This is a genomic window from Pseudoalteromonas sp. 2CM32C (genome assembly GCF_023161925.1).
In the GTDB taxonomy this organism is placed as follows: domain Bacteria; phylum Pseudomonadota; class Gammaproteobacteria; order Enterobacterales; family Alteromonadaceae; genus Pseudoalteromonas; species Pseudoalteromonas marina.
In genome coordinates this window covers 115,343-173,013 of the sequence record NZ_JALNTI010000002.1, presented here as the reverse complement: position 1 = coordinate 173,013, position 57,671 = coordinate 115,343, and the positions used below count along the sequence as shown (strand labels likewise).

At 37.7% G+C, this 57,671-nt stretch carries 50 protein-coding genes and 1 pseudogene (2 of these 51 running past the window's edge); 27 read left to right on the top strand and 24 right to left on the bottom strand.

Annotation, left to right across the window (positions count from 1 at the left end):
* The 3 genes from MTF67_RS04655 to MTF67_RS04645 form a co-directional block, all read right to left on the bottom strand.
* On the bottom strand, positions 1 to 166 hold the 5' portion of the coding sequence (locus tag MTF67_RS04655) for a methylated-DNA--[protein]-cysteine S-methyltransferase (RefSeq protein ID WP_248518847.1). 305 nt of this gene lie to the left of the window's left edge; only the first 166 of its 471 coding nucleotides appear in the window; it begins with the start codon at positions 164 to 166; its stop codon lies beyond the left edge, outside the window.
* Positions 163 to 1,518 carry an AlkA N-terminal domain-containing protein gene (locus MTF67_RS04650; protein ID WP_248518846.1) on the bottom strand — a complete coding sequence of 452 codons (1,356 nt, stop codon included), beginning with the start codon at positions 1,516 to 1,518 and terminating at the stop codon, positions 163 to 165. Before MTF67_RS04650 ends, MTF67_RS04655 begins: the two co-directional genes overlap by 4 nt.
* 77 nt (positions 1,519 to 1,595) lie before the next feature.
* Positions 1,596 to 2,078, bottom strand: a complete 483-nt coding sequence (locus MTF67_RS04645) for a GNAT family N-acetyltransferase (RefSeq protein ID WP_006791632.1) — start codon at positions 2,076 to 2,078, stop codon at positions 1,596 to 1,598.
* A gap of 450 nt (positions 2,079 to 2,528) precedes the next feature.
* Here MTF67_RS04645 and bfr (MTF67_RS04640) point away from each other — a divergent pair, with 450 nt between their 5' ends.
* Together bfr (MTF67_RS04640) and bfr (MTF67_RS04635) are read left to right on the top strand one after the other, a co-directional pair.
* Entirely contained in the window at positions 2,529 to 2,999 is a 471-nt protein-coding gene (bfr, locus tag MTF67_RS04640) for a bacterioferritin (protein WP_006791631.1), read from the top strand.
* Positions 3,000 to 3,013: 14 nt separating this feature from the next.
* Positions 3,014 to 3,478 (top strand): bacterioferritin, encoded by a 465-nt coding sequence (gene bfr, locus MTF67_RS04635; protein WP_006791630.1) that lies wholly within the window; start codon positions 3,014 to 3,016, stop codon positions 3,476 to 3,478.
* A 68-nt stretch (positions 3,479 to 3,546) separates the two neighbouring features.
* On the opposite strand, the gene MTF67_RS04630 is transcribed toward bfr (MTF67_RS04635), so the two are convergent.
* The 4 genes from MTF67_RS04630 to MTF67_RS04615 form a co-directional block, all read right to left on the bottom strand.
* On the bottom strand, positions 3,547 to 3,741 hold the full coding sequence (locus tag MTF67_RS04630; RefSeq protein ID WP_006791629.1) for a (2Fe-2S)-binding protein: 195 nt from the start codon (positions 3,739 to 3,741) through the stop codon (positions 3,547 to 3,549).
* 409 nt (positions 3,742 to 4,150) lie between these two features.
* A complete protein-coding gene (locus MTF67_RS04625) occupies positions 4,151 to 4,693 on the bottom strand; it encodes a DUF6436 domain-containing protein (protein WP_052242890.1) in 543 nt (180 codons plus the stop codon).
* Positions 4,659 to 6,125 carry a methyl-accepting chemotaxis protein gene (locus tag MTF67_RS04620; protein WP_248518845.1) on the bottom strand — a complete coding sequence of 489 codons (1,467 nt, stop codon included), beginning with the start codon at positions 6,123 to 6,125 and terminating at the stop codon, positions 4,659 to 4,661. Before MTF67_RS04620 ends, MTF67_RS04625 begins: the two co-directional genes overlap by 35 nt.
* Before the next feature lie 132 nt (positions 6,126 to 6,257).
* Complete coding sequence (locus MTF67_RS04615; RefSeq protein WP_006791626.1) at positions 6,258 to 6,809, bottom strand: isochorismatase family protein; 552 nt, start codon at positions 6,807 to 6,809, stop codon at positions 6,258 to 6,260.
* A gap of 209 nt (positions 6,810 to 7,018) precedes the next feature.
* Between MTF67_RS04615 and MTF67_RS04610 the strand changes: the two genes are divergently transcribed.
* Complete coding sequence (locus tag MTF67_RS04610) at positions 7,019 to 11,476, top strand: EAL domain-containing protein (RefSeq protein ID WP_248518844.1); 4,458 nt, start codon at positions 7,019 to 7,021, stop codon at positions 11,474 to 11,476.
* Positions 11,477 to 11,803: 327 nt separating this feature from the next.
* Here the strand turns inward: MTF67_RS04610 and MTF67_RS04605 are convergent, their stop codons facing one another.
* Complete coding sequence (locus MTF67_RS04605) at positions 11,804 to 12,697, bottom strand: cation diffusion facilitator family transporter (RefSeq protein ID WP_006791624.1); 894 nt, start codon at positions 12,695 to 12,697, stop codon at positions 11,804 to 11,806.
* Between the two features lie 217 nt (positions 12,698 to 12,914).
* Between MTF67_RS04605 and MTF67_RS04600 the strand changes: the two genes are divergently transcribed.
* The 3 genes from MTF67_RS04600 to MTF67_RS04590 all read left to right on the top strand — a co-directional run bounded on the left by MTF67_RS04600 (position 12,915) and on the right by MTF67_RS04590 (position 15,906).
* Entirely contained in the window at positions 12,915 to 14,357 is a 1,443-nt protein-coding gene (locus tag MTF67_RS04600) for a diguanylate cyclase (protein ID WP_248518843.1), read from the top strand.
* Positions 14,358 to 14,476: 119 nt separating this feature from the next.
* Positions 14,477 to 15,430 carry a slipin family protein gene (locus MTF67_RS04595; RefSeq protein ID WP_006791622.1) on the top strand — a complete coding sequence of 318 codons (954 nt, stop codon included), beginning with the start codon at positions 14,477 to 14,479 and terminating at the stop codon, positions 15,428 to 15,430.
* A gap of 17 nt (positions 15,431 to 15,447) precedes the next feature.
* Positions 15,448 to 15,906: a hypothetical protein gene (locus MTF67_RS04590; RefSeq protein WP_006791621.1), complete on the top strand. Its 459-nt coding sequence runs from the start codon at positions 15,448 to 15,450 to the stop codon at positions 15,904 to 15,906.
* Between the two features lie 12 nt (positions 15,907 to 15,918).
* Here the strand turns inward: MTF67_RS04590 and MTF67_RS04585 are convergent, their stop codons facing one another.
* The gene (locus tag MTF67_RS04585) at positions 15,919 to 16,791 is read right to left on the bottom strand and encodes an SMP-30/gluconolactonase/LRE family protein (protein WP_248518842.1); all 873 of its coding nucleotides are present in this window, start codon (positions 16,789 to 16,791) and stop codon (positions 15,919 to 15,921) included.
* 484 nt (positions 16,792 to 17,275) lie between these two features.
* On the opposite strand from MTF67_RS04585, the gene MTF67_RS04580 reads away from it, so the two are divergent.
* The 4 genes from MTF67_RS04580 to MTF67_RS04565 all read left to right on the top strand — a co-directional run bounded on the left by MTF67_RS04580 (position 17,276) and on the right by MTF67_RS04565 (position 20,861).
* Entirely contained in the window at positions 17,276 to 18,115 is an 840-nt protein-coding gene (locus MTF67_RS04580; RefSeq protein ID WP_248518841.1) for a patatin family protein, read from the top strand.
* Positions 18,116 to 18,173: 58 nt separating this feature from the next.
* On the top strand, positions 18,174 to 18,395 hold the full coding sequence (locus MTF67_RS04575; RefSeq protein WP_006791618.1) for a hypothetical protein: 222 nt from the start codon (positions 18,174 to 18,176) through the stop codon (positions 18,393 to 18,395).
* Positions 18,396 to 18,561: 166 nt separating this feature from the next.
* Positions 18,562 to 20,589: a GAF domain-containing hybrid sensor histidine kinase/response regulator gene (locus MTF67_RS04570; protein WP_248518840.1), complete on the top strand. Its 2,028-nt coding sequence runs from the start codon at positions 18,562 to 18,564 to the stop codon at positions 20,587 to 20,589.
* Positions 20,590 to 20,621: 32 nt separating this feature from the next.
* A complete protein-coding gene (locus MTF67_RS04565; RefSeq protein ID WP_248518839.1) occupies positions 20,622 to 20,861 on the top strand; it encodes a hypothetical protein in 240 nt (79 codons plus the stop codon).
* 114 nt (positions 20,862 to 20,975) lie between these two features.
* On the opposite strand, the gene ahpF is transcribed toward MTF67_RS04565, so the two are convergent.
* Entirely contained in the window at positions 20,976 to 22,559 is a 1,584-nt protein-coding gene (ahpF, locus tag MTF67_RS04560) for an alkyl hydroperoxide reductase subunit F (RefSeq protein WP_248518838.1), read from the bottom strand.
* Between the two features lie 153 nt (positions 22,560 to 22,712).
* Positions 22,713 to 23,282: an alkyl hydroperoxide reductase subunit C gene (gene ahpC / locus MTF67_RS04555; RefSeq protein ID WP_004587118.1), complete on the bottom strand. Its 570-nt coding sequence runs from the start codon at positions 23,280 to 23,282 to the stop codon at positions 22,713 to 22,715.
* A gap of 264 nt (positions 23,283 to 23,546) precedes the next feature.
* Between ahpC and MTF67_RS04550 the strand changes: the two genes are divergently transcribed.
* From MTF67_RS04550 to MTF67_RS04540, 3 genes are all read left to right on the top strand, one after another.
* On the top strand, positions 23,547 to 23,966 hold the full coding sequence (locus tag MTF67_RS04550) for a DUF3429 domain-containing protein (RefSeq protein WP_248518837.1): 420 nt from the start codon (positions 23,547 to 23,549) through the stop codon (positions 23,964 to 23,966).
* 67 nt (positions 23,967 to 24,033) lie between these two features.
* Positions 24,034 to 24,417, top strand: coding sequence for a hypothetical protein (locus MTF67_RS04545; RefSeq protein WP_006791613.1), 384 nt, complete (start codon positions 24,034 to 24,036; stop codon positions 24,415 to 24,417).
* A gap of 6 nt (positions 24,418 to 24,423) precedes the next feature.
* A complete protein-coding gene (locus tag MTF67_RS04540) occupies positions 24,424 to 25,236 on the top strand; it encodes a class I SAM-dependent methyltransferase (RefSeq protein ID WP_008129714.1) in 813 nt (270 codons plus the stop codon).
* On the opposite strand, the gene MTF67_RS04535 is transcribed toward MTF67_RS04540, so the two are convergent.
* Entirely contained in the window at positions 25,233 to 26,837 is a 1,605-nt protein-coding gene (locus tag MTF67_RS04535; RefSeq protein ID WP_248518836.1) for a GMC family oxidoreductase N-terminal domain-containing protein, read from the bottom strand. The genes MTF67_RS04540 and MTF67_RS04535 overlap by 4 nt on opposite strands.
* 95 nt (positions 26,838 to 26,932) lie before the next feature.
* On the opposite strand from MTF67_RS04535, the gene MTF67_RS04530 reads away from it, so the two are divergent.
* The 4 genes from MTF67_RS04530 (at position 26,933) to MTF67_RS04515 (ending at position 31,241) form a co-directional block, all read left to right on the top strand.
* Entirely contained in the window at positions 26,933 to 27,964 is a 1,032-nt protein-coding gene (locus tag MTF67_RS04530; RefSeq protein ID WP_008129710.1) for an AraC family transcriptional regulator, read from the top strand.
* 2 nt (positions 27,965 to 27,966) lie between these two features.
* Positions 27,967 to 28,962: a Gfo/Idh/MocA family oxidoreductase gene (locus MTF67_RS04525; RefSeq protein WP_248518835.1), complete on the top strand. Its 996-nt coding sequence runs from the start codon at positions 27,967 to 27,969 to the stop codon at positions 28,960 to 28,962.
* 471 nt (positions 28,963 to 29,433) lie between these two features.
* Positions 29,434 to 30,177, top strand: a complete 744-nt coding sequence (locus tag MTF67_RS04520) for a FadR/GntR family transcriptional regulator (RefSeq protein WP_006791608.1) — start codon at positions 29,434 to 29,436, stop codon at positions 30,175 to 30,177.
* 206 nt (positions 30,178 to 30,383) lie between these two features.
* Positions 30,384 to 31,241, top strand: coding sequence for a DMT family transporter (locus MTF67_RS04515; protein WP_138739589.1), 858 nt, complete (start codon positions 30,384 to 30,386; stop codon positions 31,239 to 31,241).
* A gap of 37 nt (positions 31,242 to 31,278) precedes the next feature.
* On the opposite strand, the gene MTF67_RS04510 is transcribed toward MTF67_RS04515, so the two are convergent.
* Both MTF67_RS04510 and MTF67_RS04505 read right to left on the bottom strand, forming a co-directional pair.
* Positions 31,279 to 32,481: an MFS transporter gene (locus MTF67_RS04510; protein WP_248518834.1), complete on the bottom strand. Its 1,203-nt coding sequence runs from the start codon at positions 32,479 to 32,481 to the stop codon at positions 31,279 to 31,281.
* Between the two features lie 55 nt (positions 32,482 to 32,536).
* Complete coding sequence (locus MTF67_RS04505) at positions 32,537 to 33,631, bottom strand: NADH:flavin oxidoreductase/NADH oxidase (protein ID WP_248518833.1); 1,095 nt, start codon at positions 33,629 to 33,631, stop codon at positions 32,537 to 32,539.
* A 466-nt stretch (positions 33,632 to 34,097) separates the two neighbouring features.
* On the opposite strand from MTF67_RS04505, the gene MTF67_RS04500 reads away from it, so the two are divergent.
* Positions 34,098 to 36,512, top strand: coding sequence for a TonB-dependent receptor (locus MTF67_RS04500; RefSeq protein WP_248518832.1), 2,415 nt, complete (start codon positions 34,098 to 34,100; stop codon positions 36,510 to 36,512).
* Positions 36,513 to 36,604: 92 nt separating this feature from the next.
* Positions 36,605 to 38,188: a sulfotransferase gene (locus tag MTF67_RS04495; RefSeq protein ID WP_248518831.1), complete on the top strand. Its 1,584-nt coding sequence runs from the start codon at positions 36,605 to 36,607 to the stop codon at positions 38,186 to 38,188.
* Positions 38,189 to 38,319: 131 nt separating this feature from the next.
* On the opposite strand, the gene MTF67_RS04490 is transcribed toward MTF67_RS04495, so the two are convergent.
* From MTF67_RS04490 to MTF67_RS04470, 5 genes and pseudogenes are all read right to left on the bottom strand, one after another.
* A complete protein-coding gene (locus MTF67_RS04490; protein ID WP_248518830.1) occupies positions 38,320 to 38,754 on the bottom strand; it encodes a potassium channel family protein in 435 nt (144 codons plus the stop codon).
* A 566-nt stretch (positions 38,755 to 39,320) separates the two neighbouring features.
* Positions 39,321 to 40,730 (bottom strand): serine hydrolase domain-containing protein, encoded by a 1,410-nt coding sequence (locus MTF67_RS04485; RefSeq protein WP_248518829.1) that lies wholly within the window; start codon positions 40,728 to 40,730, stop codon positions 39,321 to 39,323.
* Positions 40,731 to 40,847: 117 nt separating this feature from the next.
* Positions 40,848 to 41,057 (bottom strand): hypothetical protein, encoded by a 210-nt coding sequence (locus MTF67_RS04480; protein ID WP_004586969.1) that lies wholly within the window; start codon positions 41,055 to 41,057, stop codon positions 40,848 to 40,850.
* Between the two features lie 128 nt (positions 41,058 to 41,185).
* Positions 41,186 to 41,485, bottom strand: a complete 300-nt coding sequence (locus MTF67_RS04475; RefSeq protein WP_248518828.1) for a hypothetical protein — start codon at positions 41,483 to 41,485, stop codon at positions 41,186 to 41,188.
* Positions 41,486 to 41,702: 217 nt separating this feature from the next.
* A pseudogene (locus MTF67_RS04470) lies at positions 41,703 to 41,927 on the bottom strand (DUF4288 domain-containing protein); the annotation flags it as partial.
* 96 nt (positions 41,928 to 42,023) lie between these two features.
* On the opposite strand from MTF67_RS04470, the gene MTF67_RS04465 reads away from it, so the two are divergent.
* The 3 genes from MTF67_RS04465 to MTF67_RS04455 all read left to right on the top strand — a co-directional run bounded on the left by MTF67_RS04465 (position 42,024) and on the right by MTF67_RS04455 (position 45,122).
* Positions 42,024 to 43,235 carry a site-specific integrase gene (locus tag MTF67_RS04465; RefSeq protein WP_248518827.1) on the top strand — a complete coding sequence of 404 codons (1,212 nt, stop codon included), beginning with the start codon at positions 42,024 to 42,026 and terminating at the stop codon, positions 43,233 to 43,235.
* Between the two features lie 290 nt (positions 43,236 to 43,525).
* Positions 43,526 to 44,404, top strand: coding sequence for a plasmid recombination protein (locus tag MTF67_RS04460; RefSeq protein WP_248518826.1), 879 nt, complete (start codon positions 43,526 to 43,528; stop codon positions 44,402 to 44,404).
* A 238-nt stretch (positions 44,405 to 44,642) separates the two neighbouring features.
* On the top strand, positions 44,643 to 45,122 hold the full coding sequence (locus tag MTF67_RS04455) for a hypothetical protein (RefSeq protein WP_248518825.1): 480 nt from the start codon (positions 44,643 to 44,645) through the stop codon (positions 45,120 to 45,122).
* 115 nt (positions 45,123 to 45,237) lie between these two features.
* Here MTF67_RS04455 and MTF67_RS04450 read toward each other — a convergent pair whose 3' ends face one another.
* Both MTF67_RS04450 and MTF67_RS04445 read right to left on the bottom strand, forming a co-directional pair.
* Positions 45,238 to 45,927, bottom strand: a complete 690-nt coding sequence (locus MTF67_RS04450; protein WP_248518824.1) for a hypothetical protein — start codon at positions 45,925 to 45,927, stop codon at positions 45,238 to 45,240.
* A 699-nt stretch (positions 45,928 to 46,626) separates the two neighbouring features.
* Complete coding sequence (locus MTF67_RS04445; RefSeq protein ID WP_248518823.1) at positions 46,627 to 47,769, bottom strand: acyltransferase; 1,143 nt, start codon at positions 47,767 to 47,769, stop codon at positions 46,627 to 46,629.
* A gap of 53 nt (positions 47,770 to 47,822) precedes the next feature.
* Between MTF67_RS04445 and MTF67_RS18475 the strand changes: the two genes are divergently transcribed.
* From MTF67_RS18475 to MTF67_RS04430, 4 genes are all read left to right on the top strand, one after another.
* Positions 47,823 to 47,948 carry a hypothetical protein gene (locus tag MTF67_RS18475; RefSeq protein ID WP_282447100.1) on the top strand — a complete coding sequence of 42 codons (126 nt, stop codon included), beginning with the start codon at positions 47,823 to 47,825 and terminating at the stop codon, positions 47,946 to 47,948.
* Positions 47,949 to 48,229: 281 nt separating this feature from the next.
* Positions 48,230 to 50,083 carry a CIA30 family protein gene (locus MTF67_RS04440; protein ID WP_248518822.1) on the top strand — a complete coding sequence of 618 codons (1,854 nt, stop codon included), beginning with the start codon at positions 48,230 to 48,232 and terminating at the stop codon, positions 50,081 to 50,083.
* Between the two features lie 27 nt (positions 50,084 to 50,110).
* Positions 50,111 to 51,151, top strand: a complete 1,041-nt coding sequence (locus tag MTF67_RS04435; protein ID WP_348983483.1) for a histidine kinase — start codon at positions 50,111 to 50,113, stop codon at positions 51,149 to 51,151.
* Positions 51,148 to 51,936 carry a LytTR family transcriptional regulator DNA-binding domain-containing protein gene (locus MTF67_RS04430; RefSeq protein ID WP_203988014.1) on the top strand — a complete coding sequence of 263 codons (789 nt, stop codon included), beginning with the start codon at positions 51,148 to 51,150 and terminating at the stop codon, positions 51,934 to 51,936. Before MTF67_RS04435 ends, MTF67_RS04430 begins: the two co-directional genes overlap by 4 nt.
* A 17-nt stretch (positions 51,937 to 51,953) precedes the next feature.
* Here the strand turns inward: MTF67_RS04430 and MTF67_RS04425 are convergent, their stop codons facing one another.
* Entirely contained in the window at positions 51,954 to 52,358 is a 405-nt protein-coding gene (locus MTF67_RS04425; protein ID WP_248518820.1) for a hypothetical protein, read from the bottom strand.
* 193 nt (positions 52,359 to 52,551) lie between these two features.
* On the opposite strand from MTF67_RS04425, the gene uvrA reads away from it, so the two are divergent.
* The gene (gene uvrA / locus MTF67_RS04420) at positions 52,552 to 55,134 is read left to right on the top strand and encodes an excinuclease ABC subunit UvrA (protein WP_248518819.1); all 2,583 of its coding nucleotides are present in this window, start codon (positions 52,552 to 52,554) and stop codon (positions 55,132 to 55,134) included.
* Positions 55,135 to 55,185: 51 nt separating this feature from the next.
* Here uvrA and MTF67_RS04415 read toward each other — a convergent pair whose 3' ends face one another.
* Together MTF67_RS04415 and MTF67_RS04410 are read right to left on the bottom strand one after the other, a co-directional pair.
* Positions 55,186 to 55,803 carry a LysE family translocator gene (locus MTF67_RS04415; protein ID WP_248518818.1) on the bottom strand — a complete coding sequence of 206 codons (618 nt, stop codon included), beginning with the start codon at positions 55,801 to 55,803 and terminating at the stop codon, positions 55,186 to 55,188.
* 71 nt (positions 55,804 to 55,874) lie between these two features.
* Positions 55,875 to 57,671: the 3' portion of a prolyl oligopeptidase family serine peptidase gene (locus tag MTF67_RS04410; protein WP_248518817.1), read on the bottom strand. The gene runs 666 nt beyond the window's last position; only the last 1,797 of its 2,463 coding nucleotides appear in the window; its start codon lies off the right edge, out of view; it ends in the stop codon at positions 55,875 to 55,877.

Sequence of the window (57,671 nt, the reverse complement as noted above, 5' to 3'; positions counted from 1 at the left end):
CTTTTAATTGCAGCGCACAGCTCAATATAGGCTCATTAGTTACTTTAGCAAGAGGCACATGTGGGTAGGTTTCAAGCGGATAAAAGCCAACGTAACTCACCCCTTTTTCAGTTGCTTGAATTATTATATTGTCTATGGGACTTGTTATGTATGTTTGAATAATCATGATAGTTGCTGCCAAAGTTGAAACGTTAAATAGGAACGAAATGGAGTGCACTTTTCACTGTTAAACGAACTAGCCGCAGCTTGTGCTTTTTTAATTCCTAAATCACCATCAAGTAATATATCGGGTTGGCTTTGCCCTCTTAATTTTGCATAGTTCACAGTCCATGGGCCTATTCCTTTTAAGTCAAGCCATAAATCTAAGTCACTATTGCCAGGGTTATTGGTGCAAAACAAAGCTAAATTATGTAGCGCATTTTTGCGCGCTTGTGGCATTTTAAAAAAATGAAAGCTGCTTTGTGCTACCTGTTCGGCACTCGGAAAATACACATGGTTTACGTCTTTTTCTCCGAGCTCATCAACTAGTTTAGTGACTAAGCTATGCGCTGCGGCTACGCTTACTTGTTGTCCTAGCACAGCCCTAATACCAGCCTCAAACTCTGACCAAATACCTGGCAACCTAAGTCCGTTACACAGTGTGAATGCATTGTTTATGTTTGTATTTAAATGAGTTTCTATTAAATTAATATCAGCATCTAAGTCTAGAACCCGCCGTATGTTATTTATAACTGTTTGCAAATATTGCGTGTCGTCTATCTCTACCTTTACTTTAAAGTGATGTTTACTTTCGATAAATTCGGCAGTGAAACATCCTTTATAAAGCGTATTTGAAAACGTACGCCCGTAGCTATTTTCCGAAATCCATTCAACAGGTTTAATTAAACGTTTTTCTATAAACGAGCGTAAAGCAAGCCAATTATAAGGAGGCCTAAAAGGAAGGGTTAAGGTAAGTGACGTACTTTGAATTTTGGTATTTTGACGCAGTGCTGATGGTGTCATATTTAATTGTTTGAAAAAAGCATCGTTAAATCGCCTTGTACTTTTAAAACCTGCCGCGTATGCAATGTCGGTTAGCGATAAATGCGTTTCTTGTATCAGCTTTTTTGCAAAATGACATTGCTTAAATAAACGATATTGCGTAAGCGACAAACCAAAATGTTGTTTAAACAAACGTCTTAAATATCGGCTACTCACTCCTAACCTTTCAGCTAACTTTTCGCAATCATGTTCATCGTATTGGTCAATGAGCTGCTTTGCCCTCAAAGCGGTTGTTTTGACCCCTTGCCAAGCCGCACTTCCCGGTGCACTGTCAGGCCTACAACGAATGCAAGGCCTAAAACCGTCTTGCGCTGCATTATGAGCAAACTCATAATAAATAACATTTTTTTCAAGCGCAGTAGGCGCTGGACAAATAGGCCTGCAGTAAATACCCGTACTTTTTACCGCAACATAAAAAAGACCATCAAATCGGTGATCGCGACTTTGACGTGCTTTTTGCCAGTAAGATGAAATCATAAATAGCTCTTTTAATGAGTGACCAGCACAAAGTTTAAATAAATTTTTAACCATTGCTAGCCACAATCGGAACTTTACTATTTAGCAAAATCTATTAACTCTTGACCCGTTAAACGATAAATAATCCATTCAGTTTGGGGCTTTGCACCTATACTGTCATAAAAATCTATTGCAGGCTTATTCCAATCCAAAACAACCCACTCAAAACGACCACAATTATTGCTCAACGCCTTATTAGCTAAATGCTTCATTATGGCTTTACCAGCACCTTTACCACGGCTATCTGGACTTACGTATAAATCTTCAAGATACAAACCGTTTTTACCTAGCCAAGTAGAATAATTGTAAAAATAAACTGCAAAGCCTATAGGTTCATCGCCATCTAAACATATAATACTGTGCGCTGTGGCGCCTTCGCTAAATAATGTATCTAAAATAGCATGCTCATTTGTTTTGACCGCATCTGGCTCTTTTTCATATATCGCAAGCTCTGTAATAAAATTTAAGATAATTTTGGCATCGCTTGGCTTCGCATCGCGAATTATAATTGACTTGCTCATAGTAGTGACCCTAAGTGTGCTGCACTATTGTTAAATTAAAATATGTGTTCAGTAAGTATTTATGGTGCTGATAATGTATTACACACCATGAAATTAATGTGTGTTTTAGTATGTCATACATTAATTAGCTTAATTGATTAATAAACAAAAAATATAATTGAATTAAAAACTATTAATGTGGTTTGCTATTTTTTGCACCTGAGTTCAGCGCTATAAAGTTAATTACGACACCCGTATTACCTAAGCTGTTTTAAATATATTTAAGCTACTCTTATTCAAGCAAAAATTGATTATGCGCCCAAAACGCAGAGAGCCTATAAAGCAAGCAACAATGCAAACTTAAATAAGAATCAAAACCAATAGTAACACAATGATTTTTATAGAGAAAACTTGCAATTACTTGGTTTTACACTACACTAGCCATAATTAACAAAGCTATGGTGACATATCATGAAAGGTAATCAAAAAGTAATCGACGCATTTAATGCGCTACTCGCCAACGAGTTAGCTGCAATCGATCAGTATTTTATACACTCTCGCATGTATGATGATTGGGGTTTAAATAAACTTTATGAGCGCCTTAATCATGAAATGGAAGAAGAAAAAGACCATGCTGACTGGTTAATCAAACGTATTTTATTTTTAGAAGGTGTCCCAAACCTTACCAAGCGTCGTGATTTGCTTATTGGAAACGATGTTAAAAGCATGATGCAAAATGATTTAACACTCGAACTAGAAGTTGTTGCCTGCGTAAAAGATGTAATTGCCATCTGTGAAGAACAGCAAGACTACCAATCTCGTGCAATACTCCAAAAACTATTGTTCGATACAGAAGAAGATCATGTTTACTGGTTAGAACAACAACTTGGCCTAATTGAAAAAATTGGCTCAGAAAATTACCATCAATCTCAAATGGGTTAGCAGGAGCTAAAGTTATGAAAGGCGACTTAGAGGTAATTAAAGCGTTAAATAGCGTACTTGCTAATGAACTTGTCGGAATTAATCAATACTTTTTACATGCACGTATGTTTAAAGACTTTGGTTTTAGCCAGCTTGATAAAGCAGACTACAAAGTGTCAATTCAAAAAATGAAAAACGCCGATCGTTTAATTGAGCGTATTTTATTTTTAGAGGGTTTACCAAACCTACAAGACTTAGGCCGTTTACGCATTGGTGAAAACAGCGAAGAAATGATCGCCGCTAACATGAGCTTTGAGCTTGATACTATAGACGAACTTCGCGCTGCGGTTAAATTAGCTGAAAGTAAAAAAGACTACATTAGCCGAGAAGCACTCGACCATATTTTAAACGAGCAAGAAGAGCAAATGGACTGGCTAGAAACACAACAACAGCTTATTGAGAATGTAGGTATAGAAAACTATCTTCAATCTCAACTTTAACAACACGTTATAAGCATAAAAAAAGCAGCCATATGGCTGCTTTTTTTATGTAATATTTTTTAAAATAATTAAGCGACTTGATCTGTTATGTCTGCAATTTGAATCAGCTTGCGATTCAAAATCTTCTTAGTACAACCACAGCATTTTCCGCATTGGCTGCCGACATTAAGCTCTTTTGCCAACTCACGCATAGTTGTTGCACCATCATCAATTGTTTGTTCAATTTTTTTATCTGTCACACCGTGACATAGACAAATGTACATGATTACAAACCACTCTAATTACTTTCGATATAGTTATATTAATCTAAATAGTAATAGTTATCAATAATTTTTAGAGCATTATTTGAATTTTATTTTTAAACCCAATTATAACTTTAGGGTAACCTTTCATACAAAAATTGGTAATTCATTGTTCCCCTAATCTTTTGTCAATTTGATTTAGTATCGCCATTGATCCAAATTAATAGATTGATCATTAAAATCTAATAATTAGTGAATATAGATTAGTTTATTTGAGAGTGACTAATAAAACTTTCACTCAAAAGTGTGCACTAACACAAATATAAATCACTTGCATAAAACTACTGACTACTCAGTTAGGCTCTTTTTGAAAAAATAGAGTGTGATTTAACACTCAACAAATTTACTTTAAGGAAGCGGCCCCCTGAAGCTAAACCCTATTTTTGCAATAACAGCCTTTAGTATCTGCTACGAGTAATTTTGAGTTAAACCCAGCAACTAAGTTAGTCATAGCCGTTTCTACAAAACCACTGCCCTGTGAGCAAGCCAATCCTTCGGATAATGGCCCCGCATAAACAAACTCGCCATTCTTATCAATAATTACAGCGGCTGGCGTAGCTGGAATAACATGATGTAACTCAGCTGAATAAGGATGCTCGATAATATTAAAGCCTTTTTCGTCAGCAAACCGTTTTAGTGCGGTAATATGTGCTTTAGCCTGCTTCGCGCAACCACAGTTTTGCTCTATGACAAGAACTAAAGATGCCTCGTGTATTTGCGTATTCAACCCTAGCTGCTTTTTAAAACTTAAAAACCAACCATCCTGTAATAGTACTCGGTCACTATCAAACGATTTTAGCTGGCCAACCTGAAAATAAACTAAGCCTGATATAACGAATCCTAACCAGGCTAATATTATAAACTTTAAAAGGTGATCGTTACTTAAATTTAGCAATTGATTGCTCAAGTACATCAATACTGACGTCGATTAACTGTACTTTGTCGGTGAGCTGCTTAACAATATTGGAATCTTCGTACTGGTTTTGGCGCATTTGGTCTGTGCTATTAGCAATTTGTTCTGTATTACCAGCTTGCTCTGAAACAACTTGTGCAACCGAACTAGTACTACTCGACACCGCTTTTATCTGTTCACTCATTGCTGAAATATTCTCTTTCATTGCAGTGCTTATTTCAGTTAAATCAACAACAAAGCTCACGCACTGAGTCATTGATTGAGTAGATGTTTTACTATTTGTAACAAGGTCTTTAAGAGTCAGGCCTATCTTGTCTGTAGTTGCTTTACTATGGTTTGCCAATGATCGTACTTCATCCGCTACAACTGCAAAGCCCCTTCCGTGCTCGCCAGCCCTGGCGGCTTCAATGGCTGCGTTAAGCGCAAGTAAATTTGTTTGCTCAGCAATCCCAGATATTTCGTTTAATAAGCTTGAGATGACATCGCCGGCAGCAACGAGTTGATTAATTTGCTCTTCTGTATGATTTAACAAATTCAGTAGCTCTCTGCTTTTACTATCGGTCTGCAATACGTCGTCTAAAGCCCCTTTAGCAGATTGTGTGATGCTATCTACTTGTGTTTTCAACACTTCGCTTTCTTGCTCTACTAATTTGAAACCATGCGCAACTTGAGCACCCGAATTAGCTATATCATCTGTTTGCTGAGTTCGCTGCTGTGCACCATTCGCTAGTTGATCATGAACTTGAATTAATTCACCGGAATTGGTTTTTAGAGAATACGATTGAGTTTTAACTTGTTTAATAACGTCCGATAAGTAATCGAGCAAGGTGTTAAAACCAACAACGGCTTCACTTTGCGTGTAATCGGCTCTAAGAGATAATTTAATGTGCTCAGAGTTTTCCATGATTTGCTCAGTTGCTGAGCTAAGTGATGTTCCAGCCCGGCGCTCTCTCTCTAAAGTAATTGCTATGTAACCTACAACAAGCACTTCAACTATTGCATAAGCTGCATGAATAATCACAGTGCTAAAAGCAAGCCTATCAGGGTCAAAAACATAAAAGCCCGTATTTTGGGTTTGTAAGTAGTAGAAAGAAAGGTGATGGACCGCGACAAACAATATAGCTGTAATAAAAACGCGCCACTGAACAAAAACAATTAAAATAGGCATTAATATAAAAATTTCAAAATGCACTTCAATTAAGCCAAATGCTTGCTGTATATGCAGAAAAGAAAACATCATAATTGCAGCAGCGACTATGTGGGGTGTAATAGGGTTATTTTCTTGAGTTTTAAGTAGCCATATTGGTAATAAACACAACGGCAAACCGACTATAAATGCTTGAGTTAACGTACCAAAATAAAGGCCTAATCCTATAGATTCGACGAATAAGATGACAAAAATTACTGTTAATAAACGGCTAACACTAGACATAAAGACCCTAACTTTTAATTTTACTAATACATTTAGCTTAGTACAAATACAACCAAATAGTACCAATATTATCAATGAATGATTTAAAATTTAATATTAATAAACATTTAATTTACACTATATACAACTAACCTATTTAATTATAGGTAATATTTTCTTAAACGTAGGCGTAGCTGCAGTTTTTGTCCATTGAAATATAATAATTTCTGCACATGAAATTACCGCTCCGCCAAGCTTTAGCTGTTCTATTGCGATACTTTTATGCTCAGCATTACGAGAGCCTATTGCATCTATTACTAAAACCACTTCAAATCCATTTTTTAATAAATCAATACACGTTTGTAAAACACACACGTGCGCCTCAGTGCCCACTACAACAATCGTTTTTTTGTTAAAACTAATTAACTTATCTAAGAAGCCAGCTTCTTCACAAGCACTAAAATGCACCTTACTAAAATACGAAGCACGCGGTAAAACAGATTTAATTTTGTTGTCGGTTTCTCCTAATCCTTGGACGTACTGCTCTGAGATAAGTGTTGGTATATCGTGCACACAAGATGCCTGCGCTAATTTTAGTGTATTTTTTAAAAGACTTTGAAAATCACTAATCATGGGGGAAAGTCGCTCTTGAATATCTATGATCAGTAAAAGACTATCTTTAGCTTGTATGTTTGTTAAAACCATTTTAAGACCTCCCTAAAGCTCTTAAATAATAATAAACATTAGTTCATTGCATTAAATTTACATTGTTTTACCCAGTATTTTATTTGTAAAAAAAAATAAAAGTTGTGCTATATTTAACACTTAGCTTTACAAAGCAATACATGTTTGGAGATCGGTCATCAGTGCCAATAAGTAAATTATCCCTTTTTGTTTTATTGATAATGTTGTGTATGACCAATGCATTTGCATCGCAAAATTATGCCCAACAGTTACAACGCCTTTCTACCGATGAAGGCCTCTCACAAAATTACGTTGTAAAAATACAAGAAGATGAGATTGGCTACATTTGGATTGCTACGCAACAAGGACTAAATAGGTTTGATGGCTATAACGTTGAAACATTCGACGGTGGTTTTGAGTTAGACAAACACTATATTTCTACGGTGTTAAAAACACAAGACGGTAAGTTACTTGTTTCTACTGATATAGCTGGGGCATACCTAATAGACCCACTAACCCTTAAAACAGAAAAAATTTACTCTGGTCAACTCGATAAAGAAAAACAGATTTATTCACCTGTTGAAGCAATGGCTGAAAAAAACGAACTTTATTACTTAGCAATTGATAACCAAATAGTCACTTACAACAAAGTCACTGGAGCTTTTACACAAACAGCCGCTTTAGCTGAAAAAACTTCGTTTATTCGCGCTTTAACACTACACAATAATACACTTTTCATTGGTGCCAATAATGGGCTATATAAGTTCAACCTTGTAAGTAATCAGCTTACAGAAATACCACTTCACCCTGCCGAAAAAACAACAATAGACAACATTAATGTAAAGTTTTTGCAGGTAGATAAAGAGCTTGGCCTTCTAGTTGGCACGGTAGAAGGGCTTTATAAATTCGCATTTTCAGAAGATAACCTTGTACTCAGTTCTAAAATAACGACGCTTATTCCCGATCTTAATATCTGGGATTACATTAATTCTGACCAGGGTGAGTTTGTAGCAACAGAAAAAGGGTTATATAGTTTTAGCCGGGTAAACGGCGAAATAGAGTTCATTTTAAATTATGAAAAAAGTAAATTTAATATAAACGATAACTCAATTGACGATTTAACAATAAGCCAAACAGGAGTACTTTGGTTATCATCAAGAAGCCAAGGGGTATTCACGTGGCCCATTAATACAAGACGATTTAAAAATATTAAGTTGCCCGTCAATAATACGATAAACAAAATTCACGAAGACGAAGATAATACTATATGGTTTGGCACAAACGATGGCCTAGCTCAATACAACCCTAAAACAAAAACTACGCGTACTTTTTTAAACTCAACTGACGCAAAAGCAGTGTTTGGTTCGTCAGCAGTCTATGATATTTTTGCTTCCTCCCTTGGAAACAACCAATATTTATGGCTGTCTACATACAATGGGTTTGAATTGTTTGATAAAAGTAGTAAGCAATTAGTATCAAATTTAAGTACTAATAACGATTTACTTACTCAACCAACTGTTTTTGGTTTTGCCAAAATTGGCACTCATCAATATGCATTTGCAAGTGACAAAAACTTTTACCTATTTAACGAAAAAACGGGTGATATAAGGGTTGTTAAAGGACTTAAAAACTTTCTAGACCCGGTATATGCTTATGTGTTCCTTCCGCCAATAGAAACACACCCAAATGAACTTTTAATTAGTATGACCAACAGCCTATATAGGTATAACGAGTCAACACAAAGCTTAACCCAAATATTTCAGTCATCAAAGAATAGAGACGACATCTATTACACTGTAGATAGTTATTACCTTGACTTAAAAAGAAATGTTTTATGGCTTGCAACTACTTTTGAAGGCTTAATTGGCATAGACCCACAAAGCTATGAACGTAAACATTCTCTGGGGCTTAAAAGTTCTTTAAATTCAAATTCAATTTTGTCTTTAGTGCCTGATGAAAATGATTACCTGTGGGCAAGCTCTGAGAATGGGCTCTACAAGGTAAACCTCAACACACTTAATGTTACAAGTTTTTCTGTGAAAGATGGTTTAAGCACCAATAAATTTACAGACTACACACAAAGAAAATTGAATAATGGGCACATAATATTAGGTAGTAATGCTGGCGCGCTGCTTTTTAATCCTGCTGATTTCAATACAAAAGCAACAACTAAAAAACATAAGTTAGCAATTACAGATGTCAGTCTATTGACAAGAGAATTACCTTTTTCACCTCTTGCATACAGTAATCAACCACTCAAATTGAGTCATGATGATATGGGGTTAACGGTAAGCTTTTCTGACTTTTCTTACCCAGATACAAATAAAACGTTATATGATGTGGTTCTTGATGGCCCAACATCACTTACCTATGACAACTTAAAATCAAATCAGGTGTTTTTTACTAAACTTCAACCAGGAAGCTACTCCCTCACTATCAACGCTCATTTTAAAGATGGTGTAATTAAAGCCCAACCAGTTAAGCTGAGCATGAATGTAGCCTATGCTCCTTGGAAGTCACCCTTTGCGATATTCACCTATATTATAGTTATGTTAAGCCTCTTCGCTTTATTTTTCTGGCAATACCGTAACCGCCAAAATGTTATTCAACAAGCGCATACAGACACTATAAATTCGAAAAAACAAACAGAGCTCGCTCTTAAAAATAATAAAAGTGGAATATGGGATTTTCGATTTAAAGATGGTTCTGTAAATACCTTACGCGGCATAGAACTGGGTTATGAGAACCTTGAAGAACGAGTATCGATAGAGCTGTTTTATTCTATTATACACCCTGACGATAAGCGTCGATTTGAAACCAAATGGCAAGGCTTTATAAGCAAAAAAAGTAAAAATAAAAATTGGCAATTAACATATCGTCTCCGCCATAAAAATGGGCAGTGGTTGTGGTATCAAGACACTGGCCAAATAATTTTTGACACTCAAACAGGCAAACCTTTGTATGTATCTGGTATTTATACCAATATTACAGAGCAGCGTGCCAATGAAGAACAAGCCAAAATACTAGGTGAAGCATTTAGCCAAATAAACGATTGGTTACTGATTTTAGACGATCATTTAATGCCATTTTCAGCAAATAATAGTTTTATAAGAACGTTCTCTGATTCAGAGGAATTTACAAATATTAGCCCGAAACTATTTATAAAGTCTATTGGTAAAGAAAACTGTAAAGAGTTCGCAAAAATACTTAAAAAATTGCAACCAACTGAAAACTGGCATATTGATACGTTAATAAAAACAGCTAAAAGCAGTAAGCACCCAGTGCATATTAATGTGACTGCTGTAGCAAAAAGTACAACAGAAGTAAGCTACTATGTAATTGTTATTTCTGACCTAACAGAGCAAAAAAGAGCTGAAAATGAGCTGCGTTATTTAGCCAATTACGACGCACTAACAAAACTGCCAAATCGTAGTTTAATGTATCAAGAAATTGAGGAAGCCATTAAACAAGCCGAAAGTTCAAATACACATTGCGCACTCTTATTTATAGATTTAGATAAGTTTAAGCCAGTAAATGACTCTTTTGGTCATGCTGTAGGTGACAAGCTTCTTTGTAATATTACTGAACGGGTGAGTAATATTCTTAACGAAAATGCACAGCTTGGCCGCCAAAGTGGAGATGAGTTTTTAGTTCTTATTAAAAATGTAGAATCTCAGGACTCATTAAAAGAAACAGTTATGCTAATTAGTAAAGAATTAGCAAATAAAGTGATGATTGAAGACTTTGCGATTAATATTTCTGCCAGTATAGGCGTTGCTTTGTACCCATTTGATGCAATAACAACCGACATTTTAATTCGTAACGCAGACGTCGCTATGATGCAAGCAAAGCAAAATGGCAGGAATGGTTTTAGCTTCTTTAGCGATGAAATGAACGAACAAATAAAACAAAAGCTAATGCTCGAAAATGATTTAAAAGATGCAGTAAAAGCCGACTTATTTTTTAATCATTATCAGCCAATTGTTGATATTGAAGCAAGAACAATAAATGGTGTAGAGCTACTAATGCGCTGGAAAAACAAAGAGCAATTTGTTTCACCCGCAGTGTTTATTCCAATTTCAGAAGAAACCGGTTTAATCGAGCGCTTAACTGAGTTAGCCCTTAAACGCGCACTTATTGAATTAGCGCCACTACTGAATGACAATCCATTATTTTATATTTCCTTAAACCTATCACCAAAACATATTTTAAAGGAGAACATAACCGAACGTTTACAATGCATACTAGCAGACGCGGGTATTCTGCCAAAGCAACTGAGGCTCGAAATTACAGAGACTATATTGCTTGAAGATAAACTGAAAGCTGCTAAGCAGTTACAAAAATTAAAAGCAGCAGGATTTAAATTATTGCTTGATGACTTTGGTACAGGCTATTCATCGCTGACTTACTTGAGCCAATTCCCAATTAACGTCATAAAGATAGATCAAAGTTTTGTAAATAGTATTGGTGAGGACAAAGGAGACGAGTCAATTATTAAAACTATTATTTCTTTAGCTGAAAATTTAAACTTATATTGTATTGCTGAAGGCGTTGAAAATCGTGACCAAATGGAGTTTTTAGTTAACGCTGGTTGCCATGTGCTTCAAGGTTATTACTTTGCAAAACCAATGAGCGCCGAAGCACTTAATGAAAATAGTTGTTTTAGAAAAATTATTGAGCTTATTTGAAGCAACTAGCAAGGCATTAGAACCCCCATCCACTAACACACAGTTATAATGACCTTTGTGGGTTAGTGTTTGTTAAAACTTACAGCGGTTTAATCGCAGCACCAGGTTGGCTACTACTCCTGCACTACTCTTCGGCCTTTACACTCTGTAACAGAAAACCAAAGCCAAGCAACAAGAAGTAAACTGCCCCGGTAGCCCCCTTCGGGACTCGTTTGTTTGGCTCTAATATGCACTCTTACCTTTTAGGGCGTACACAACTCGCAGGCTCTAGGTTGAATAGATATCATACATACAGTTTAAAATTCAACCTTGAATGATTATTAACCCCTAATGAATATGATGGCATTCATGGCTTTCAATTTGCAGTACGCTACTCGTTACTCTAAACCTTTCAGCAAGCAGATTCTCTACCTTTAAGCGACATGCTTCGTCATGCTTTTCAATAGTACAGTGCTTTTTGAGTACCACATGAGCCCCCACCACTAAGCCATCGTAATTACGTGTTACAGTTACATTATGTACGTTATGTACGTGTTCTATGCTTGTGATTTCGCTTTCAATATCTGCTACCTTAGGAAGTTTTGCTTTATTTAAACGCAAACCTTTAATACAACTTATAATTACTTTAATGCCCGTAAACAATACAAACGACGCTATAAGCATACTCGATAAAATATCGATGACCGCAAGGCCTGTGAAATATATTAGTACACCAGCAACAAAAGTGGACACAGTAGAAATCAAATCAAAAAACGAATGTAAGAACACGGCATAAACATTAATGCTTGCTTTTCGTCCCTTGTATAACACCCAAGCAGCGGCACCGTGGAACAAAAAGCCCAGCCCCGCAATTACCGACATTAAGTAACTATTTATCTCAAGTTCGTTACCTTCATGCTGATGAATAAATCGCTCCCCACCTTCATATAGAATCACCAAACTAATTGCGAGATATAAAATGCCATTAATAAGCCCACCCATTAACTCAGCCCGTTGATAGCCATCATTGAAAGTTTTAGCTAAGTGAATAGCAAAACTTGAAGCAATTAAGGCAATAAATAGCGAACTATTATGCACAAACAAATGTCCTGCATCAGCTAATACAGCAAGCGAATTAGCATAATACGCGCCAATTACTTGTATGATCATAAATGAGCATGTTATTGCAAGCGCAATGAGTAAGCGCCTACGAGAAGCTTGGTGTGTTGTAATTTCGGTCATGAAATACTTGGGTTACCTATACTTAGAATGCAAGTAAGCCGCTAAAGGCTCACTGAAGAAAGGAGTAATGATATACAGTATCAATTATAATGCGTGACTCACATAAACGCACTAAAAAAGTTAGTAATATCAACAAAACTGTACTAAAACTATATTATAAGAATAAAAATCAATCGGATATGTCCTATCTTTTATAGAAAATGAGGTAACTTAAACGTTGAACTCGATTAAAGAGATCTGGAGTACATTAAAGTGTCTCCCTTTTGCTGTTTTGGTCCACGACTCAAAAACACGCAACTACAAAGCGAACGAATCCGCGTTAAACCTGTTTAATTTAAAGCAGCATTCTGACTTGAATGAAAATCACTTTGGTCACATAAAGCTAACAAGCCCTTTAAGTAAAAAAACTTTATTATTACAGAACCTTTTTGATGTTTATCTTATACCTAATGTTCAAAATAAAGTGGTGCTTGAAGTAGATCAAACAGCCTTCTTACTGAACATTAAATTTGCCAATATTACCGAGACCGTTTCAATGATCACCTTTGAAATAGAAAAACAAAAAGTCGATGAACAATATAATTTTGATGTTGTTATATCGAATATATCAGCCGATCTCATTGATATTCAAAACGATGATGTAGATAAACATATTAATTATGCATTAAAAGCAATTGGCACTGTATGCCATGCAGATCGCAGCTATTTATTTAAATTTAACGACGAAAACACACAAATGAGTAATACACATGAATGGGTAAATAAAGGCATAATCCCTTTTAAGGATTCGTTGCAAAATGTACCTAAAAGTGAACTACCCTACTTTTTTAAATTAATGAACGACACTTACCTTTTTAAAGTAAATGATGTTGCGGATTTACCAGCCTCTGCAGGTGGTGAAAAAAAGGAATTTGAACTACAAAAAATCAAATCAGTAATGTGTATTGGCTTAAGCTACGAAAAAGAACTTGTTGGTTTTATTGGTTGCGATTGTGTAGCAGTAAAACGTGAATGGACAAACCTTGATTTAATCAGAATAAAGTTAGTGGGTGAAATACTAACCAACGCGTTCAAAAATATAAACTATAAACAAAAGTTAGAACTTACTCAGCAGCAACTTATCACAGCAAATCAACAATTAAGTGAGCTGGTAAATACAGACGGCTTGACTAACATAGCTAATCGTCGATGCTTTGATCAAACTATAGATGACGAAATACAACGATGCGTTCGTTACCAACAACCCATTAGCTTACTTATTTGCGACATCGACTTTTTTAAAAAATACAACGATAGTTATGGTCATCAAAAAGGGGATGAGGCATTAAAACAAGTTGCTGAAACACTGCAAAATTTATGTAAGCGCCCCGGCGATCTAGCAGCTCGATATGGTGGTGAAGAATTTGCACTTATTTTACCCTGTACCAATACTGATAATGCATATTGCTTTTCCACTCTAATTCAAAAAGAAATAGCCAAGTTGGGCATAGAGCATAAATATTCAGAAGTAAGTGATATGCTTACGTTAAGTATTGGTTTTTATAGCCTAATTCCTAACACAAAAACAATAGCAGAAGACATTATTGCAAAAGCAGACGCTGCTCTTTATAACGCTAAAGAAACTGGTCGAAATAAAATTTCCGAGAGCCCCCCTCGATAATATGTACTTCTTAAGTGCCCACTTTTTGTAGGTAATTACATTGAAAAGTGGTAGTCTTTATTAGTTTAAAATTAAAACAACACACCATTTTATGATTAATTATTATAAGGAATATTTAAATGGATCCAGTGTCACAAATCCTCGATGTCGTATTTACTGTTGAGGCATTTTTACTCATATTTGTTATTGTGCTTCTAAAAAGCAGTGTTAAATTTGTCCCTCAAAATAGAGCTTGGCTAATTGAACGTTTTGGTAAATACCAATCAACCAAAGAAGCCGGCCTTAATTTTATTATTCCGTTTATCGATAGAATATCTGCCGACCGCAGCTTAAAAGAACAGGCGCAAGATGTACCATCTCAATCAGCTATAACAAAAGACAACATCTCGTTAATTGTAGATGGCGTATTATACTTTCGAGTATTAGACCCGTACAAAGCTACCTATGGTGTTGACGATTATACATTTGCGGTTGTTCAGCTTTCGCAAACAACAATGCGTTCAGAGCTTGGTAAAATGGAGCTAGATAAAACTTTTGAAGAGCGTGACCTACTAAACACAAATATCGTAGCTGCAATAAACCAGGCATCTGAGCCATGGGGTATTCAAGTACTGCGTTACGAAATTAAAGATATTGTGCCACCGAACTCGATTATGGAAGCTATGGAAGCACAAATGAAGGCTGAGCGTGTAAAACGTGCTCAAATTTTAGAGTCTGAAGGTGACCGTCAAGCAAATATAAATGTCGCTGAAGGTAAAAAGCAAGCACAAGTGCTTGCTGCAGAAGCAGATAAAGCTGAGCAAATTTTACGTGCAGAAGGTGAAGCTACCGCAATTACAACCGTCGCTGAAGCACAAGCCAATGCACTATTAAAAGTCGGTGAAGCCGCTGATACAGAGCAAGGGCAAAAAGCGATTCAACTTGATTTAGCAACTAAAGCCATTTCGGCTAAAGAAGCCATTGCACGTGAATCATCTGTTGTTCTTCTCCCTGACAACGCAACAGATGCAAGCTCAATGGTTGCGCAAGGCATGGCAATCATTAATAGTTTAAACAAGCAAAATAAAGGTTAACACCTAAAGAGGTTTGTATGGATTTTATTATGCAAAATTTACCACAAGCACTTATGGTGCTTGGTATAATTGCCTTAATAATAGAAGTAGCCGTGCTGGGTCTCTCTACTATTATTCTATTATTTTTTGGCTTATCACTACTGATAACTGGTTTTTCAATGAGCATAGGAATATTACCTGACTCATTAACAACTGCACTATGGAGTAACACAGTGGTAACGGCTATTTTAGCCATTGGCCTGTGGAAACCTCTAAAAAAAATGCAAAACCGTGTGGATACAAAGCCCGTAACAAACGATTTTGCAGAGCTTACGTTTACCCTAGATGACGACGTTACCGATCAAGGGTTAACTACGTATAATTATTCAGGTATTAGCTGGAAATTAAAAAGTGAGCAAACAATTACTGCAGGCACTCGCGTATACGTTATGAAAAAAGATGTTGGCGTAATGTGGGTCAAACCGGTTTCACAGTAATTTATAAGCTAATTATAAAATAACGGGTGGCTCGAGTTGCCCGTTTTTTATTCCGCTAATTTGAATTGTCGTCCCTTGTATATTTTGTAAGTCCTTATTAGACTCGCATAATGCTGAAGTGACAAATAGCAGCTCACCTTGTTTGCCGCCAAATGCTGTACATGTAGGATTGAGGTTTTTTACTTTTATTGTATGAATTACTTCTGCATCAGGCGATAAACACATAACACAACCCATTCCCCATACCGCTAACCACAAGTTACCAATACTGTCGATAACGCAACCATCGGGATCTACATCGGTGTTATTAAATTGATAGAATACCTTTGCCGAGCCAGCAACTTCACCTGTATTAACATCAAGGTCAAGAACATAAATACAGCTTGTAAAAGAGTCACAATAGTAACCACGAGAGCGAGCTTTATCAAAACACAAACCATTAGGAATGGTTAAATCAGTCACAATGCAATCTAGCTTTTTATTGTAATAGCGGTATATCTTGCCCTGCCCTTTTTCGGCAGTCATATCCATTGTACTTAACCAAAAACCACCCCAGGGATCGGCACGACCATCGTTTGAGCGCCTATTCGTGTCGCCACTTTCAAGTTCCGTAATTAACTGAGGTATTTTACGCTTTATATTGTAACGATAAATCCCAGATTCAGTTCCTAAAATTAAATGCTCTTTATCTTGCCAAGCTATAGCTGTCACTATAAAAGGCATTTCAACCGAGTAAGCATTTGCTGGTTTACCGAGTGAGCGACAAAATAGCAGTTTTTTATTGATATCAACCCAGAAGAGTGTTGCCAACATTGGGTGCCATAGCGGACTTTCGCCAAGCCAATTTTGCGTATTATTAAATAAGGTGATTTTAAAATCGCTCATTATAGAGTTTATTTACCTTTTAGGAGCAAACTATGACCTTAGTACAATTATTCGCAGTACAAGGTTCTTAAATAACGGGCTCGAAAGCAACAACGGCTAAATTATGCTGACTTACGTTCGCGATATAATAACTATAACAATGTCAATTTATGCAAAAATATTGACGCATATTATCCATCTTAATATTGCAGTATCAGTAACCCTTTTAAGGTTTATTATTAACATAAGCTTAAAGCCTAACATTAACAAAAAATATAACTCAGTGCGATGTAATTACAGCCATAAAATTTCTAAAAATAGTATGCCGATTAATTAATATATTAACTACCAACATATTTATTAAATTAAATGTCTGATTTTTTTGCTTTTTTATTATTGAATTAACTTTTAATAGGAATGCAACTTATTGATAATATGTGTTTTATAAGTCGCCCTCACTCGCCATAGTTGGTAACATAAAGTCAGATTAAAAGGAGTTACAATTATGGCTAAAAATATAAAACATGCACTTGTAGTCGAAGGTGGCGCAATGCGCGGTATATTTGCTGCAGGCGTCCTTGATGAATTTTTATCACAAAATCATCAGCCCTTTGATTGTTACTTTGGCGTTTCTGCAGGAGCAACAAATGTAGCTGCATTCTTATGTAAGCAACCCATGCGAAACTACAAAGTAATAACAGATTATTCATGTAGGCCGGAGTTTATTAATCTGGCTCGGTTTTTAAAAGGTGGTCACTTATTTGACCTTGATTGGTTATGGGAAGAAACTATTCGTGAAATTCGTCTACAAACCGAAATATTTGAGCAAAACCCACAACCGTTTTATATTGTTACTACCGCTATAGATTCAGGTAAAGCCTATTATTTAGAAGCAACAAACGACAATATGGTTGAGCAATTAAAAGCATCCTGCGCAATTCCTATTGCATATCGTGATTACCCGATTATAAATAACACACCTATGACGGATGGTGGAGTTGCAGACTCTATTCCTGTTATCAAGGCGTATGAAATGGGGGCGCGCGAAATAACGGTTATCTTGTCACGTTCACGAGGGTACAAAAAAAAAGCGACAAAAACGTCTTGGCTCACTAAACAAATTTATAAGGGTTATCCTGCACTCATAAATGCAGCATTAAATAGAGCTGACGTTTATAATAAAAGTATCGATTTTATAGAAAACCCACCCAGCGATTGTATAGTTAATATTATTGCACCACCAAAGCACTTTAAAGTGGGCAGAACCACCAAATCGTTTAATATTTTAAATAACGGATACCAAATGGGCATAACTGAAGCGCGTGCATACTTGCAAGCAGTCTAAAATAAACAATTAAAGAAAATACTTTAACCGCCGATATTAATTTAGTCAGGAGAAAAATATGAGTGAAAAAATAAATGACGATGCACTTCATGCTCTTAAAATAGCGTTTACATATATGCCAAAAGCTATTGAAGTGACTAAATATGAATATGGTGAGCGTTATCAAACGGTCCTTGATCATATAGAAGCCGTAAGAGAAACACTGCTGATAAACGATGTTGATCCAGAAGAAGTTGATGGAGATATCAACCCAGAGTACACACCTAACTCAACATACTAAATTAAAAATTAGATAACGTGCACACAGATACGCTAAATCTATATTTTAATCAAATCGTTTTTTTGTATTTAGTTGCCGAGATAGTAATAGCTTTTTATCACTTTTTAACGTTATTCTAAGCTTGCTAAATAAAGTTTTAAAAAATTAATACCATAGGGTTTTTCTATTGAATTTTCTTAGGCAATTTCACGACATAGTCTCTGATCAAAGTTTATCATTTGACAACAAAACGCAAAAGCTATTAACGTTTGGGCTTAACGTTTTTAATCTTGATTTAGCTATCATCAGTAAAGTTGAAGACCAGTGTTACACTGTTTTATATGCGGTTACCCCCAACAATGATCTTGCTATAGGTACACAATTTGACCTACAAGGTACTTACTGCACACACACCCTCAAAGCAGGCTCAGCCCTCGCTTTTCACAATGTATCTCAGAGCGAAATTGCAGACCACCCTTGCTTTGCTAATTTCCAACTGGAATCCTACATTGGTGCTCCTATTAAAGTAGGTAATAAAGTGTTTGGAACCGTTAACTTTTCTTCTGCTGCTTCATCGCCTGTTTTTACAGACCAAGCCTATGACTATATAGAATTATTTGCACAATGGTTAGGTGCGGAATTTGCCAGAAGCCAAACAAAAGATCGACTAATAAAAAATAGTAATAGCCTTATTAAACTTGAAAGTGTTGCGAATATAGGAACATGGGAAGTCGATATTGCTAATAATAAAATTTATTGGAGCAAGCAAACCAAACTAATTCATGAAGTTGATGAAAACTATCAACCTATTATGGAAACAGCAATTAACTTCTATAAAGAGGGATCTAGCCGAGAAAACATTGCCAAAGCTGTAGAGTTAGCCGTTAGCAAAGGTGAAAAATGGAATCTAGACCTTGAAATTGTTACTGCAAAAAATAATAACATTTGGGTATCGACCTTTGGAGAAGCTGAATTTGAAGGCGACACCTGCGTAAGGTTATTTGGCACGTTTCAAGATGTAACAGAGTCGATGACACTTCGTGAAGAACTTAAAAGCAAAAAAGCAGAGGCTGAACGCTTACTTTTTGATAGAAGCATGCTTTTTGCAAAAATTAGCCATGAACTTAGAACGCCACTCAATGGTATTACAGGCATGCTCACCACCTTGATAGATGAGCATGATGAAGAAAAAAGAACAGAAAAAATTAAAGTTGCGCTACGCAGCTCAGACATATTATTGAATATTATTAATGAGGTTCTTGATTTCTCTAAAATTAATCATGGCGAGCTTAAGCTTGAACCAAATAATATTTTATTAAAAACTGTCTTCACCGACCTTTTCTCTCTCTATACCCCTTTATTTAATGATAAAAACATAGTGTTCGAAGTTAATAATGAGATAGCAGATGACTGCTGGGCCTATTGCGATAACACCCGATTAAGCCAAATCACCTCTAATTTATTAAGCAATGCGTTAAAATTTACAGAGCAAGGTTTTGTAAACTTAGACACGTTTTTAACAAAAAAAAATAATGCGCTTGCCCTTAATATAAATGTAACCGATTCTGGCAGAGGGATGACAGCGGCCTTTCTAGAATCACTATTCTCTCCTTTTACGCAAGAAGTCGATGCTAAAAATACAAAAGGCGGCACAGGTCTAGGCCTAGCAATTGTAAAAGAACTTGTGGAGTACATGGGCGGAAAAATTGAAGTTACTAGCGAAGTTAATAAAGGCACTACATTTTCAGTTTATATTCCAATACCCCGAGGTGAAGAGCAAGCACTTGAAAATAAACCGCTCGCTAACATTGATTTAAACACAAGCGAGTTATCTGTGCTTGTTGTTGATGACAACGACATCAATAGATTAGTGCTTAACGCATCCCTAAATAAGCTTAATATACACCCCGACTTTGCGGTTGACGGTCAAGACGCTGTTTTAAAGTGTAAGCATAAGCCGTATGACCTTATTTTTATGGATTGTATTATGCCTATTTTGGACGGTTTTGAAGCAACTAAGCAGTTAAGAGAACAAAAAATTTGCCCTACTAATAAAACGTATATTGTTGCATTAACTGCTAATACATCGTCTCAAGACAAACTTGCCTGTAAACAAGCCGGCATGGATATGTTTATATCAAAACCTTTTAAAATGTACTCACTTGAGCTCGCTGTCGCATCAGCAATAAAAACCGTTAAACCAGAATTACATTAAATGTACCTGACAATAAGTTAAAGGAAATAACAATGAAATTAATAGCTCGAACCATTTTGATTACTATTTTAGCCTTATCACTTTATACCGGTTATTCGTCACAGGATTGGGAGTCAATCATGGTAATTTTAATTGTTAGTAGCTTTTTGCTACTACTTACCTTTGTCACTGCAAACTCAAAACAAGGTGCAACCACATATAATACTGGCACAAATTACTCTGATAATAATTGCAGCGGTTCAGATTCTGGCTGTGGTGGCGGTGGCGATTAACCTATTTATATATGATTAATTACGCCATAAAAAAGCCGCCTTTGGAGAGGGCGGCTTGGGTTAACAAACAGCGATGGGTGTACCTTGCTGTTATATCAAGAGAGGTTTTGCACGTTAAGCAGCTGTTTTGTCTTGCTCGCTTTCTTCGCTGTTGCGAATTAAGTAATCAAAAGCACCTAAACTTGCTGTTGCACCGCTGCCCATGGCAATAATAATTTGCTTAAATGGGGTATTTGTTGCATCACCTGCGCCATAAACACCTGGTAATGACGTAGCACCTTTTGCATCAATTAATATTTCACCAAATTTACTTAGCGCTAAGTCACTAATTTTTAACCACTCAGTGTTAGGAATTAAGCCTATTTGTACAAAAATACCCGCTAGAGTAAGTGCCTTGCTATCACCTGATACTCGGTCTGTGTAAGTGAGTCCTGTTACCTTTTTACCATCGCCAAGTACTTCTGTAGTTTGGGCGTTTTTAATAATAGTAATATTATTTAAGCTTTTCGCTTTGCGAATAAGTACTTCATCGGCGCGAAGTGTATCTGCAAATTCAAGCACTGTTACGTGCTCAACAATGTTCGCTAAATCGATTGCCGCTTCAATACCTGAGTTACCACCACCAATCACTGCGACAGGTTTACCTTTAAATAAAGGACCATCACAATGTGGGCAGTATGCTACACCATGTCCACGGTACTCTTGCTCACCGGGTACGTTCATTTCGCGCCAGCGTGCGCCGGTTGCTAAAACAAGCGATTTAGCTTTTAAAGTAGCCCCGTTTTCAAGCGTAATTTCGTATTTGTTATTAACGCGCTCAAGCCCTGCTGCACGTTGGTTATGCATTACATCAACATCGTACTCTTTCACATGCTCTTCAAGCTGTGCAACAAGTTTTGGCCCTTCAGTGGCTTTAACAGATATAAAGTTTTCAATAGCTAATGTGTCAGCAACTTGCCCACCAAAACGTTCAGCTACAACACCTGTATTTAAGCCTTTACGTGCAGAATAAATTGCAGCTGAGGCACCCGCAGGCCCACCACCAACTACTAGTACGTCAAATTCATCTTTTTCACTCAGTGCCGCTGCTTGGCGTGCTGCACCTTTACTATCTACCTTGTTTAAAATGTCAGTTAGGCTTAATGCACCTTGGCTAAATGGTTCGCCATTTAAATAAACAGCCGGTACAGCTAAAATGTTGCGCTCTTCTACTTCCTCTTGAAAGATTGCGCCATCAATCATGGTTGCTTTAATTTTGCTATTCGTCGCGGCCATTGTATTTAGCGCCTGCACTACTTGCGGGCACGTTTGACAGCTCAAGCTAATGTAGATTTCAAAATTAAGTTCTTGATCGAGTGATTGTATCTGTTCAATGTCTTCGCTTTTTGCTTTACTTGCATGCCCGCCAGTGTGTAAAAGCGCCAACACTAAACTTGTAAATTCGTGTCCCATCGGTACGCCTGCAAACGTAATGTGGGTATTTTTAACTGGTGAATATACAACCATAGATGGGCGTCGTGCGCTGGTATCTGGGTTGTTAACTACCGTAAACTTATCGCTTAATGATGCTAAATCATTTGCTAAGCCTTCTACTTCTGTTGATTTTTTGCTGTCATCCAAGGCAATAAGCAGCTCAACAGGTTGAGTAAGCGATTCGAAATGGCTTTTTAATTGATTTTTAATGTTGTTATCTAACATGGCTTAACCCTTTTTAGGAAAATTTAAACAGCAAGCCTCCCATGCCAATTAATGCATGTGCTTAATCATCAAATTGAGATAGGAGGCACCAATAAACGAATATTTATTGGTTTAAGGGCAGTTACCTGCCCTTACAGTTGAGGTAATCTATACTTAGATTTTACCAACTAGGTCTAGTGAAGGAGCAAGTGTGTCTTCACCTGGCTGCCAAGATGCTGGACAAACTTCACCGTCATGAGTTGCAATGTATTGTGCGGCTTGTACTTTACGCACTAGCTCTTTAGCGCTACGGCCAATACCTAAATCGTGAGTTTCAATTACTTTAATTTCACCTTCAGGGTTCATTACAAACGTACCACGAAGTGCTAGGCCATCATCTTCAATCATAACGCCAAAGCTGCGAGTAATACGGCCTGTTGGGTCGCCAATCATCGGGAATTTAATTTTACCGATTGTGTCTGACGTATCGTGCCATGCTTTATGAGTAAAATGAGTATCAGTTGATACTGAGTAAACTTCTACACCCATTTCTTGTAGTTGCTCGTAGTAATCAGCAACATCGCCAAGTTCAGTAGGACATACAAATGTGAAATCTGCTGGGTAAAAGAAGAAGATTGACCACTTACCAAGTACATCTTTTTCAGATACTTCTACAAAATCACCATTGTGGTATGCAGTTGCGTTAAAAGGTTGAATTTTTGTGTTGATTAATGAAGTGCTCATAGTATTCCTCATTTATATTTAATGTTTTAATTTAAGTTACCAAGCAAAGCGAAATTTATTGGCTAACCTTGCTGGCTTGATTAATACAATAAGCCCATCGATAAATTAAATAAAATTGATTGTTTAGATTAAAACAATCGATTTTTAGGATGAAACTAAATAATAACTAGATTCGTAGTTAATTTATTGCAACTTATCGGTTTGCGCGCGTAAGGCTGATACAATTGCCTCGCTTACTATTAAAAATACTCAGGGCACACTGTTATGAACAAGTTTATCAATCACATCCAATTAGGCTATCTTGGCCTAATACCATTTCTAGCCTGTTTAGCGTGGCCGCTGATGCTCGGTAGTAACAATGTTAACTTAGAGTTTTTTACGTTTTATAGCATTGCTATTCTTGCTTTTATGGCAGGTAATATTTGGCATGCCGGCCAGCAAAGCTATGCTGATGCAATAAAAGCGGTACTACCTGTTATTCCGGTACCATTTTTAGCATTTTTACCTGTTGAATGGGTTTTAGGGTGGTTATCGCTGAGTTTTTGGCTTGTTCTACTTTTTGAAAAATCAACATCACAGTGGCAAACCTACGACAAAGACTATCAAAAAATGCGCTTTGTGCTGACGTCGGTCGTGTTTGTATGCCACATATTTATTATTGGTATGAGTATTTACCCAAAATAGTAGCTATTACCTTAAATATTGCGCGGTAATAATGTACCATCCGCGCACAGCTATTTGAGGACTCACCATGATTGACCAATTACGCCAGCAGCTTGACGAGCTTGGCGAAAACTATGTAGAAAAAAACGCCGCTTTCAAAATCAAGGTCATTCCATTTTTTTGCGCTATTAGCATTAAAAAAGATCACAAAAATGAAAACCGCCTCAACTTTTATTCAAATCAACTTATTGAGATATTTTTAGTTGTTTTGCTCATATTATTTGGCGTAACGTTATATAAAGCGGACGGTGGGTTTACAGATGGCCCACTGCATTTTGCATTTGCAATTGTAATCACTTTTAACTTAATTATTAAGCAAATAGCCATCGAAGGCCTAAAAACAAGGCTTGCTTTTGAGCGTTTAAATACGGCGAATAAGCAACTTCAAAACGTTAATAAGCAAAACACATAGCAAAGTATGTACTTAAATCCTAATTGGCGAATACTTACTGTTGGCGATGGCGACTTATCGTTTTCTCATGCGATTTTTGAGCACGTAAAACCAAATAAGTTAGTCGCCTCAACTTACGATAGCGCACAAACCATAGAACAAAAATACCCTGATAACGCTTTAAAAAAATTGCGTGAATGCAGTGTTGACGTTCTTAATAATTTTGATGTGACGAGCAAAGCGTGTTGGCAAACATTAAAAAGTAACAACCAATACTTTGATGTAGTCATTTTTCAGTTCCCACTTATTCCTGCATTTGTAGGTAAAGAGGCGTTTGAAGCTAGCACTCGTCAATCAAGTATGAACGTTTTAAACAGAGCCCTATTACATCAATTTATTAAATATGCCACTGAGTTTGCGTTAAACCCAAATGGCCCAATGCTTTGCTTTATAACCTCTAAAGATGTAAAACCTTATCGTGAATGGAACATAGAAGGCAGTTTAAACGAACGTTTAAGCAGCAAATATTGTGGCCAAATGCCATTTGATATAACACGTTTTTCGGGCTATAAAATTCGTAATGTTGACCGTGACAAACACGTCAAAGACACAAGCGGGATCACGTATGTATTTAGCCCAAAAAGTAGCACCTTAGAACCCCAACTAGCCAAACAATTAACCAAACCCAGCTACTTAACATCAAACCATTGCGCGCTTTGCCGAGTTGGACCCTTCATAGCAGAAGAAGACCAAGCAAAACATCTTAAAGCTAAAAAGCACTTGCAAATGTTACGCCTAGAATCTGATTGGCAACACTGGTTAAACACCTTTTACAGCTAACTATTGGCTGCTTTAATTAAGTCAGCCGCCTTTTCTGCAATCGCTATAACGGGGGCATTAGTGTTACCTGTGACAATTGTGGGCATTATTGACGCGTCAACAACACGTAAATTATTAACGCCATGCACTTTTAACTTGCTGTCAACAACCGACATCTCGTCCTTACCCATTTTACATGTCCCAACGGGATGATATTCAGTGTCAGCTGTTTCACGAATAAACTCTATTAACTGCTGATCATTATTTATATCGAGTGGATAAACCATATCTGCACGTATTTCATCAAAGGCTGGGCTATTCATTATTGCGAGTGTTTTTTTCAAACCCAACAACATTATGTTTAAGTCATCTTGATGGCTTAAATAATTAGGATCAATCAGTGGTGCTGCATAGGGGTCATTGTTTGCAAGCTTGATAGTCCCTCTACTTTTAGGTCGCATAATACTGCTATGAATACTGTACCCATGCCCATAATGCAACTTGCGACTATGATCGTCTACTAGCCCAATTACTAATTCGAGTTGAACATCAGGTGCCGGCGAATCTTTAAATAATTTAATAAACGCATGAGACTCCGCAAAGTTACTTGTTAAACATCCGTTTCGTTTACTAAACCAATCTGCAACCCCTTTGGTAACTTGAAGCGCACCTTTTGGGCTTATACCAAACGTACCGGCACTATTATTGGCTTTAAAAAGTGGAACCACTGTTAGATGGTCTTGTAAATTTTCACCAACGCCTTCTAACACAACCTTCACATCAATATTATGTAATTTTAAATGCTCTTTTGGTCCAATCCCCGACAACATTAAAATTTGCGGCGAATTAATAGCCCCCGCACTCAAAATCACCTCTTTATTAGCCGTTAACTCTATTTGCTGTTTGTTACGTGTTATTTGCACTCCTTGCGCAGTTATATTTTTTATATTTATTTTTTTAACGTGGCAATGTGTGAATACGGTTAGGTTATCCCTATTTAAATTAGGTGTTAAATACGCTTTCGCTGCACTACAACGCTCTCCTTTATGCTGTGTAACCTGCGACAAACGTGCACCACTTTGTTCTTTACCGTTAATATCATCATTTAGCGGTACCCCTTGTTCAGCGCAAGCATTTAAAAAATACTGATTAACAGAACTTGGCGTATTTAGCTCTTGTACATAAAGCGGTCCACCAACTCCATGCAATGGGTTATTTATAAATTCACTGTTGTTTTCAGCTTTTATAAAATAGGGCAACATGCTTTTATAATCCCAGCCAATGTTCCCCTGCTTTTCCCACTCATCATAATCGTGTTTATTACCTCGAATATAAACCATTGCATTGATTGAGCTTGAACCACCGAGCACTTTACCCCTTGGCATAAAACCGCACCGATTGTTAAGTGCTTTTTGGGGTACTGTATTATAGTGCCAACTATTAATACCATAAGGCACGCTGGCAGCAACTGCAGCTGGCATTTGAACAAGAGCGCTTTTATCTCCCCCGCCGGCTTCAATTAAACATACACTCACATTTTTATCTTCAGATAAACGCGAAGCAATAACACACCCAGCACTACCTGCCCCTATAACAATGTAATCAAATGTTGTGCTCTGCATGTGAGCCCTTATGAAAAATTAATACCTTATTAATACTGCATAGAAAAACACATCAAAACTTGATATTTTTAGACACCAAGTTGCTGGAGTAATGCATGAAAAATTTTATTAAGGCCACATCACTACAAGGGATAGACTCGCTTGTTAAGAGCTTAGGCGCTGACATATCACAAATAATGACACAGCTTGGCCTTAACATTTGCTTTAATAACTTAGAGCAACAATACTTGCCCTATAGTACTTACGCCGAACTCCTTGAGCATTGTGCACATACGCTCAACTGCCCAAGCTTTGGGCTGCAACTAGCCAATAAGCAGAGCTTTGATATACTTGGCCCTATTGCTATAGCAGCAAAAAGTAGCACTAATTTAGGTGACGCCCTCAACTGGGTTATTAAATATTTGCACCTACACACTCCCGCTTTAAGTTTAACTATTCATCCGTTAGAGGCTGATAAAACTCTCTTTTTATCATTTCAAATAAACTTAAACCCATTACCTAAAACAACCCAGGTTTTAGAACTAACTATCGGCCTCGCCATGGGAGTAATAAAAAAAATAAGTAATAACACCTGTAAACCACAAGCGGTATTTTTACCTCAAAAGCAACTTACTAATACCCGCGCATACAACACTTACTTTGGCTGCAAAGTCACGCACAATAGAAATAGTGCCGGTATTGTTATTTTAAAAACAGATTTAGCATTATCAATTGCACAACCCCAGTACGATAAAGTACCTGCCGCGCTGCAGTTTTTAGCTCAAAGCGAACAGCAAAATCAATCCCTGCCAACTCAAGTAAGCGCGTTAATTAGGCCCATGTTGCCAATATATCAATGCACAAACGAAACCATAGCAGCAGCGCTGGGTATGCACCCAAGAACATTGCACAGAGAGTTAAATAAACACAACACAAGCTTTGTAAAACTAAAAGACTCAACCCGGCGCTCATTAGCTGCGCACTATTTGGCGCAAAACCATTACAGTATTTCAACCATATCAGAGCTATTAGGTTATCAAGAACAAGCGACACTTAGCGCCAGTGTAAAACGTTGGTTTGGTTATTCTCCGCGAGCATACAGAGCTAAAAAAATGATAAACTTAAATAAACATAATTCTAAGGAATGAGTATGAACTTTGTAATTGTAGGTACTAATTTTATCAGCGACACATTACTTGACGCTGCTAATACTCTCGCTGATTTTAATTTATACGGGGTTTGCTCTCGCGCGCTTTCAAGCGGCGAAGCATTTTTAGCAAAGCACCCGCAAAATACACATGCAAAAACGTTTACCAGTATTGAACAAGTTTGCCAAGACGAATGCGTTGACGCAGTTTATATAGCCGCGCCCAACAGCTTGCACAAACAGTATGCGGTTAGGTGTTTAAACGCAGGTAAACATGTACTCGGTGAAAAGCCGTCTGCAGCCAATAGCCAAGAACTAAAAGAAATCATAGCCACCGCTAAGCAAAACCAGTGCTTATACATGGAAGCAATGATGACCACCCATTTACCTAACTTCACATTGTTAAAGCAAGCACTTAGCAGAATAGGCACTCCTCGAAAGTACATAGGTCAATACAGTCAATATTCATCTCGTTACGATAAGTACAAAAATGGGGAGCGCCCTAACACCTTTTTACCTGAATTTGCCAACGGTGCTTTGGTCGATTTAGGTATATACCCTCTTTACTTGTTAATTGCACTTTGGGGCGCGCCGCAAAGTGTAAATGCAAGTGGCGTATTACTAGATACCGGTGTTGATGGCGCAGGCGATGTACTGCTTAATTATTCAAATAAGCAAGCTGTGATTAGCTACTCAAAAATATCGCAAGGCGACAACATAACAGAAATACAAGGTGAACTAGGCAGAATGCGTATTGAAGCCGTATCGCAACTCAAAAAAGTAGAGTTTATTGCTAACAATGGCGAATCAGAAATTATATCTGAACAATTTGATGAGCATTTTATGAAGTTTGAAGTTGCTCACTTTATGCAACTCATAGAAAAAAAACAATGGGAGTCTGATGTAAACACCTTCGCGTTGTCATTAGATGTTATGAATGTACTTGACGAAGCTCGTAAACAATTAGGTGTGATTTATCCAAACGATAAAACACATTAATTTAGCCCTTGACTGGGGTAAGTTGTATATGGGCGTTAACCAACGACAGTTAACGCCCATGGGGAAATGCAAATCACTATACCAATTACACACTTGTTATCTACGCACATTTAAGTAACGATCCCCATCCGTGGGCAATCAATTTGATATAATGACCTAAAGTATTTACCAAATACTGACTGACAATAGAGCTATTACTCAATCTTAATTAGAAAACAGCCATTGCTCATTTTAACGGCGTAAATCAAAACTAACACACAAAAACATAACCAATCAAGCTAGCCAATTGTTTAATTTTAAACTAAATTGGTATTACACAAATCAAACCAACAAACAATATTGTTTTATAACCAAATCATAGCGCTAGAATTTTGACATATTAGTGAGGTTTGGGGTAACCTTGTCGGTTAATAAATGATATAAATTTTTAGACCTAAATGGTCAATATTCCTTAGGGTATGAAGGTACAATATGGGTAATCGTCGCTTATTTTGGCGCATTGTTGATAAAATAGAGTCTTTAATAAATCAAGGCGAATTTACTGCTGGGAGTCGTTTACCTCCTGAGCGTGAACTTGCAGAAATGTTTGACGTAAGTCGCCCAACAATTCGAGAAGCAATTATTGCATTAGAAGTACGTGGACGGGTTGAAGTTAAAACCGGTTCGGGTGTTTATGTTGTTGAACAAAAAAATGCCTCTATAAAATCAAAAGAGATCAGCGCATTTGAATTAACTCAGGCCCGCGCACTCATCGAAGGCGAGATTGCAGCACTTGCCGCTCAAAGTATTACAGAAGAAGAACTTGAGCAGCTAAATCAAACGCTAATAGTAATGGAAAAAGGGCTTTATGTAGAGCAAGCAGACCGAGAATTCCATGAAATAATTGCCAGAGCAACACGCAATAAAGCGCTTGAATTTGCTGTTTCTAACTTGTGGGATTTACGATTAAAAAACCCACAAATTGTTGCCGATTACAGTAGTGTTTGTACTAATAACAACGAATGTGTGATGGATGAGCACACCGCTATTTACACGGCATTAAAAGCACATGACGCAAGTGCAGCCCGTGCGGCCATGCATAAACACTTCAACCGATTAATAAATGCATTGTTTGACGCTGTAGAAGCGCGTGCTCTTGAAGAAATAAAACGTAAAAATGACGAAAAACGCGGTCTTTACTCTTTAGACGGTCTCGTTAATAAAAGCGCTCACTAAGTTTAAACATACTAACAAACACCTGTTTGCTAGTATGTTGCCCTTCATTAGATCTTACTCTAAACAGCCACACCTATTTTTTAATCGCAAACACTTACCAATCGTACTAAAAGCAGATATTATCCCGCCACAAAATATAGCCATTGCATCTTAAATAGTGGAAATTTATTAACCCCTATTAACAGTGCTTTAAATTAGGGACAACAATGCAATCAAGTACCAAAGACTTCATATTAGCAACTGTTTGCTTATTAATTGCCATGATGACCATTCAATCGGGTGCGTCGTTTGCAAAGCAACTATTCCCAATTGTTGGCCCCGAAGGGACGACCGCGCTTAGGCTTGGTTTTTCTGCACTTATATTATGTTTAGTATTTAAACCATGGAAACATATACCTGCCAGAGGAAACCGCTTAGCTATTGTGGTTTATGGTTTAAGCTTAGGTGGAATGAACATTCTGTTTTACTACGCTATTGAGCGCATACCCTTGGGTATTGGTGTAGCACTGGAGTTTACTGGCCCCCTTGCCGTTGCTTTATTTAGCTCTCGCCGTAAACGCGATTTATTTTGGGTTGCCTGCGCCATTGCCGGTATATTACTTTTATTGCCCGATATGAGCGGTGAAGAGAGCTTAGATCCTGTTGGTGTTATTTTAGCTTTAGCAGCAGGTGCATGTTGGGCTGGCTATATATTGTTTGGTAAAAAAACCGGAATGCAAAGCTCAGGTGGTGCAACGGTTGCCCTAGGTATGACCGTTGCGGCCATTGTGCTTGTGCCCTACGGAGGCATTATGCAAGCGAGCGCATTCACATGGGAAGTTATTCCTCTGGGGATTGGTATTGCAGTTTTATCAAGTGCGTTACCTTATACGCTTGAAATGGTGGCACTGCGTAATATGCCTTCTCAAGGCTTTAGCATAATGATGAGCCTTGAACCTGCCATTGCATCACTTGCTGCCTTTGTTATTTTAGGCGAGCTACTCACACTCTGGCAGTGGTTAGCCATTTTATTAGTAATAATAGCCTCGGCAGGAAGCTCTTTTTCTGGTGAATCAAAAAAGTAGCCTAAACCAAAAGCCATCAACCACGATGGCTTTTTTGTTAAGCTGTATGTGCTTTTTGTTTTTCTTTTTTAGCAGAATAAACAAATCCTATTAACGCAATAAGCGGCATTGCAGCCGCAACTAAAGCTATACTTTCCCACCCGCCAAACTCATATAATGAGCTAGCAATTAATGACCCAACAGCACCGCCCAAAAATATACTGGTCATGTAAATGGCGTTAAGCCGAGCACGACTTTGTGGCTCTAGCGAATAGATTACCCGTTGGCCAAGTACCATATTGGCTTGCACTGCAAAATCAATTAAAACACCGGTTAGCGCCAATATGATAATGCCGTTTGGTAAATCAAATAAGCTGGGTAAAAAACACAATAATGCAATCACTTTGGCTAATAACGACATTTCGTAGGTATAGCCTTTGTCAGCTAAACGCCCAACAATAGGCGCTGCAACAGCACCGGCTGCGCCTACTAAAGCAAACAATGCTATTTGAGTTTGCGAAAAACCATATTCTCTGGCAAGCACAACAGGCACTGTCGTCCAAAACAAGCTAAATGACGCAAACATTAGCCCCTGGTAAAAAGCACGTTGACGAAGCACAGGTTGACTTATTACCAGCGACTTTAACGATCGTAATAAAGCAAAGTAACGTGTTTTATGCGTTGGCAACCTTGTGGGTATAGCAAAGTAAATAACTAAAGCAATAAATACCATGCATCCCGCGGCAAAAAAGAACACGGCACGCCAGCCAAAATGATCAGCAATTATGCTGGCTACTGGTCTTGCTAGCAAAATACCCAACAACAGCCCCGCCATAATATTACCTAAAACTTGCCCCCGCTTTTCGTCTGACGATAAATGCGCCGCCAACGGAATAAGTACCTGCACCGATACCGAGCTTGCCCCCACTAGCAAACATAAAAACAGCATTGTATTTGGAGTTTGAACAACCCCCAGTCCAATTAAGCTAATAAATGTAATACACAGAGTAATTAACATTAACCGTTTATTTTCAACTAAGTCGGCTAACGGCACTAAAAAAAATAACCCAATGGCATAGCCAATTTGAGTTAAAGACACAATAAAGCTGGCACTGTGTGCACTTAAACCCACATCCGGGGCTAACAATTCTATAATAGGTTGTGCATAGTAAATGTTGGCAACAATTAAGCCGCAACATAGTGCAATAACGCTTACAAGAGTACGGCTGATCTGCACAGGCTCTGCGCTTAAATTAGACATGGCATTCTCAAAATTAATTAAATAAAACCTCAAGAGACTGAGGTTTTTTATTAGGTCACTTTATGGGCGAAGGCTTTCCGTGCGGGCTTGAACGTAAATATTGCTTAGGTGCGTTAACTGTTGCACCCAATTCAGCTGCTGCATGCCATGGCCAATGTGGGTTATATAAAATACCTCTAGCTAAAGCCACTGCATCCGCTTTGTGCTCGCTTAAAATATTTTCTGCTTGTTGCGCTTCGGTAATTAAACCCACCGCAATAACCGGCATATTAACGGCCTGTTTTATTGCAGTAGCCAAAGGCACCTGAAAGCAAGGCTCAACAGGTATTTGCTGTAAAGGGCTTAAACCCGCAGTACTTACATGAATAAAATCACAGCCAAGCTCATCAAGCGCTTTAGCAAGCGCTATTGATTGCTCTAAATCCCAACCACCTTCAACCCAGTCAGTCGCTGAGATTCGAATACCAACTGGTTTATTAACACTAAACTCAGCGCGCACTGCTTTAAATACCTCCAATACAATACGCATTCTGTTAGTAAGGTTTCCGCCATATTCATCGTCACGCTTATTTGAAATGGGCGACAAAAACTGGTGAAGCAAATACCCATGAGCACCATGTAATTCGATCAGATCAAGGCCTAGCTCGTCGGCGCGTTTAGCTGCGCTTGCAAAGTCCGCAATTAATTGCGCTATATCTGCTTTACTCATTGCAACAGGTTCAAACGAATGCTCATCGTAAGCCTGTGATGATGGCGCGATAGTTTGCCAACCATTTTTATCGCTAGGTGAAATAGCACCTACGTCGTCCCACGGTTTACCGGTTGACGCTTTACGCCCTGCATGCGCAAGCTGAATACCTATAGGCATGTCACTATATTGCCTAACCGCGTTTAAAGTTTTACCTAATGCTTTTTGGGTTTCATTATTCCACAGACCTAAATCACCATAGCTTATTCGCCCCTCAGGGCTTACAGCCGTCGCTTCCATAATAAGTAAACCGGCTCCACTTAAACTCAGTTGACCTAAATGAATAGTATGCCAATCAGTTGCCTCACCATTAATAGCTGAATATTGGCACATAGGTGCAATAATAATGCGGTTAGGTAAACTGAGCTTACCCAAAGATAACGGCGAAAAAAGCTGGCTCATAACAGATCCTTGATGCATACGAATTAAAAATTAAATTGAATGTACGAACTAATAAACACATTCGCCCATTTAGTCATATAAAAACCTTTATTTAAAAGTAGGTTATGGGGAGGTAAAACTTTTTTTAAACCGCTACAACTTACTAAAAAATAAATGGCTCCCTGTCCAGCCAAATAAACTTACAAAAAATTAACACCACCAAAATCCAAGCATGCAAAAAAGGATGAATAGTCATTCAAATATTCACAAAAATTAAAACCGTACATAAATTGTACCTTACACGGGTAAAGCTAATAATAAATGGGTGATAAATTTAACAAACCCAACAAACCACACTCATCCAACCCTTTTTTATTCTAAAAAAGTGAATTTTAATTCAATTTACACATTCCCTGATTCGATTGTGACTGATATCATATTCACTGTACTTTACTTATGTTAAATCTTTGAACTAGGGATCATTTTTATGTTTAAACCAAGCTTGTTAACCTTGGCTATGTCGGGCGCCCTATCTAGCGCTTTTTTACTTCCAAATACTGCGTTTGCCCAAGAGCAAGAAGCCGCAAAAGACAAATCACTTGAAGTTATTGAAGTAACAGCAACACGACGTAGCGGCTCAGTGCAAAACGCACCGCTTAACATTACAGCGCTTGATGCCGACATAATGAAAGACCAAAACATCAGCGAGCTCGCCGATGTAGCACGTTGGGTACCTGGTTTAACAATTACCGATCAAGGTGGTCGTTCTGGTTCACCTATTATTGTACGTGGTTTAAACACAAACTCTTCAGGTCCATCATCAGACGGTGGCACCGTTGCAACTTACATTAACGAGATCCCAGTCGCCATTGATATGCGCCTAGTCGACGTAGAGCGCGTAGAGGTTCTTATTGGGCCACAAGGTACGCTGTACGGTGCAGGTACATTAGGTGGTGCTATTCGTTACATGCTTAAAGAGCCTGAGCTTGATTTCACATCACTTGAAGTATTCGGCAATGTATCGCAAACACAAGAAAGCGACTCTATTGGCGGTGAAGGTGGATTCATATTTAACTTACCATTAATTGAAGACACACTTGCCGTTCGTGCTAGTTTAAACATTTACGAAGACCCAGGTTTTATTGACTATGGTTACGTAGTGCGTGAGCCGGGCGTATCGTTACCTGATCCAGATTGGACCGACAGCGCAGCAGTTAACAACAACCTTAAAAATGTAGAAGACGCCAACGGTGAATCAACCACTACAGGGCGTATTTCTGTTCGCTTTAAACCAAGCGAAACATTTGAAGGTACACTTAACTACTTTTACCAAAACCAAGACAGCGAAGGTCGTTCAATTGTTCATTACAATACATTAAGCGCCGATAACGGTCTTAGCGATTTAATTGGTGAATACGAGTCAGGTTATCGCTACGAAGAACCACGTGAAAAAGAAAACCAACTACTAAGCTTAGAGTTAAAAGCAGACCTAGGTTTTGCTGAATTAGTATCGGCAACAGGTATTTCAAATTTTGATGCAGACGGCCAACGTGACCAAACCGATTTACTTATTCGCCTTGATTACGGCTACGAAGAATTTCCTGCGTTTTCATCGTTCACACGTGAAATTGAAGAGCAAGACACGGTCACACAAGAAATTCGTTTAGTATCACAAAACGACAGTGACATTAACTGGATTGTAGGTGGCTTTTACAACAAAATTGAAAGCGATGCGTCTAGCCAAGAATACACGCCAGGCTTTGGCGACTTTGCAGTAGAAAATTTTGGCGCAGATCAATCTCGTCCAGATCAACTTGAGTACTACTCAGTTGACCGCGTTGAAATAACAGAGTCAGCTTTATTTGGTGAAATTGGTTACCAAGTTACCGACAAACTCGATATTACCGTTGGTGCTCGTTTTTACAAATACGATGTAGAATCTGAGTCAGCGGTCGATTTTCCATTATTTAATACCTTATTCGGCGGCGCAGGCCCAGACGACGTAACACTTAACTTTGAACAAAATGAAGCAAGCGACAACGGCAGCCTATTTAAATTTAACGCCAAGTATCAATTTACTAATTCAGTAATGGGTTACGCAACAATAAGTGAAGGCTTCAGAATTGGTGGTTCAAATGGTTTAGCACCTTGTCCTGATCCATTACCAGCTAACCAAGCGGGTTGTGGTAACCCAAGTGAAATGCTTTACGATGCAGATACAACAACTAACTACGAGCTTGGTTTTAAAAGCACATGGTTAAGAAGCCGTTTACACTTTAACGCCGCATTATTTAATATAGATTGGGACGACGCACAAGTTGCCGGTGCAACTGAGGTAGGCCAACTACCGTACTTGTCTAATGCCGGTTCAGCCAATGCGAAAGGTATTGAAATATCGTCGCGTGCAATTTTATCTGACTCATTCTCTGTGTATTCTACATATGCATACACAAAAGCAGAGCTAACATCAGACGCACCATTCTTATTTAATTCAGACGGCACAGATGGTGCAGAAGATGGCGACCGTTTACCAGGCTCGTCTGAGCACCAGTTTTCAATGGGTGTAAACTATCAAACCGATGTGTTTAACGACAAAACGCTTGATATTAACTACGGTATTACCGCACAAAGCGATGTAATATCTCGTGTTGGTTTACGCGATAACGGTGAAACATTGCCAGGTTATAGCTTAAGCAACATTTCAGCTAAACTAACTGCCGATGAGTGGTCAGCGACCGTTTACGTAGACAACGTATTTAATAAATACGCCGTTACGTCTGTTCGCCGTTCAGATGCCGATATTACCTCCGCAAATAGAACTGATATACAACGTAACTATGGTTACTTTATCAACCGTCCATTAACGGTAGGTATTAAATTTAATTATAAGTTTGAAATATAATTAACCGCTAAGTTTAAGTACAATCAAAAGGCTCAAATTTATTTGAGCCTTTTTTCTTTATTAACGCGTAACCAAACAATACAAATTAAAAAATGCAGCCAAATTTAAAGCAACTCCATCAAAGCGCCATTAAATATTTAAACGAAGGCAAAGTACAACTTGCCCACAAAAACTTAGTAGAACTGGTTTCGCATAAACCTGACTTTGCCGACGGCTATTTTTTACTGGCAATGGTTAACTTGCAAGTAGGACAAATTTTTAAAGCCATCAAGCTAATCGAAAAAGCCTTAACACTTGGCTCTAGCATTGAATATAATGCTCAACTGGCAAAATGTTATGCGCTTACCGGTGACTTAAAAAAAGCAAAGAATGTAGCGCTGTCGGTACCTATTACACAAATAAAAAAAGCACTCGACGCCGATACTCTAGGCGTTGCACTTACGCAAGCAGGCCTACACGAACACGCTTTACATTATTTCGAATGTGCACTCACATTAGCCAATGCCAAACAACAACCTCAACCCCAGTTTTATTACAACTTTGCAGTAAGCGCCAAGTTTTTGGGCCTATTTGACAAAGCACACACCGCGTTTGAACATGCCATTGCACTTAACCCGCTTCATCATCAAAGCCACTTTGCACTCAGTGATTTAACTAAAGTAACAAAGCATAAAAATAATATTACACGGTTAAAGCAAGTGTTTGAGCAGGTTTCACACCCTGATGCTAAATTACACATAGGCCATGCACTGGCAAAAGAATACCAAGATATTGGCGCATTTTCTGACGCCTTTACCGCGTTAAAACAAGGTAAAGCAGCAAAGCATGCGCTTACCCCGTTTGATAACGCGTCGTCAAATGCATTGTTTGAACACATTAAACAACTCAGTGCTAAGCACAAAGCTCCACAAACGGGGGGTAATCCCACTGCTGAGCCTATTTTTGTACTAGGTATGCCCCGCTCTGGCACCACATTAGTTGAGAGAATATTATCGAGCCATAGCGACGTGCAATCGGCTGGTGAACTACAAGACTTCGGCCTAAGTGTAAAAAGATTAAGCAACACACCCACACCTAACGTGCTCGACATACAAACACTCACTAAAGCGTATGAGCTTGATTTTAATCAGCTTGGCTCAACATATTTAAACGCCACCCGCGTTACTACCGGTAGCCATAAACATTTTATAGATAAACTCCCGTTTAACTTTTTTTATATAGACTTAATCACTAAAGCACTGCCAAACGCTAAAATTATTTGTATGCTGCGCGACCCAATGGACACCTGTATTGGTAACTACCGCCAGCTATTTACCATTAACAACCCTTACTACGCGTATTCGCTAGACCTACTCGACACTGCTAAATTTTATAGCCGCTTTTACTCACTCATGCAGCACTTCAGCACCGTGCACAGCAATATAAAAATTGTGAAATACGAAGAATTAGTCGCACAGCCCGAGCAGCAAATAAAAGAGTTAGTCAGTTTTTGTGATTTAGAATGGCAAGAACAATGTATAGACTTTCACTTAAACACTGCACCGGTATCTACTGCCAGTAAAGTGCAGGTACGCCAACCGCTAAACAACAAAGCCATTGGGCGCTGGAAAGCATTTAAACCCCATACTGATGAGGCTCAAAAATACCTGTTAGAGCAAGGAATTACGTTGCAATAGCCATTAATTATGCATTGCTTTAGTAAAAGTGAATTTATAAGCCAAAGTTAAAGCTTAGGTTTATAAATTCATAACACAATAAACTTCCCAGCTTTAACTAGAGAGTTTTTATATATTGCAATAGAGAGCATTTAACTTGGCTTTTTAGATTGAACTTTTCTTATTTGAGAAATAGCTTCCATTAAAAAAGCCGTATTAAGCCCTACAATTATTAACCCATTAACAGCCGTTAAACTGCCAAGCAGCCTCCATTGAGTGCCCAACACAACGTCGCCATAACCAAGTGTTGTAAAGGTAACAACCGAAAAGTAAAGTGCGGACTCTAATTCGTTAAAAACATCAAAAATTAAAAATATAGCAGCCCATAACCACGCACTCGCCGTTAAGCCTCCTACCAACCAAATTACCATTGCCGTGACGACTAAAATCATCTTTAGAGTTTTTGAGCCATTTAGTAACCAATCGTTAATATTAGCCAGCACTTTAGACAAAACACCAATAAACATTGCTTGTATTAGCACCGTGCCACAAATAACAAATGTTCCAATAATAAGCTGTATTAGCATTTTGATCCCACTGCTTAAATCCTTATATTTTAAGTAACATTATACATAAAATTCACAACAGGGTAGGAACCTACATTCACTATAATAAAGTATTTTTACTACCGTTATTTAACAGTTTATTACTGCTATTACTACCGTGCTAAAACTCAGCCAAAACCTAAGTAAGACAATATTTAGGTAAATAAAAACAGAAATAAACACTTAAAACCAAAAGGAAATGCAGTAACCGTAAACATCACTAAACCGCTAAGTAATCACCGGGAAAGCAATAACAAAAATGTTTGGCGTAAATCATCAATTTAATAAAACTACAGATAGTTATGCCTGTACTTGCTTTAACTCACCTGACTCATATTCCGTTAAATTTTCATTTAACTCGATAGATTAGGTTTAATCTGCAAAGTGCCATGAGCAGACATCGAAGGCTTTAATGTCTGAAGTCAAAATTTGACCCCGCTTACTTCCTAAAATGACTAGAAGCATAAGTAAGACTCTAAACAGGAGACTAAACTTTCTGTTACTCATGGCACATAACGCAAAACTAAGCGGCTGGCGATAGCCTGTCATCACTTGAGCATATTGTTATGACCGTAATTATCACTCACGTAATCACTTTTAAAACTACCATCAATAGTTAAAGATTTGCTAAAAGTACTTTTCGCAGCCTCGCTATCTCCTTTCGATAAATAGGCGAATGCCAAACTGTCGTAGGCCTGCGGTGCACTGGGAAACAATGAAACTAAATATTCGAACATATCAAATGCTTCGGTCCATGATTTTGTACTAAGTAGTTCCATTCCTACTTCATTAATTGTTCTGCCGATGAATCGACTGTAACCATTGTCTTTATAAACCTGTTTGAAGTGTTTATAGAATTGTTGTTTTCCTTTTGATTGATAGTACTTAAAGGCAAAGTTTTTTTCCAATTGTCTAATTGATTGATACTCACCATTTTTGATGTAAGAGTGTATTCGACCAGAAATGCGTTCGGCAACTAAGTGATCAGTGTTTGCCAGAACAACTATTTCATAGCTAGTGTCCAAATCTACTTCCGCGGCTGCACTGACGCCCTGACCACCTCCATATGCGCCCCAATGGGAGCCGTCCATTGCAAATAGGTGGCGATTAATCGCGTCTGAGTTTTTTAATAACTTATTGCTATAGAATAACGCTCGATAAAATCGCTGCACATCCACAACAGTCGATTCAATGCCGCCATCGGGACTAGGGTGTTCATTAATACCGACCTTCCTCAAATTACCATTGTACTGGAATGTATATCGGACTGACTGATATTCATGAGAATTAACCGGCCTGAAGGTCGTTGAAGACATCTGAACCCGATTGAAGATATTGTTTTTGAGTAGTTCTTCGAAAGGCTTTCCAGTTACTTTCTCAAGAATCACTCCTAATACCACATACCCATAATTTGAATATTTTCGATCAGTTCCAGGTGTATATAAAAGGGGGTTATTTATCAATATCTTTATTTTCTTGTTTAGAGTATCAAATGCAAGTTGATTCTGACGATATTCGGCCACAAAGATATCAGCAAAGCCTGCACTATGATTTAGTAGGTGCTCAATCGTGATTTTATAAGCATCAGGTTGTTTGAACCCCAACTCGAAGGTAACTAGTTTATCACTTAACTTTAATTTGCCAGCCTCAACCTGTTGCAAGATCAAGACCTTGGTAAAGTCTTTCATGATTGAGCCAAGATTAAAGCGACTTTGAATGCTGTTCTTTATTTTTTCTTCGACATTCTGAAAGCCATAAGATGACGCAAACTCCACCTCATTATCTTTAGTTATCAGTAATGCGCCGGAAAACCAGCCCATCTGCTGGTATTGCATGGCGATGCTGTCTGCAATCGTTGCGAGACTAACAGATTTATCTTGCTTTATATCCCCACTGTCCAAAGCCAGTGAATAGCTGGCAAAGAATAAAAGAAAGATTAAAACTAAATTTTGAACCATTTGGCGGAATCCTTTCTGTCATAACGCCGCAAATAAACGGCAAAAATTAGTTGGCTATAGCTTGTGAGGCACGAACAAAGCCAACTGGTTTTTGTCCGCCCTTTTTAATTTGCCTTGTTATGTGTACTTTAGCTCTATAATTTCCAGAGCTTCAACTTTAAGGCTAACAGCTTTATTTTTTGCATCTGTTACTTGAGCACAAGATTCAGGATCATCAGAGTCAAACCATTCGAGGTGAGTCATAACCTCCATTGCGTTAGCTAACACAACATTTTCTGTTTCGTCCTCATAAACGATGCAAATAGGATATTCTGGAGTGTTTTCCAATGCTCAATTGTCCTTGTACACATAACTTCCAAATATGGGACGCAAACACGTGTGCAAAAATGGCGAAGCCGCACACGTGTTTGCGTCCCAACGAGCGCCAGCGAGTGCCATAATTTGTTTGTTATATTTCATTGGTAAAAGACTTCCTTGGTGACATCAAAGCCACAATCATCACCGAATGTAACGACTATCAAGTGTTTTCGAACTAAGCCTGCGTCGATGTCAAACCAAGTTTTAAATTCACTTCCTTCTTCAAAACTTTCTAGGGCTGCCGCAAACGTTGGTTCGTTAAAACTGTCAGCGACTAAGTGGAAACCTTGAAACGGCTCAGAGTTAAGTGCTTTTGGGGCTGAAATCAACACTGTGTAGTTATGCTCAGATAGTTTTACATCCATTGATATTTGCTCTGCGTACTTGGCGTTATACATTTCTCTCATTTAATCTGAAATACTACACCCTGCTTGGGCGCCAAATGATAGTGAAATTAGAAGTCCAAAAAAGTATTTGAGCATCAATTGCTCCTTGAAATATAACGCCTTGCTCAGTTGCGCAGCGGTTGTAGTTGATTTTTGTGCGAAAATGAGCACCGCGAATGCACAAAAAGGAGCGTAGACCGATACGTCAACTGGAGCAATTTGTTAAGTGTTACCACTCCAAACATTGACTTTTACTAAGAATATTTGATTTTAGATTCTTGAGTTTACGGGTAGATTCCGACCATAAAATTTCGCCCCCATCTCCAATTTCTTCGTAAATCGCTAGAACCTGTGTAACACCAATGAACTCCCATTTCACATCAACATCTTCGGGGCCACCTTTGTACGGATAGTCATGCTTTCGACCAATTTTCTCGACCTTCTCATATGCTTCCGATTTTGAATTAACTGTATGTACATAAAGACTTTAATTTTCAATAACTTACCATACAATACTTATACAACATTCTATACAACAATAGGTCTTATTATGTATGAAAATCTAGATAAAGGACTGGCTATTTATCGCCAGAAACATACTAAAAGCTATTATGTCAGATTAAGAATAGATAAAAAAGAAATTAGAAGAAGCTTATCAGTATCCGATATTAGCGAAGCTAAAAGTCTCGCTTGGCGCTTTAAGTTTGATATGGAGGGTAAAAAACTAGCAGGATTACCAATACTTGCAACGAAAGAATTAACTATCAATCAGGCTTTTCAGGAAGTCATAAAAGAGCTAGATAATATTAAAGTTCAAAAAACGATATATGATGATTATCGTCTAGTGATCCATAATTTTATAACTCCTTATTTCAAAAATAAAACGATTAAAGATCTAACATCAAAAAATATTAGATTATATTTTGAAAGTTTAAATCTATCGTTGACCAGAAAAAGAATTAATACCACTTGTTTTAAAAAACTATTTCAATTTTTAGAAGAGGAAGAGCATATGAAAAAATCAGAACTCCCAACGTTGCCAAAAGTTGAAAGTAATAAAGTTGAGAACCGTGAAGCTTTTACAGTTTCGGATCATAAAAAAATAATCAATGAACTACAAGAGTTTCACAACCTTGGTAAACCAAACTTTAAAACGAAAGAGTATCGTCAAACTTTATATCATTACTTTATTTTCCTTTGTGAGACAGGTATTCGTGCAGGTGAAGAAATTAAAAACCTAATGTTTAGTGATATTGAAAAAGATGGTTTAAATCACCTTTTAACAATTACTAAAGGAAAAACAAAGGGCTATTCCAGAGACAGGACAATTGCTTTAAGTAGAAAAGCATTTGATGCTTTATGTGCTATTGCTCAAATCCAAAACCCAGAAAAAGATATAAACATTAAAAACTTTATGAGTATTAATAGACTAATACTTGAAGCTTCGTTTATTGAAAATGAAGTTTCAAGTAATGATGACGATGAAGCGTCAGATATTAAGATCCCTTGCTATATTCGAGTGTTTGGACTTTTTATTAAACACCTAAAAGCTAATAATATTATTAAAAGTCATTACACATTATATTCTTGTAGGCATTTCTATATAACTACAAAGCTTCAAGGTGGAGTTGATGCTTATGTCCTTGCTAAATATGTTGGGAGTTCGGTTGAAATGATACATAAGCATTATGACCATCACAAAATAGGCACGCAAGAGAACATCGACAAACTAACAAGTAAACAACACGAAGTTATATTTTAGTCTGACATTTTGATATTAACCTCTCGCCCCTAATTTTTAATTTTTCTTGTGAGCTTGCGAGAGTGCAACGGGTGATGCGTAGCAAACGGGTCTGGGGTTTCCCCTGTCCTCGAAGAGCACACACAGGCGGAGCCTGTTTTAGTGTGCTAAAACAGTGTTTTGCACAGCTCTTTTTATCAGCCTTATAATTTTATTTTTATGCAGTTCTAGCCATTATTCCACAGCCTTCTTCATCAGCCCTTGATTAGCTTTTTTTATATGGTTCATTGTATATAAAAGGAGCTTAAGAAATGGGCAAAAAATATTGTGCTGTAAATACAAAATATTATAAAAATAGCAACATAGGAGAGATTGATCACGTATTACGAAATATGACTATAAACGTTAATGCCATTGAATGTTTAACTAAAAATAACTTTGGTTTTTCATTTGGGAATTGTAATTTAAAAAGTCACTATCAAAACAAACTTGAACAAGCCAAAAAAGCTAATAATTTAGCTCTTCAAAAAAATAGTAATACGTTCATTGATAGTGTTTTAATTTTTGACTCTGTGCAGTTTGAAAAGTGCCTAAATGATGGTAAAAAAAACGAGATAGAACAAGCCACAAAAAACTTTATGAATGAGTATAAAAATCTTTATGGTTTTGAACCTATCGGCTTTGAGTTTCATTTGGACGAAGGAACAACAATTGATTTTGATAAATATGAAAGATTAGATACTGAAGAACAAAAAAAATATGTTGCTCTTGATAATCCAGATGAAGATTTTACAACTGAATATATTAAAAAAAATGTTCACGCTCACGCTGTATTTTTAAATTATGATTTTGAACAAAATAAATCTTGTTTACGCAATATGAGAAAAAAGGATTGGGAGAACTCACAAGACTTATTACATAAGCATTTTAAAAAGTTTGGTTTTGATCGAGGAGAGAAGAAACAAACGAGCAAAAAAGATCATAAAAACAAGGCTGATTTTGTTCGAGAGTTAGAATTAAGAACAAATGAGTTGGTTGAAAATCATTCTAAAAATTTGCAAGAGAAAAATAACCTTCTTGATCAAATAATAGAGCATCAAAACGATTTAAACCGATTTGATAACTTAGCTTTTTATGCTGAAAAAATAAAAAGTTTTGTTTTATATTTTCATGAAAAAACCCGGGTTTAACTTTAAAAATAATGAAATTGTCAGGAGCTGAAAAATTAAAAGATATGGCTGTATCAATTTATGATTCATTAACTAAAAAATCAGATATCCCCCCGTTTTTATTAAAGAAATTAAACCTTTAAAAAAGAAAGAAATTACAAAAACTGAAGTAGATATTGAAGCAAAAAAGAAACATATTAAAAAATAAAAAATCGTAGAAAATACAGCAATAAACCCAGACCAAATAAGGATATTTGAAATGAAAAAAACAGCACTACAAGAAATGAAAATTGATAAAAAACTATTGTTGACAGAATTAACTTTAGAAGTAAATCAGCCCGAAAATAAACAAGATGAAAATGCACTTTTAGCAACATCAAAAGCTGAAATACAAAAAGCAGAACAACTTATTTTAAACAATGAAAATAACAAAAATCTAAGTTCAAAACATAATAAAAAATTAAAAATTGATTTAGTTTTAAAAGCTGATTTAGAAAAAGATAATAGACCAGTATCAACAAAATTATTAGACAGAATTGAAAACAATACAGAGTTTTTAAATGATTTAGATACTCAAATGGATTTATCAATTGTTGAGATTAACATTTCAAATACAGATGTAAAAAATGCAATTTCGGCATTAAGAAAAGTTGACCCAAAAAAAGCGGCCGAACTTGAAAATACTATAAATTTAAAAAGTAAAAAAACGAAGAAAATGACAATAATATTTAATAAATAAGAACAGCTCGATTAGTTTATTTCAAACGTTTTTTGTTTGAAAAAAAATAATGAGTAAACAAGAAAACCTTTGGTTTTTGCGTTAGTGAATTAATTATCGTTTTATTACCTTATAATTAAAAAGGTATATCATAAAGTTCATTATCATTCTTTTTGACTGAAACAGGTTCATTAAGCTCTTCTAATAACTCATCTAAATCAAAATCTTCTTCGTTAAAAGTTTTATCAATATTTTCCATTATGTCATTTTTAACTTCTTTTAACGTGCTTTCTTCTTCCTTGATTGTGTCGTTATTTTTTATTGTTGCTTTATAGTGAAACTTGTAATCGTCTGGTGAAATTTTAACATTTTTATTTACTGGATAGATGTATTCCCAGTCTAATAAGCCAAGTTCTTCAAGGCTTTTAAATGCTTGCTTAATTTCCATTATCCTTCCTGTTCTTGATAGTTTTTGATTGACGTTCAATACTTTTAATAAGTAATTTAAAGGTAAATAACCCTTTGGGTTAATTTCTGTCAGAATCGCTAATTTAGTAATTTTTAAAAATCTAAGAGATTTTAAAATCATCAAGTTAACTTTTGAAAATCCGTTTTTTATTGTCGCTTTTTTATAAACAACTGAAAGCTCAAAAGACACTGTTTTAAGATTTATAGTTAATGTATCAAAAGATTGATTTTCCATATTTTGAATGATTGAAGTTAATTTTTTTAGATTGATTGATTTAGGTAAAAAGCTATTATCGCCCAAGAGACCGACTGTTGAAAAAGTTTGTATATCTTTATTTTTATTTACTTTGAAAATCATTGTCGCTTTAGTTAAAACAGCAATGAAAACTTTTAGTTCGATATTTTCATCAAAGTTTAATAATTCGTAGTGTAAAGGGTCTTGGTGCTCATGATTTCGTTCGGAACCGCCATAAAATATTTTTTATTATTCATATTTTTCTCTCTTATTAATTGTTAAATTAAACGCTTAAACTTCAATAAGAAATAAGAAATACAATAATATTTTTACACCAACTTACTTTACAATATTTAAATAGGTGTTAAATATATACTTATCTCACAATAGATGAAGTTCAATTTAATCAAGTCACTCGTCAAAGTGGCTTTTTTTACGTCTATGGCATTATTAATATCATCTTTTTATTTATTGTCAAACCCCACAAGTCAACACCACCAAACCCCATAAGGCAACACCACTAAACCCCACGAGACAGCACCACTAAAACCCCATAATTCGACACCCTATTAATACATATTAAAAACTAATATATATTCTTTAATGAAAATCCTTTAATAAAGAGCGGGATTGAGATTTGTTTTTATTAAAAAAGTATTTTGAAGAGCATTGCGAGCAATAGAATATGAGATTAAAGCTAATGTATCTTAAGTTGCTTTTTTAGAGGGGTTTTAAGGAAAGCCTACCCGTTAGATAGGCTTGTAAGAAAAGTTGATTAAATGAGAAGTTTGACCTAATAGAATACATCAAAAAGCAATAAGCTTAAGATCTAGTAGCGCTGATTCTAGTTTGCTCTGTACTACTATCTGCCCCTACTTTTTTGTTTAATTTTTGTCCCTTAATCTCTATATATTTATAAGTTAGACTTGAAATATAAATAACTATAGCAAGTATGACAATGACAACTAAATTATTTATAATAGCACCACCAAAGTTTAAAAACCTTATTGTTTCAATCATAGGTGCCATTTCAATACCTGTAATTTTTTGAAGTACCATAGCAGTAGATAACAAACAAAAAAGTATTGCATAGTGAGTCATATAAATTGAATACGATAGCTTTCCTGCATATTGCAATGGTTTTATTTTTAATAATTGTGAAAAAATACCACACTCAAAAGCAAAAAATAATACAGTAAAAAAGAATAACACTGGTGCAATAATTGAGCGATATTCAAAAGTAGATTGAACAATTAAGACAACCAATATAAGTAGTAACGTCTCAACGATGCTTCCCAAAATATAAGATGGTTTGAAATGTGATAGTTTTTTATACATTACATAAGTAAAGGCACCACCAAAAAAACAAGAAAGCCCTCTCAACACAGATGATACTAATATTTCAGATCCTAAATACATAAGAAGAAAGGCAGTGAATGAGATAGCAAACCAAGATATTATTCGATTAGATTTAAATAAGACAATAGATATATATAACAAAGCATACATATAAAACTCAATACTAATACTCCACGAAGGTCCATTAAAGCTAATATTTTCTGTGAACGGTGTCCATGAATGAATTAATAATAAATTAGGTATCATTTCACTAACTGCAGCGGAATTAGTAAAAGGTTCATTATTAAAAACAAAACCACCAAACTTATACGCAAACAACTTACCAAATTCTAGAATAACAAACACCAAAAACATAAAGAAGTGCAATGGATACAACCTGAAAAACCTCGCTTTCATAAACGTATTGAAATTAAGGTTTTCTTTAGACCCATAACCGTGAGCCAAGACGAATCCACTTAAAACAAAAAAGAACTCGACGAAAATACTACTATTATTAAAGAAATCCAGTTCAGTGACAGAACCAAGTACGTTCATATGATATAACACCACTGATAAAGCACATATTCCTCGAAAAGCATCCAATGCCTCAAATCTTTTATTCATCATCCTACTCGCTACCAAAAAATTAATAATCTCGAAAGTATTATACAGGCAAGGCAATGCAAGGCAATGCAAGGCAAGGCAAGGCAATGCAAGGCAAGGCAAGGCAAGGCAAGGCAATAATTATTTTTAAAGGTCAAGTCGAGGGTCAAATCTTGACTTCAGACATTAAGATTTTTGACTAACTATTTCTCGCTCATCACTGCCCTTAATAACCATTCAAACATGATCAAATTTTATAGCTTTGTCTTAAAATAGGCCCCCCGTCAATAGAACCTGTCGCTCATTCAAAGCACTTAATTTAGTGAACCTGAACCGCCCCACCACAACGCTTATTTACTATTGTGTCGGTTCAACTGCCAATAATGTCGATTCAGATAAACATTAATGAAGCAGGTTATAAAAGTCGCTAACTTTCTTATCAACAAAATGCCAAACACCTATTTTTTTGATAAGGAATACAGTCATGAACATTATTACAAAAACAGTTATAGCACTGAGTTTAGGAAGCCACTTTAGTGCTCACGCCATTGACCTGCGAGTCGACAACATTCGTTTGTACCAAAGTAGTTCGCAAAGCTTTTCTGCGCCAAGTTCGCTGTATATTGATGAGGGTAAAATTGTAAGCATTACTAAAGCGACTGACCCACTACAAAACGCAGATAAAACAATTAACGCCAACAACCAGTATGCAATACCCGGTTTAATTGATTTACATGTACATTTAGGCTCATCGGGCAGTAACTTTACTGAATTTCAGTATTTGCCGGTTAAATCGCACTTTAATTCTAATTTGTATTTAGGCGTAACTAACATTGTTGATTTGTTTTCGTTTGAACAAACCCTAAACGAAGCCGCTCAATTAAAAGCAACCCAACTAACCCCTAACCTTTTTTATGCAGGTACTTTGTTTACCAACCCTGGCGGACATGGCACGCAGTTTGGCGGCCAAGCATACGAAATTGCAAAAGATGAAGACATAGCAGCGCTGTGGCAAAAACATATAAGCACTAATCCACATGTAACTAAAGCAGTTATTGAAACCTTTGGCGGTGTAGGTAAATCGTTAACTGATAGCCAACTGGCGGAGCTAGGTAAGCGCTCTAAAGCCGCTAATTTACCGTATTTTGTGCATGTTTCTACACTAAATGATGGTAAACGCGCAATTAAGGCCGGTGCAACGGCTTTAGCGCACGGCATTAATAGCGAAGCGATTGACGATGAGTTTATTACGCTAATGAAAGATCATAACGTAACTTACATTCCTACCCTTGCCGTGTACCACAATCATAGCGATGAAAAGCATAACCATACTATTAGCTCACAAAGCGAGTTACTAAAAACCATTCCTGAAAAGCTTCAAGGGTGTTTGTTTGAAAAGGTGCCTGCACCTTCAAAGTGGAAAGAGCACGCGTGGGATGAGCGTAAAACAGCTTATGCAAATATACAAAAGCTACATAAAGCTAATATTACTATTGGCACAGGCTCTGATGCCGGAAACCCCTACACGCTGCACGGTATTGGGTTACACAACGAGTTAGATGCGCTTAAAAAAGCAGGCCTAACTAATGGTGAAATAATTAACGCAGCAACGATTAACGGCGCAAAAGCGATTAATAAAGCCGGGAGCATTGGCAAACTTACTAAAGGTTTTGAGGCAAGTTTTGTACTGCTTAAACAAAACCCACTTAATGATATAAATCATATTCACACTATCTCACAGGTGTATAAAACAGGTTTAAAAGTAGACCGCTCAGCGCTTATTGCTCAAAACAAGGCCATTACACCACAAGGCCCTACCTGCAATGAAGAAGTTAAAAGCAGCCAAGCACAGCATAGTATTGATGATTTTACCGGTGATACACCATGGCAAGCTATGAGCGATTCGGTAATGGGTGGGCAGTCTGTTGCAACGCTTACCACGCATAAAAATAGCTTAACTATTGATACAACCATTACAAAGCCTACCAGCTTTGGTGCATGGGCAGGCGCTGAAATTAAGTTTTCGTCACCGGCTGATGCCTCAGCATTTAAAGGTATTCGCTTAACCTATAAAGGCTCAACTACACCTTTTGCTATGTCTGTTTATCATAGTGATGTAAAAGATTGGGATCACTTTAGTGTACTTTTAAAACCACGCGATGAGTGGACCACGCTTGATATACCTTTTACTACATTTAAACAGTTTGGGTTTGGTAGCCCCGTTACGTGGTCGGCAACAGAATTAACAGGGGTTAACTTAATGTGGCGTAAAATGCCAGGCGCAAGCAACGAGCCGTTAAAAAATACATTACAAATCAAAGAGCTAACTTACTTCTAAATAAGTGACAGTCAAAACACAAACTCTTTGGGTTTTGACTGTTTTTTGTTATGGTTTAATCACTTACAAAAAGAAGCACCTATTATGCTCAAACATCCTTTTTACAAATACAGCTTTTTTATTCTACTTATTGTTGATATTGCTTATGCCCTTGGGCTGATAATTGCTAACTCTGCGCCCTTAACAGGCGGCAGTGCACTCGCCGCAACCGTGTGGTTTATTACTTTTTATTGGGTTCCGGTATGGAGTGCGGCAGCGGTTATTTTTTATCTGCGCAATAAGCACATTAATAAAACAGCACTTGAATGGTTAATTGCCGTTGTATTTATGGCCCTCGGTAATGTGCTTACCGATGTATTACTGACACTGCTTTTTGATGGGCATAAATCAATGGGGATATTTGTTGTATTTAACGGCTTACTTTGGGGCTCGTGTATTTACCTTACCAGTATTTTTATTGAAAGCAAAAAACGCGTAACAGCCGAAAAACATGCGCTTAAACAAGCCCAACTTGCTACATTGCGATACCAGCTAAACCCTCACTTTATGTTTAATAGCTTAAATACAATTTCCGCTTACATACACACAAAACCCGATTTAGCCGATGAAGTACTGCATGAACTGGCTGATATTTTAAGGTACTCGCTTGATACCGCAGAGCAACAGCAAATACCTTTACTGCAAGAGCTTACCATAATAGAAAAGTACCTAAATATTGAAAAAGCACGCTTTGGCGATAAGCTTAAGGTTAATTACCACATTCCTAATACCCTTAAAAACAAAACGCTACCACCTCTACTTATTCAACCTATTATTGAAAATGCAATTAAGCACAATGCTAAACAAACCTCACTTACACTTAATATTACCCTGAGTGAAATGTCTAACGGGGTAAAAATTGTGATAAGCGACAACGGAAAAGGCTTTACTGACGATGTATTAAAATGTGGCTACGGAAAAGGTATAGGGATGAAAAACATTATGCTACGCGTTAATCAACTTGGACAAAGTAAAGTATTGCTCAGTAATGATAATGGTGCTGTTGTTACGCTGGAGCTAGCGTTATGAACAATATAAACCTGCCAAATAAAACGACTAAAATGCGCATACTGTTTGCCGATGACGAGCTTCCTGCTCGCGAAAAATTAAACCATCAATTAAGCTTAATGGAGCATGTTGACGTCGTAGGTATAGCCACAAATGGCAAAGAGGCCATTGCATTAATTAATGAGCTGACTCCTGATGTGGTATTGCTTGATATTCAAATGCCTGAAATTAATGGCCTTGAACTTATTGATTTACTTAACTACCAACCCATTATTATTTACACAACCGCGTATGACCAATTTGCGATTGAAGCATTTGAGCACGCCTCAACTGACTATTTACTCAAACCTTTTCCAATTGCACGATTAAAAAAAGCGTTAGCCAAAGCACAGCAGCAATTAGATCAACAACGAGCGCACACTCATGTAACTAGCTGCGCAGGTGAACCCGCTTTTACACTTACAGAAAGTTCATTAAACAAACTGGTTAGTAAAAGTGGCGAGCGCATATTTTTACTTTCCCCAAGCGATATTAAATTTATTAAATCAGAGCAAGGAAATAGCCTAGCGTGGAATGGAGAAACGTTTAATCACTTGAGCGACACGCTCGATCAGCTTGAACACGCCCTAGCCATGCACAATTTTGTGCGTATTCATCGCAGTTATTTGGTTAATATTGACCATATAAAAGAAATACAGCGCTGGTTTAACGGCAAATTGATGGTGATTGTAAACGACGATGTAAAATCGGAGCTTAGCACCAGCAGAGCCGGTGCCGATAAGCTAAAACAATTACTGCATATTTAGGCTTATTTTAAAGTTAGCTACTGATCATTACTTGAGTAAACACTTAAAATAGGAAATTTATATTCAGCAAACGAGACAGTTACCGACTGCGTTTCGTTACCCTTAAAACTTAATTTAAAAGGTTGAGGAGGTAGTCGCGTTCCATCAGCGAACAAAGCCATTAAGTGGTCTTCGTTAAGCTCACGATTGCCCGTCGATAAATTAGTGAGTGTTATTACTGCCCAGCGTTCACCCTCGTTATTACTCATTAATATGTAATTTAAAACATTGAAGTCGCCTTTTTTAGGCGTAATGCTAGCATCGTTTGGAAATGCTAAATGCAAGCTATTAGGTATGGCTCTGTCTACGTTTATTACGTTCTCAGTATTTGCCAATACCGAAGACGACAGTATAACCAACATTAAAATCCATGCTTTAATCATATCAATAACCTCCTTCAAGCGTACTTAATGACGTTTGTATAGTCTACATAGTTAAGCATACTCTCAGCATTTACCTATTATGTAAACACACAACAAATTCAATAATGCTCACTAAGCGCTCATTCAGCGTTGCTTGTGTAACCTTAGTTTTAATTTCACCTAATAAACATGGCGATTAAACGGAGACAATTACATGGCAACCACATTTAACAGTTCAGGCGCGATTGAACATTCGCAATTGGCTTTATTAAACACTGAGCACAGCATTCAAGTAAGAGGCGCACGTGTTCATAACTTAAAAAATGTGGATGTAAACCTGCCCCGTAATTCGCTTGTGGTGTTTACTGGTATATCGGGCTCGGGTAAATCATCGCTCGCCTTTGGAACATTATTTGCTGAATCGCAGCATCGTTACCTTGATTCGGTATCGCCTTATGCACGTAGGTTAATCGATCAGGTTGACGAACCCGACGTAGACTCAATTGAAGGACTGCCACCAGCAGTAGCAATGCAGCAACAGCGCGGTGCGCCTTCTGTTCGTTCATCGGTTGGCAGCGTAACCACTATTTCTAACGCGCTGCGAATGCTTTACTCACGCGCTGGCGAATACCCTAAAGGGCAGAGCATTTTGTATGCCGATGCGTTTTCTCCAAATACCCCCGAAGGTGCATGCCCACAATGTTCGGGCATTGGCCGCACTTTTGAGGTAACCGAACAACTACTTGTGCCCGACAATACCAAAACGATACGCGAAGGCGCAATAGAAGCTTGGCCACCAGCATGGCAAGGTAAAAACTTAAGTCGCATACTGGTATCACTTGGTTACGACATCGACATACCATGGTATGAGTTACCGCAAAAAGCACGCGATTGGATTTTATTTTCAGACGACACCCCCACTGTGCCTGTTTATCCAGACTACACTATTTTAGAGGTTAAAAACGCCATTAAAAATGGCGAAAAACCTCGCTATAAAGGTACTTTTACCAGTGCTAAGCGCTTTGTTCTTAAATCTTTTGCTACAACACAAAGTCCTCGTATTAAAAAACGAGTGTCGCAGTTTATGCAAATATCCCCATGCCCCAGCTGTAAAGGTAAAAAGCTTAAAAAAGAGTCGTTATCGGTTAAAGTCGCAGGCCTTGATATAGGCGAAATTTCGCAGTTAACATTAAACGAACTTGCAGATAAATTAAGCATTGCTGCTAATCTCCCTGCTAAAAGTAACGCTACACACCCAGAAAAAGCCATCGTCGCTAAGCGTATTACAAGCGATATTATTAAACGTATAGAATCATTAACTAAACTTGGCCTAGGGTATTTATCGCTTGAGCGCACCACCCCATCGCTATCGCCAGGGGAGTTACAACGTTTGCGGCTAGCAACGCAACTTCGCTCAAAATTATTTGGTGTTGTGTATGTGTTAGATGAACCTTCGGCAGGTTTACACCCTGCCGACACACAAGCACTTTTAAGCGCTTTAGATGAACTAATAGCTGCTGGTAACTCTGTATTTGTGGTTGAGCACGACGTAAGTGTTATTCGACATGCCGACTGGGTAGTCGATGTTGGACCAAATGCGGGCTCCCATGGCGGTAACATAGTTTATAGCGGCCCCGTTGAAGGCTTAAATCAAATTAGTAGCTCACACACTAGTCAGTATTTATTTAAAAATAACCAAACCCAGCAGGCTCCCATACAAAACAAGCAACGCCAGCCTAAAGCGTGGCTAACGCTTAAAAATGTTGAACGTAATAACTTACAAAAGCTTAATGTAGAATTTCCGCTTGGGGTTATTACAAGTGTTACGGGAGTATCTGGCTCTGGTAAATCGAGCTTAGTAAGCCAAGCACTTGTTGACTTGGTTTACGATGCACTTGGGCAAAAATCGCAGCCACAAATGCCAACCGACGAAGCAGAGTTACTCGAGCAAGAGCTCAACGTAGCAACCGGCGGGCAAATAACTCAGGGCATTGAACACATAAAGCGCCTAATAACGGTTGATCAAAAAGCCATTGGCCGTACGCCTCGCTCAAACCTTGCCACTTACACGGGCTTATTCGATCAAGTACGTAAGCTATTTGCAAACACCACTGAGGCAAAAAAGCGAAAATACGATGCCGGTCGCTTTTCGTTTAATGTTAAAAAAGGCCGCTGCGAAAACTGCGAAGGCGTAGGCTTTGTAAGCGTAGAGCTGTTATTTTTACCCAGCGTGTATTCGCCTTGCCCTGTGTGTAATGGCAAGCGCTATAACCAAAAAACACTCGATATTACCTACAAAGAGAAAACCATTGCCGATGTGCTTAATTTAACCGTTGAGTCAGCGCATACATTTTTTTCCGATGAACCCGCTATTTTGCGCGCGCTCAATGCGCTTTTACAAGTGGGCCTTGGCTATTTACGTTTAGGGCAACCTGCTACTGAACTTTCGGGCGGCGAGGCACAACGTATTAAACTTGCCACTGAACTACAACGTACACAGCGAGGCGATACGCTTTATATTTTAGATGAACCAACCACAGGCCTACACCCAAAAGATGTAGCCATGCTAATGGCGCAGTTAAATGGCTTAGTTGATGCTGGCAACACCGTCATTATGGTTGAACACGATATGCAAGTAGCCAGTAACAGTGATTGGGTTATTGATATTGGCCCAGGAGCCGGCGACGAAGGCGGGGTAATAGTTGCACAAGGAAAACCTGAAAGGGTCGCTGAATCACAAAAAAGTAAAACGGCGCCATTTTTAAAAGCGCAGTTAAATCACGCAGGTTCTAATTAAAATTAATGGTCGTTATGCGCAAAATAATGAAGAGCCACGGGCTCTTTATTATTAATCTAAGGCTAACCAAACACCTACAAGCATCATTAAACTGCCTGCAATCCGGTTCATCCATTTAATATTATCGCCTCGGGCTAAAAACAGGCGCAGGCTTTTACCACCTGTTGCATACGCTAACATACTTACGAATTCGGTTATCATAATTACGCTAAGTAAAATAAATAACTGTGGCGCAACAGCCTGGTCAACATTAATAAACGGCGGCAATAGTGAGATCATAAACGCCCACCCTTTCGGGTTAGCAACAGCGGTAATAAACCCTTGCGTAAAAAGCGACTGCCTACTTACATCACTTGGGCTATGTGTATTAACCGACATTTTACCTTTGGCGCGCCACATATTTACGCCTATATAAATTAAGTAGGCACCACCGACCCACTTTAAAATAGCGAACGCATCAGGGTAATTTAGCATGACACTTGCAACCCCAAGTACCGCCGCAATAGCTACACTCGCAACTCCCAATAACTCACCTATCATCATCCACAGGGTGCGGCGCACACCGATGCTCATACCTAATGTCATGGCAAGGGTCATACACATACCCGGTGTGATAGATACAAAAAAGAAGGTAGGAATAAAAACTGCCAGTGCTGCTACATCAATCATTAATTTACTCTCGTATTCATAACAAAAACGCGGCTATAAGTAGCCGCGCTGTTGCTTACCTATGTGTATTGTTATTGCTGGGTATTAACAGCAGGTTCGCTAACGACCTCTACTGGCTGTGGTGTATCATTTAACAAATACTTATCTAGCCACTGCTCTTGCTCCCACAATACATGTAATAAGCTTTTACGTGCGCGGTAGCCATGAGCTTCGTAAGGCAGCATAACTAAACGGGCATCTTTTCCTAAGCCTTTAAGCGCGGCATACATGCGCTCACTTTGCATTGGAAAAGTGCCTGAATTAGGATCCTCTTTACCGTGTATCATGAGCATTGGCTCATTGATTTTTTCGGCGTGAAAAAACGGCGACATATTGGCGTATACACTTTGCGCTTGCCAAAAATCACGTTCTTCCCCCTGAAAACCAAACGGTGTTAATGTGCGGTTATATGCGCCACTTCGAGCAATACCTGTTTTAAATAAATCACTATGCGCCAATAAGTTAGCAACCATAAATGCACCGTATGAGTGCCCTGCTATTGCTATTTTGTCTTTATCAGCAATCCCCTTTTCAACCAGTACATCTACTGCTGCTTTGGCGCTAGAAACCAGCTGTTTTCTGAAGTGATCATTTGGCTCACTACCATCAACACCTACAATCGGCATTTTAGGATCGTCAAACACGGCAATACCTTTGGCAAGGTACGGCATTGGGCCCCAGTAACCAATATACGTAAACTCGTAAGGCGACTCGCGAACTTGCGACGCTACGGCTTTGTCTTTGTATTCAAGCGGGTAAGCCCACATAAGCACAGGCAAAGTGCCTTGTGTTTTGTCGTACCCTGGTGGTAAATATAACGTGCCAGAAAGCTCAACACCGTCGTCGCGCGTATAACGCACTTGTTCTTTTGTTACACCTTTAAAAGCAGGGTATGGGTGTTCAAATTGCGTTAGTTGGGTTAACGAATCGTCATCTAAATCACGAATGAAAAAGTTAGGCTGCTCAGTTTTAGACTCACGAACAGTAATAAAGCGTTCGCCTTCGTCATCAAGCAGCGCCCTTACACGCTCGTAATAAGGCGCTTTAGATTCCCATAAACGCTTGCTACTATTTGTTTTTACATCGTACCTGTCTAAAAACGGGATGTTACCTTGTTCTGACGCGCCATTGCCGCGCAGGTAAATATAACGCCCACCAACCACTTTAATTACATTAGCGCCTAAATCGTTACGCTCGTAAATAGCATTACCGGGATCTTTATAAGCATCGTTATAACTGCGCTCCGAAAACAGCACACGGTTACTATCGGCATTACGTGGCTGAATAACATACGTACGTAATTGACGGTCGCTGAAGCGCCAATCGCTCAGCATAGCAATGTCGTTATTAGCCCACTCCATACCCGCATAACGACGTTCTACTTTTGCAAATAACTTTGGCTCGCGTTTAAACGGCGCACGTAAGCTATAAATGTAATCATGGTGCGGCACGTCAGTTTTCATGTCGCCGCCATCTTGCGCTTCTGCCCAAATAACTTCAGCACCCTGATCTGCTCGCCATTCAAAATTACGTCTTCCTGTACGTACACTGTCGTAACCTTGTGGAATATTATCGGCCAAAGGTTGCTTAGCAAGCTCGGCTAATGCAAAACCGCGCATACCCCATATTTGCCACGTTGTCGCAAAACGGCTGTAAGGCACTTGATACGAAAACGGCTCGTTAATTCCCGCCACCAAAATATTAGTCGAGTCGGGCGACACCGAAAACGATTTAAAAAGTGCTGGACTGCCAATAGCTTGGGCTTTTCCATCAAGGGTAATGTAAGCCAACTGGCCTTGGCCAAAAAACTTAAATTGAGCTTCATCAAA

What these genes read in the sequence shown, in the direction of transcription:
- MTF67_RS04610 (WP_248518844.1), top strand. Translation starts at nt 7,019, where the DNA reads ATGACCAATGCATTTGCATCGCAAAATTATGCCCAACAGTTACAACGC.
- MTF67_RS04465 (WP_248518827.1), top strand. Translation starts at nt 42,024, where the DNA reads ATGTATGAAAATCTAGATAAAGGACTGGCTATTTATCGCCAGAAACAT.
- ahpF (WP_248518838.1), bottom strand. Translation starts at nt 22,559, where the DNA reads ATGTTAGATAACAACATTAAAAATCAATTAAAAAGCCATTTCGAATCG.
- uvrA (WP_248518819.1), top strand. Translation starts at nt 52,552, where the DNA reads ATGGCAACCACATTTAACAGTTCAGGCGCGATTGAACATTCGCAATTG.
- MTF67_RS04625 (WP_052242890.1), bottom strand. Translation starts at nt 4,693, where the DNA reads ATGTACTTGAGCAATCAATTGCTAAATTTAAGTAACGATCACCTTTTA.
- MTF67_RS04460 (WP_248518826.1), top strand. Translation starts at nt 43,526, where the DNA reads ATGGGCAAAAAATATTGTGCTGTAAATACAAAATATTATAAAAATAGC.
- MTF67_RS04415 (WP_248518818.1), bottom strand. Translation starts at nt 55,803, where the DNA reads ATGATTGATGTAGCAGCACTGGCAGTTTTTATTCCTACCTTCTTTTTT.
- MTF67_RS04620 (WP_248518845.1), bottom strand. Translation starts at nt 6,125, where the DNA reads ATGTCTAGTGTTAGCCGTTTATTAACAGTAATTTTTGTCATCTTATTC.
- MTF67_RS04615 (WP_006791626.1), bottom strand. Translation starts at nt 6,809, where the DNA reads ATGGTTTTAACAAACATACAAGCTAAAGATAGTCTTTTACTGATCATA.
- MTF67_RS04445 (WP_248518823.1), bottom strand. Translation starts at nt 47,769, where the DNA reads ATGATGAATAAAAGATTTGAGGCATTGGATGCTTTTCGAGGAATATGT.
- MTF67_RS04525 (WP_248518835.1), top strand. Translation starts at nt 27,967, where the DNA reads ATGAACTTTGTAATTGTAGGTACTAATTTTATCAGCGACACATTACTT.
- MTF67_RS04565 (WP_248518839.1), top strand. Translation starts at nt 20,622, where the DNA reads ATGAAATTAATAGCTCGAACCATTTTGATTACTATTTTAGCCTTATCA.
- MTF67_RS18475 (WP_282447100.1), top strand. Translation starts at nt 47,823, where the DNA reads ATGCAAGGCAATGCAAGGCAAGGCAAGGCAATGCAAGGCAAGGCAAGG.
- bfr (WP_006791630.1), top strand. Translation starts at nt 3,014, where the DNA reads ATGAAAGGCGACTTAGAGGTAATTAAAGCGTTAAATAGCGTACTTGCT.
- MTF67_RS04550 (WP_248518837.1), top strand. Translation starts at nt 23,547, where the DNA reads ATGAACAAGTTTATCAATCACATCCAATTAGGCTATCTTGGCCTAATA.
- MTF67_RS04590 (WP_006791621.1), top strand. Translation starts at nt 15,448, where the DNA reads ATGGATTTTATTATGCAAAATTTACCACAAGCACTTATGGTGCTTGGT.
- MTF67_RS04500 (WP_248518832.1), top strand. Translation starts at nt 34,098, where the DNA reads ATGTTTAAACCAAGCTTGTTAACCTTGGCTATGTCGGGCGCCCTATCT.
- MTF67_RS04650 (WP_248518846.1), bottom strand. Translation starts at nt 1,518, where the DNA reads ATGATTTCATCTTACTGGCAAAAAGCACGTCAAAGTCGCGATCACCGA.
- MTF67_RS04520 (WP_006791608.1), top strand. Translation starts at nt 29,434, where the DNA reads ATGGGTAATCGTCGCTTATTTTGGCGCATTGTTGATAAAATAGAGTCT.
- ahpC (WP_004587118.1), bottom strand. Translation starts at nt 23,282, where the DNA reads ATGAGCACTTCATTAATCAACACAAAAATTCAACCTTTTAACGCAACT.
- MTF67_RS04630 (WP_006791629.1), bottom strand. Translation starts at nt 3,741, where the DNA reads ATGTACATTTGTCTATGTCACGGTGTGACAGATAAAAAAATTGAACAA.
- bfr (WP_006791631.1), top strand. Translation starts at nt 2,529, where the DNA reads ATGAAAGGTAATCAAAAAGTAATCGACGCATTTAATGCGCTACTCGCC.
- MTF67_RS04425 (WP_248518820.1), bottom strand. Translation starts at nt 52,358, where the DNA reads ATGATTAAAGCATGGATTTTAATGTTGGTTATACTGTCGTCTTCGGTA.
- MTF67_RS04490 (WP_248518830.1), bottom strand. Translation starts at nt 38,754, where the DNA reads ATGCTAATACAGCTTATTATTGGAACATTTGTTATTTGTGGCACGGTG.
- MTF67_RS04510 (WP_248518834.1), bottom strand. Translation starts at nt 32,481, where the DNA reads ATGTCTAATTTAAGCGCAGAGCCTGTGCAGATCAGCCGTACTCTTGTA.
- MTF67_RS04580 (WP_248518841.1), top strand. Translation starts at nt 17,276, where the DNA reads ATGGCTAAAAATATAAAACATGCACTTGTAGTCGAAGGTGGCGCAATG.
- MTF67_RS04545 (WP_006791613.1), top strand. Translation starts at nt 24,034, where the DNA reads ATGATTGACCAATTACGCCAGCAGCTTGACGAGCTTGGCGAAAACTAT.
- MTF67_RS04430 (WP_203988014.1), top strand. Translation starts at nt 51,148, where the DNA reads ATGAACAATATAAACCTGCCAAATAAAACGACTAAAATGCGCATACTG.
- MTF67_RS04495 (WP_248518831.1), top strand. Translation starts at nt 36,605, where the DNA reads ATGCAGCCAAATTTAAAGCAACTCCATCAAAGCGCCATTAAATATTTA.
- MTF67_RS04475 (WP_248518828.1), bottom strand. Translation starts at nt 41,485, where the DNA reads ATGTATAACGCCAAGTACGCAGAGCAAATATCAATGGATGTAAAACTA.
- MTF67_RS04505 (WP_248518833.1), bottom strand. Translation starts at nt 33,631, where the DNA reads ATGAGCCAGCTTTTTTCGCCGTTATCTTTGGGTAAGCTCAGTTTACCT.
- MTF67_RS04450 (WP_248518824.1), bottom strand. Translation starts at nt 45,927, where the DNA reads ATGATTTTCAAAGTAAATAAAAATAAAGATATACAAACTTTTTCAACA.
- MTF67_RS04605 (WP_006791624.1), bottom strand. Translation starts at nt 12,697, where the DNA reads ATGACCGAAATTACAACACACCAAGCTTCTCGTAGGCGCTTACTCATT.
- MTF67_RS04530 (WP_008129710.1), top strand. Translation starts at nt 26,933, where the DNA reads ATGAAAAATTTTATTAAGGCCACATCACTACAAGGGATAGACTCGCTT.
- MTF67_RS04535 (WP_248518836.1), bottom strand. Translation starts at nt 26,837, where the DNA reads ATGCAGAGCACAACATTTGATTACATTGTTATAGGGGCAGGTAGTGCT.
- MTF67_RS04455 (WP_248518825.1), top strand. Translation starts at nt 44,643, where the DNA reads ATGAAAAAAACAGCACTACAAGAAATGAAAATTGATAAAAAACTATTG.
- MTF67_RS04645 (WP_006791632.1), bottom strand. Translation starts at nt 2,078, where the DNA reads ATGAGCAAGTCAATTATAATTCGCGATGCGAAGCCAAGCGATGCCAAA.
- MTF67_RS04440 (WP_248518822.1), top strand. Translation starts at nt 48,230, where the DNA reads ATGAACATTATTACAAAAACAGTTATAGCACTGAGTTTAGGAAGCCAC.
- MTF67_RS04485 (WP_248518829.1), bottom strand. Translation starts at nt 40,730, where the DNA reads ATGGTTCAAAATTTAGTTTTAATCTTTCTTTTATTCTTTGCCAGCTAT.
- MTF67_RS04585 (WP_248518842.1), bottom strand. Translation starts at nt 16,791, where the DNA reads ATGAGCGATTTTAAAATCACCTTATTTAATAATACGCAAAATTGGCTT.
- MTF67_RS04515 (WP_138739589.1), top strand. Translation starts at nt 30,384, where the DNA reads ATGCAATCAAGTACCAAAGACTTCATATTAGCAACTGTTTGCTTATTA.
- MTF67_RS04595 (WP_006791622.1), top strand. Translation starts at nt 14,477, where the DNA reads ATGGATCCAGTGTCACAAATCCTCGATGTCGTATTTACTGTTGAGGCA.
- MTF67_RS04540 (WP_008129714.1), top strand. Translation starts at nt 24,424, where the DNA reads ATGTACTTAAATCCTAATTGGCGAATACTTACTGTTGGCGATGGCGAC.
- MTF67_RS04575 (WP_006791618.1), top strand. Translation starts at nt 18,174, where the DNA reads ATGAGTGAAAAAATAAATGACGATGCACTTCATGCTCTTAAAATAGCG.